The sequence below is a fragment of the Streptomyces sp. NPDC101181 genome (assembly GCF_044767975.1).
GTDB lineage: Bacteria > Actinomycetota > Actinomycetes > Streptomycetales > Streptomycetaceae > Streptomyces.
In genome coordinates, this window is record NZ_JBIWOX010000008.1 from 171773 (window position 1) to 227763 (window position 55991).

The window sequence follows — 55991 nt, forward strand, 5'->3', positions numbered from 1 at the left end:
CCCGTCCACTCTCGATCCGGCAGCGGCCTGGGACGGTTCCTGGGAGCTGATGCGGAACGTCTACCAGACCCTGGTCAGCTTTCCCACGGGCAGCACGAGCCCCGAACCGGACGCGGCCGAGTCGTGCGAGTTCACCGACACCACGAGCATGGCCTACCGGTGCACGCTCAAGAAGAACCTCACGTTCTCCAACGGGGAGAAGGTCGACGCCGCGGCCGTCAAGCACTCGATCGAACGCATTGTGGAGATCCACTTCACGGGCGGCCCGTCCGGGCTGCTCGGCTCCCTGGACCGGGTGGAGACCGAGGGCGACGACACCGTCGTCTTCCACCTGAACAAGTCCGACGCCACGTTCCCGTTCATCCTGGCCACGCCCGCCATGTCGCTCGTCGCCCCCGGCGACTACCCCAAGGACAGGATCCGCGACGACGGCAAGGTCACCGGCTCCGGCCCCTACCTCCTGGACTCCTACGAGCCCCAGGCCACCGCCGAGCTGAAGAAGAACCCCGCGTACAAGGGGTTCGCCAACCGCAAGAACGACTCGGTCACCATCCGCTACTTCGAGGACTCCGCCGAGATGGTGAGCGCCCTCAAGGCGAAGAAGATCGACGCGACCTATCGCGGTCTGACCGCCGAGGAGGTCGTCAGCCTGGAGGACAACAAGGACGACAACGCCGGTCTCCAGATCGTCGAGTCCACGGGTGCGGACATCCGCTTCCTCGTCTTCAACCCGAAGGACCCGGCCGCCGGGAACCCGGCCGTCCGCAAGGCCGTCGCCCACGTGGTGGACCGCGGCGCGCTGGTCGCCAAGGTCTACCGGGGGACCGCCGAACCCCTCTACTCGATGATCCCCAAGGGCATCGCCGGGCACACCACGAGCTTCTTCGACACCTATGGCGATCCGGACGTGGAGAAGGCGGAGAGCATCCTCGCCGCGGCCGGCGTCACCGAACCCGTCAAGCTGACCTTCTGGTACACCACCGACCGCTACGGCTCCTCGACGGAGCCCGAGTTCGAAGAGCTCAAGCGGCAGCTGGAGGACTCGGGGCTGTTCGAGGTCACGCTGAAGAGCAAGCCCTGGAAGACCTTCCAGGAGGGCTTCACCAAGGGCCAGTACCCGGTCTTCGGCCGCGGCTGGTTCCCGGACTTCCCGGACCCCGACAACTTCGTCGCGCCCTTCGTGGGCAAGGAGCCCGTCACCGGCACCCCGTACATCAACAAGGAGATCACCCAGCAGCTGCTCCCGTCCGCGCGCCGGCAGAGCGACCGGGGCGCGGTCAGCCAGCAGTTCGAGCGGGCCCAGGAGATCCTCGTCGACGACGTCCGGCTCCTCCCGCTGTGGCAGGGCAAGCTCTACGTCGCCGCGGGCGAGGACATCGGCGGCGGCGAGCGCGCGCTCGACCCGCAGACCGTCATGCAGATGTGGGAGCTGTACCGCAAGGCCAGCTGGTAGCGGCGGTACGGACCGGCTTCGGGGGACCGCTGTCAGTGGCGGGCGGTAGGTTCGGGGATCAAGAACCTGTTGCTCACCGGAGGTTGTGGACGTGACCGATATCGACCTGCTGCCCGCGTCCTGGCGCGGCGTCCTCGGCGAAGAACTGCAGAAGCCGTACGTCAAGGAGCTGGCGGACTTCGTCGAGGAGGAGCGGGCCAGGGGGCCGGTGTATCCGCCGCGCGAGCAGGTCTTCGCCGCGCTGGACGCCACGCCCTACGACCAGGTGAAGGTCCTCGTCCTCGGCCAGGACCCGTATCACGGCGAGGGGCAGGGGCACGGGCTCTGCTTCTCCGTGCGGCCCGGTGTCAAGACCCCGCCGTCCCTGCGCAACATCTACAAGGAGATGCACGAGGAGCTGGGCCTGCCCGTCCCGGACAACGGCTATCTGATGCCGTGGGCCGAGCAGGGCGTCCTGCTGCTCAACGCGGTGCTCACCGTGCGGGGCGGCGAGGCCAACTCCCACAAGGGCAAGGGCTGGGAGAAGATCACCGACGCGGTGATCCGGGCCGTCGCCGACCGGCCCGACCCCGCGGTCTTCGTGCTCTGGGGCAACTACGCGCAGAAGAAGCTGCCCCTGATCGACGAGGAGCGCCACGTGGTGGTGAAGGGCGCCCACCCCTCGCCGCTCTCCGCGAAGCGGTTCTTCGGCTCCCGCCCGTTCACCCGGATCAACGAGGCCGTGGCCGCCCAGGGGCACCAGCCGATCGACTGGCGCATCCCCGACCTCGGCTGACGGCCCCTTGAGGGCTCTCGGCGCGGTACGCCCGTGTCTGACCGGTAATGCGGGAGCCCGGCGCTAGCGTCGGAACGGACCGCGACCGGGCAGTACGGCACGAGGAGACCGCAGTGGTGGAGCAGCAGGAGGCGTCCGGGGACCGCCTGACGACGAGAATCGGCCAGGCGGTCATGCTGCTCCACGCTGGTGACCGGGAGGAGGCCCGCAACCGCTTCGGCGCCCTCTGGTCGGAGTTGGGCGTGGAGGGCGACGCCCTGCACCGCTGCACCCTCGCGCACTATCTGGCCGACACCCAGGACGACCCCGGCGACGAGCTGGCCTGGGATCTCCGCGCGCTGACGGCCGCGGAGGCGCTGAGCGACGAGCGGCCCGCGGAGCACCCCGACGCCCTGGCCGTCCGGGCGTTCTCCCCCTCGCTCCACCTCAATCTCGCGGCGGACTACCTCAAGCTCCAGCGCCCCGACCCCGCGCGCGTCCACCTCCGGCGGGCCCGCGCCGCCGCCGACGCGCTCGTGGACGACGGGTACGGGGGCGGGGTGCGGGCCGCCATCGAGCGGCTGGAGCTCCGTCTGCGGCAGCAGTGAGGACTCCCTGACGGCTCGGCCCCGGGGGAGTCCGGCCCAGCGGCCGACCCGCTCCGGGGCGGTCCGGCTCAACGGCCGTACGCCTGCTCGCAGATGCGGGCCTGCCGGCTTCCGGGGGACCAGTCGCCGAAGGCCCGGCCGAGCGCGCAGACATCCGCCCCACCCCCGCCCGGCAACCGGAGCGCGGGGGGCGGCGGCACCACCACGGGCGGCGCCACCGGCACCCGGGCAGGCGCCCGCCGCGGCGGGTCCCCCCGGTCCCGCGCCGGGGGCGGCCCCGCCCGGCCGGGGCCCGAGCGGGTCCCCGACGCGGCCGGAGGCGCCGGGGCGGGCGGGAGAGCGGCAGGCGGAGCCGCGTCCTCCATGACCTCCAGCGCCTCGCGGGCGGGCGGCTGCACGATCTGCGGGGCGACGTCCTGGACCGGGGCGGCGGTGCCGGGCGGCCGGGGAGCGCCGGGAGGACCGGCCGGGGGCGTCACCGAGACGCAGCCGGAGGCGGCCGTGACCGCCAGCCCGACCAGGAGCCGAGCGGTGATTCTGGTTCGCTGCACCCGGCCCACTCTGCGGCCCCGCGCGCGCCCGGGGGAGCCGTCGGAGCGGAATGGCCCCGCACGAGTGACCCGGTCAGCGGCGCGCACCCGGACCCGCCCCGAGGCGGGGCACGACGCTATCCGGTGACGCCGTCGACGCGCTCCCGCAGCAGGTCGGCGTGACCGTTGTGCTGGGCGTACTCCTCGATCATGTGCGTGTAGATCCAGCGGAGGCTGAACGGCTTGCCCGACCGGCCGAGCCCCCGGGACAGGTCGTCCAGTCCGAACGCGGCGGCGCTCTCGCGGGCCGCCGCCGTCTCCGCCCGCCACACGGCCTCCGTCCCGGCCCAGGTGTCGGACCCGCTCACCGCGAAGTCCCCGTCCGGGTCCTCCTCGGTCGCGTAGAGGTCCGGCAGCTCGGCGCCCGTCAGGACCTCCCGGAACCAGAAGCGCTCCACCTCGGCCAGGTGCCGGACCAGCCCGAGGAGGGTCAGCGGGGACGGCGGTACGGACGCCTCGCGCAGCTGCGCGTCCGTGAGGCCGGCGCACTTCTCGGCGAGCTTCTCCCGGTGGAAGTCGAGCCAGCCCTCCAGCATGGGGCGCTCACCGGCGTCCAGGGCGGGCTTGAAACGTTCGGGTCCCGCATGAGGACGCGCGTTCTCGGAAGAGGTCATGGTGGTCATCCTCACCCCCGGCCGCGTCCCCGACCAGGGGATTTCCGGGGAACCGGCGCGAGGTGCGACGGTCGCCCGGACGTATGCTGCCGTCTCGGAACAGGCGCGGACACCCGTGCGCCACCGCGAACAGGGAGACCTTCGTGAAGATCGGTTGCATCGGGCTCGGCGACATCGCGCAGAAGGCGTACCTGCCGGTCCTCACCACCGTCCCGGGGGTCGAGACGCATGTGCAGACCCGTACGCCCGCCACGCTCGACCGGGTCGGCGACGTACACCGCATCCCCGCGGCGGCACGCCACACGACTCTGGACTCCCTGCTCGACCAGGGGCTGGACGCGGCCTTCGTGCACGCGCCGACCGCCGTCCACCCGCAGATCGTGGAGCGGCTCCTCGACGCGGGGGTCGCCACCTATGTCGACAAGCCGATCGCCTACGAGTACGCCGAGTCCGAACGGCTCGTGAAGCTCGCCGAGGAACGCGGCGTCAGCCTGGCCGTCGGCTTCAACCGCCGCTTCGCCCCCGCCTACGCACAGTGTGCCGAGCACCCGCGCGAACTGATCCTGCTCCAGAAGAACCGGGTCGGGCTCCCCGAGGACCCGCGCTCCATGATCCTCGACGACTTCATCCACGTCGTCGACACGCTGCGCTTCCTGCTCCCCGGCCCCGTCGACCACACCACCGTCCGGGCCCGGACGGTGGACGGGCTGATGCACCACGTGGTGCTCCAGCTGTCCGGCGACGGGTTCACCGCGATCGGCATGATGAACCGGCTGAACGGTTCGACCGAGGAGATCCTGGAAGTCTCCGGCCAGGACACCAAGCGCCAGGTCCTCAACCTCGCGGACATCGTCGACCACAAGGGCCAGCCCTCGGTGCGGCGGCGCGGGGACTGGGTGCCGGTGGCCCGCCAGCGCGGCATCGAGGCCTGCGTGCACGCCTTCCTCGACGCGGTGCGCCAGGGCGAGGTGCTCAGCGCCCGGGACGCTCTGGCGACCCATGAGCTGTGCGAGCGGGTGGTCCGGGAGACTGCGGACCAGGCCGCCTGAGGGCCCGTAGTCCCTCGGCGGCGAGGAGCACGGCCAGCGCCGCCAGGGCCCCGTACACCGGCCAGTCGCCGAGGCGGCCGTACAGCGTCGTCCCGCTCGCCAGCGGGACGTCGTACACCTCCGCCGCCCGCGCGTCCGTCCCCAGCGGGCGGCTCAGCGCCTCGCCCCGGGGCCCGTACGCCGCGCTGGTGCCGGTCAGCGTGGCGTGCACCATCGGGCGGCCGTTCTCCGCGGCCCGCAGCGCGCCGAGCGAGGCGTGCTGGGCCGGGGCCCAGCTCTCCTGGAACGTCGAGGTGGCGGACTGGGCGACGATCACCTGGGCGCCGTCGCGGACCAGGTTCCGGCTCATGTCGGGGAACGCCGTCTCGAAACAGACCAGCGGACCGATCCGCAGCCCGGGAGCGCCGTCCGGGAGGGTCATCACCGTCTGCCGGTCGCCGCGCAGCCGGTCCTCACCCGCGGCCCGGCCCACCGAGGTCGCCCACCCCAGCAGCGAACGGGCCGGGACGTACTCGCCGAACGGCACCAGGCGCATCTTGTCGTAGCGCTCCCCGGTCGGACCCCGCGCCCCCACCAGCACCGCCGACTTGAAGATCCCCGACCGCCCCGAGCCGTCGCTCTGCCGGGCGTCCACGTTGACCAGCAGGTCCGCGCCGAGCCCCCGGGAGAGATCCGCCAGCCGCCGGGCCGTCTCCGCGCTGCTCCAGGCGCCCGCCCCGATGCTGCTCTCGCCCCACACCACCAGGTCCACCCCCCGCCCTTCCAGCGAGCGGGTCAGCTCCACACCCCGGTCCAGGCGGCGCCCGACGCTGCCCGGCCCCTCGACGACGCCCGGCTGCACGACGGCGATCCTGACCGCACCGGTGGTCTCCGGCCGGGGCGCCCAGGCCGCCGTCGCCGCGACGGACAGGGCGCACACCACCAGCGCCACCGACACCGTCCGCCGGGCGGGCGGCGCGGCCACCAGCAGAGCGACCCCGGTGTTCACCGCGAGGACCAGCAGACTCACCAGCCACACCCCGCCGACCGAGGCCACCCGCAGCGCCGGGGCGACCTCCCACTGACTGGCCCCCAGCAGCCCCCATGGGCCGCCGAGCCCCTCCCAGGAACGGACCAGCTCGATCATCAGCCACCCGGAGGGCACCACGACCACCGCGGCGAGCGCCCGCCGCGCGGAGGGCGTACCGCCGAGCAGCCGGGAGACCAGCACGCCCCACGGAATCCAGAGCAGCCCGAGCAGGGCGGCCAGCAGCACGATGAAGACATGGAGGCTCGGCACCAGCCAGTGGTGCATCGCGATGACGAACCCGGTTCCGCCGATCCAGCCGTCCAGCGCCGCCCGGCGGGGGGTGCCCGCGGTTCGGATCAGGAGCAGCCAGGGGACGAGGGAGACATAGGCGAACCACCAGAGTCCGGGCGCGGGGAAGGCGAGGACGGGCAGCGCCCCGGCGACCAGCAGCGCCGCCGCACGGCCCCAGCGGGAGGCGAGCAGCCGTTCACGGGCCGGGGGCCCGCCGCCCGGGATTCCCATACCGTGCCCTCCTCGGTGGTACGCGGGCGGACGGACTCGGACTCCGGTCCACCCCGGTGCACCCAGTCTGGGGCCGACGGCCCCGCGAGGACACGGGAGGCGGCCAGGTGGAGGCATCCGGGCGGCGGCGGAAGCTAGCCGGAAGAACCCCGGTGCGTGTTCCCGAGGGCCGGTCAGACGCTCGGCGCGCGCCGCCACTTCTCGTGGACGGTGACCGTACGGATCAGCCAGCCCGGGTCGGCGCGCAGCATCTCGAAGGTGTAGCGGCCGCCGGTCACGAAGTCCGGTGCGCTCGGCGCCCCCGTGTCGTCCTGCCGGGCCAGGCGCATCGGGTTGAGGTAGTCGGCCCGGACGTGCGCCCGGTCGCCCGGGTAGCCGCCCAGGTCCTCCAGCTCGACGCGGCGGTTGACGATCAGGTGCTGGCGGACGGGGAAGAGGCGCATCGTCTCCGCGAGCCACCGGGCCAACTCCTGGGCCGTGCCCTCGATGCCGCCCGCGCCCCGGTAGTCCGCGCGGCCGTCCTCGGCGAACAGGGCCCCGTAGTCGGACCAGGCCCCGTCGTCCACGGCCACCGCGTATCCGGTGATCACCTCATCGATGGCAAGCCGGTCCAGTACGGTCGCGAGCGCCACACGCTGTGTCATCGGTCAAGTCTGGGCCACGCCGCCCGCCGGGCCAAGAGTGCCGCAGCGGCGGGAAGACGGTTTCCCGGGGCGGACGACTGCCCGGGCGCTCCGGCTCAGCAGGGCACTACAGCGACCGGACCGAGCGCGTGGGTGACCGTCGTCTGGGCCACCGGGGACAGCCCGAGACCCAGCGACTCGCCGCCCCTGCGGCGGCCGACGACCGTCAGGGCCGCGGTCGCCGACGCGGTCACCAGGGTGCGCGCCGCGGACCCGTTCACCGGCTCCCGGACGGTCTCCACCTGCGGATACCTCTCGCGCCACCCTGACGTCAGCTCCGCCAGGGTCCGCTCCGCCGAGCCGGCGGCCGCCTCCCGGTCCAGAGCGGGACCGCCCGCGAGCATCGAGGAGAACATCGTCCAGCCGTGCACGATCCGCAGCCGGGCGCCCGGCCGGGCGCCCGCGGTGGCGAAGGCGAACCCCAGGACCGCATCGCTGCTCTCGTCGGCGGCCACCCCCGCCACGATGTCGGTGAAGACCTCCACGTCCCCCGGCCGGTCCTCCCCCTCGGGGCGGCCGTCCTGCACGACGACGACCGGGCAGCTCGCCATCGAGGCGGTGGCCAGACTGTCGGAGCCGACCATCAGCGAGCGGAATCCGCCGAGCCCCCGCGAGCCGACCACGACCATCGAGGCGTCCCGGCCGAGCGAGACCAGCGCGGCCGAGGGGAAGTCCCGCGGGGCCAGCGTCGAGGGCCGCAGCCGCGGCGCGATGAGCGCGCTGCGGCGTACGGAGGCGGCCAGCAGTTCGTCCGCCTCGCGTCGCGCGGTCTCCTCGTCGGCCTGCCGGGCGAGCGGGCGGACGTGGACGATCAGCAGCGGCAGCCCGCGCCGCTCCGCCTCGTGCGTGGCCCAGTCGAGGGCCTGCTGACTGTGCGGGGAACCGTCGACGGCCGCGATGACGGGACGGTCGGAATCGGTGGTGGTCATGGCCCCGAGCCTACGTCCGCGCAGGCCAGGCGGGCGTCGGCGGGCCAGGCACCCCGGCGGCGGGTACGGACCGGCCGCTCAGTCGTGGTTGTGGGTGGAGGAGGTGTCGTCCGGGGGAACGCTGCGCCCGCCGTCGTTGCCGCTCACCACGACCACGACCAGCGCCACCAGGACCCCCGCCACCGCGAGCCTGCCGCCCAGCCGCAGGGCCCAGCCGGTGCGGGTCCGGGCGGTGGACCCGGGGCGGGCGGAGAGTTTCTCGGACCGGCGGGCGGGCCGCAGCAGTCGTGCGAGGAGCAGGACGGCGATCGGGATCTGGAGCAGCCACACCGAGGTCCGGAACCAGCCGTCGTACCAGACGTTCGTCCCGTACAGCAGGGTGTGCCAGACGCTCAGGACGTACACGACGATGACGCACCGGTGCAGGATCCGCCAGGTCTTGGCGCCGATCCGGTGGCGTACGTAGAAGAGCAGGCCGAGCGGGATCGCGAGGTACAGCGCCGCCTGCCCGACGGGGATGGCGACCCGCCCGGTGCCGGAGTCGTAGCCGCCGGGGACGAACGCCTCGACGAAAGCGGTGGCCACGGCCGAGTTCCAGGCCACGGTGTCGTGCCGGACCAGTTCGGCGGCGAACAGCAGGGCGTGGGCGGCGATCAGCGCGATGGTGTTGAGGCTGGTGGTGCGGTGCAGCCGCTCCAGGCGGGGTCCCGAGAGCGGCAGCCGGGCGGGGCGCGCCCCGGACAGCAGCAGCCCGAGGACGACCGTTCCCCAGGCCCACAGCAGCGCGGACCAGCCGAACGCCTGGCTGAGAAAGTACATCCAGAAGGCGCCCGCGTCGGCCATGAACGGCATCACGGTCACCGTGGAGGAGGTCTGGTCGCGGATGCGTATGTAGAGGAGGACGAAGACCGCCGCGGTGATCAGGAGCGCCACCAGCCCGTCCGGCCAGGACGCCCGCAGGTCGGAGCGGAGGGTCGGGCGCGCGGGACGCCCCGGGGCGCGGGGGCCGGGAACCTCCGGGGCGGCGGGGTCCGGGGGAGCGGAACTCCGCTCGGGCGCGGGCGGTTCCGGTTCCGCCGCCGGTGTTCCGCGGCCACCGGGGGTGCGGGGAGCGCCGGGTGTTCCGGCGGGGGCCGCCGCCGGTTCGGGGGTGGAGGGCGGGTTCGTCATGCGGCCTCTTCGGTGCGGGGGAGGGCGGCGGCTGGCGGGGCGGATGCGGCGGGCCCCGGGCACGAGGCGTACGCAGACGCGTTGTTGGAGCAGTCGGGCGCGAGCGGCGGAAAGTTCCCGGCCTCTCCATGTGACGTGAATCACACCTGATCTCCTGGGGCAAACGAGGCCAACTCCGACTGTTCCGGCCTGCGGCACTCTTCTCCCCGGGGTGGGGGCTGCTGGCACGATGGCGGCCATGGGAGCCGGAACCGCACTCCGACTCGGGCGCGCCGCGTTGTTCGCGGTCGTGTGCGTCGCCGTGTCCGGACTCGGCCACGCGCTGATGTCCGGCGCGCCCCTGCCCCTCTCCGCGCAGGCCGCCGCGCTCCTGCCCGCCTGGGGCGCGGGCTGGTGGCTCGCGGCGCGGGAGCGCGCCGCTCCGGTGACCGTCGCGGCCCACGGACTCGGCCAGTTGGCGCTGCACGGCCTGTTCAGCCTCGCGGGCCCCTGGCTGCCAACCGGCTCCGCTACGCACCACGGGGGCGGTGCCCACCATCCGCCGGGAGCGACGAGCCACTCGGCCCATGACATGGCGCTCGGCGGGCCGTCGGACCTGATGGGGGTTCTGGCGGCCTTCGACGGTTCGGTGTTCACCGGCGGCATGGCCGCCGCCCACGCGGTGGCCGGGCTGTTCTGCGGCTGGTGGTTGTGGCGCGGCGAGGTCGCCGCCGCCCGGCTCGGCCGGTGCCTGGTGCTGTTCCTCCGGGCCCCGCTGCGCAGGGCCCGGCTTCTGTGGTCCGCGGCGCCGCCCGCGCCGGCGGTCCCCGTCCCGCGGCGCACCCGCCGCCGGCCCGGCCGCCGCCCCCGGGACCTCCTCGCCCGGCACGCCGTCTCCCGGCGCGGGCCGCCCCGGCGCCTCCGTCCCCTCTGACCTCTCCCACCCGTCTCCCGGCCGCCCCCGCGGGCCCGGGGTCGGTACAGGTGCGCGCACCGCGCCACCTGTGACAGGCATGCCGGTTTCCCGAGCGCCCCCGCGGCGTACGGCGACCGGTCAGCGGAGCCGGACCGGCGCTGACGCCACGGCTCCGCAAGGACGCGAAGGACTGCTGTGACACCTCCTGCCCCCACACGGCCCGGCACCGCACCACCCGCCCCCGTACCGCCCGCCCGCGTGCCCGTCGGCCGCCCACCCGTCCTGCGGGTGGCCGCGGCCCGGCCGCCCCGGGTCCCCGCCGCCCGGCAGAACGACGGCCAGATCACCGACTGGGCGCTGGCGGCGGGGGGCGGTGACCAGGACGCCGCCGACCGCTTCGTCCGGGCGACCTACGAGGACGTCCGCAGATTCGTCGCCTACCTCAGCGCCGACGTCCCGGGCGCCGACGACCTCGCCCAGGAGACGTATCTGCGGGCCATGAGCGGGCTGGCCCGGTTCGCGGGCCGCTCCTGCGCCAGGACCTGGCTGCTGTCCATCGCGCGACGCGTCGTCATCGACCGGCACCGCACCGCCGCCGTCCGCCCCCGCACCGCCGACACCGCGGACTGGCAGACCGCCGCGGAACGGGCCCAGCCCCGCCACCAGCCGGGGTTCGAGGAGTCCGTCGCGGTGCTGGACGCCCTGCGGCGGCTGGACCCGGCGCGCCGCCAGGCCTTCGTCCTCACCCAGTTGCTGGGCGTCTCCTACGAGGACGCCGCGACCGCCGCAGGATGCCCCATCGGTACGGTCCGCTCCCGCGTGGCGCGCGCCCGCCGCGAACTGGCCGTGCAGTGGCGCACCGAACCGGCCGACCCGGGCGGCCTCGTACGGGCGGGCTAGGGGGTGCCTTGCTGATCAGGCCGGGCTCGCGGGGTCCGGTGCCGCATCCGGCCGCGGTGTCCGGGACGGCCTTCGGCGCGTCCGCGACCGCGGGCGGCGCTGTGAGGAGGCGTGACGGAACAGGCCGCCGGTCATGTCGGGGCCCGGCCCCCGTGTCGACCGGTTCGCCGTGGAGCGGCGGCCGCGCCGCCCGCGGACCGCCTCACAGATGCTTGAGCGCCTCGCGGACGGAGAGCGGGGAGAGGCGGTCCCGGGCACCGTCGACGAAGTCCCGTACGGCTGCCGGGTCGGTCCTGGCGTACTCGCGCAGGGCCCAGCCGATGGCCTTGCGGACGAAGAAGTCGGGGTGACCGGCGCGGCGCAGGCAGTAGCCGAAGAGCCGTTCGGCGTCGGTGGACTCCCGGTAGCGCAGTTGGTGCAGCAGGGCGGTCCTGGCCACCCAGAGGTTCTCGTCGTCGATCCAGCGGTCCATCTCCCGGCCGAGCGCCGGGTCGGCGGCGACCAGCGGGCCCGCGACATGCGCGGCGAGCAGGTCCACCGTGTCCCACCAGGGGACGGTGGAGACGAGGTGGCGCAGGACGGGCAGGAAGCCGGAGGAACAGCGGCCGACGTGCCGGCGCAGGAAGTCGACGGCGAAGTAGTGGTATTCGCGCTCGGGCAGCCGCCAGCAGCGCAGCGCGATCGCCGCGCAGTCCCGCTCGTCCGGCCGCCCGGCGCCCGTCTGCACGGTCCGCGACAGGGCCCGGCGCCGCGGAGCGGGGATGCCCAGGAACGGAGCGACGTGCCTCATGTAAGCGGCGGCGGCCTCGGCCCTGACGGGGTCGGCGGCCGGGGCGTACGCGGCGGTCAGCCGTTCGAGCACGGTGTCGGCGAGCGGGCTGTCCGGCGGCACGGGAGCGGGGCGGGCTGCGGCGGTCACGCGACGCACATTACGGCGATCACACACCCCTTTCGGTTACTCTCCCCGGATGTTCGACCTCCTGCCCGCTCCCCGGCCCACCGAGGAACCGGCCCCGCGGCTCTCCAGAGTGCTGCTCTCGCCGTGGTCCCGGTTCTCGTTGCTCGTCGTGGTCCTGCTCGGGGCCGCCTCGACGATGCTGCTGTTCGAACCGCAGCGGCTGATCGCCGAAGGGTGGCCGCCCCAGCTGACCGGCGGTACGGCGGCGATGGTCTTCGGGCTGGCGTACGGGACGTTGACGGTGGCGTTCGTGCCGCGCCCGCTGCTGAACCTCGCTGCCGGGGCGCTGTTCGGTGCGCAGACGGGCCTGGCGGCGGCGCTGGCGGGCACGGTGCTGGGCGCGGGCGTCTCGTTCATGCTCGGCCGGGTGCTGGGCCAGGACGCGCTGCGCACGCTGCTGCGCGGGAAGGTCCTCACCGCGGCCGACGGGGTGCTGAGCCGGCACGGCTTCCGATCGGTGCTGGCGCTGCGGCTGTTCCCGGGCGTCCCGTTCGCCGCCGCCAACTACTGTGCGGCGACCTCCCGCATGGGCTACCCGCCGTTCCTGCTGGCCACCGGCCTCGGCTCGATCCCGAACACGGCGGCGTACGTGATAGCGGGCAGCCAGGCCGCCTCGCCGACCTCGCCCGTCTTCCTGGCCGCCATGGGGTTCATCGTGGTCTCCGCGCTCGGCGGGGCCGTGGTGGCCTGGCGCAAACGCCACCGGCTCGGCCAGGGCGCGCCGAACGACTGACCGCGCTCCGCTGTGCCGGGGCCGGTCGGCCGGGCGTTCACCTTCAGGCGATACGCTGCCCGCGACCGACGAAGGATCTCCCGGGGCCTGGGGCCCCTTTTTTCGTGATGTCCTCGACTGTACGCCGCACGTAGCCGACGGGCCCGTTGTCCGTGGCCGATGCACGATCACCTCCGGGATGGCCAAAGCCCCATGAGCTGGTTCGAATCATTCGTCCTGGGTCTCGTTCAGGGACTGACCGAGTTCCTGCCGATCTCCTCCAGCGCCCATCTGCGGCTGACGGCCGCGTTCGCCGGGTGGCACGACCCGGGTGCGGCGTTCACCGCGATCTCGCAGATCGGCACGGAGGCGGCGGTGCTCATCTACTTCCGCAAGGACATCGCGCGCATCCTGTCGGCGTGGTTCCGCTCCCTGACCGACAAGGCGATGCGCTCGGACCACGACGCCCAGGTGGGCTGGCTGGTCATCGTGGGGTCGATCCCCATCGGTGTCCTGGGCATCACGCTCAAGGACCAGATCGAGGGCCCGTTCCGCGATCTGCGGCTGATCGCGACGACCCTGATCGTCATGGGCATCGTCCTCGGCGTCGCCGACCGGCTGGCCGCGCGCGACGAGTCGGGCGGCAAGCACCGCGTGGTGAAGGAGCGCAAGACCCTCAAGGACCTCGGCGTCCGGGACGGCCTGATCTACGGCTTCTGCCAGGCGATGGCGCTGGTCCCCGGCGTCTCCCGGTCCGGCGCGACGATCAGCGGCGGTCTGCTGATGGGCTACACCCGCGAGGCGGCGGCCCGTTACTCCTTCCTGCTGGCGATCCCCGCCGTGCTCGCCTCGGGCGCCTACGAACTGAAGGACGTCGGCCAGGGGCATGTCTCCTGGGGGCCGACGATCTTCGCGACGCTGGTGGCCTTCGCGGTCGGATACGCCGTCATCGCCTGGTTCATGAAGTTCATCACGACCAAGAGCTTCATGCCGTTCGTGGTCTACCGCATCCTGCTCGGCATCGTGATCCTGGTGCTCGTCTCGACGGGGGCGCTGAGCCCGCACGCGGGCGAGTCCGGCGGCTGAACCAGGGCGGGGCAGGTGGCGCTGTCCGGCATGTCCCGGCGCCTGATTGCGGCACCACGCCATGAACATCCGCCACTTGTCTCCGCCTCATCTGCCACCGGCCGGGGACGACGGGAAAGGGCCCGCACGTTCGTGCGGGCCCTTCCGTGCGGAGGAGCACCGGCCACCGCCGCCCCCGGCTCAGGCCTCTTGCGGCATTCGCGGGGCGTAGCCGTCGAGCCGCGTCAGCAGGTGCGGAACGCGTATCCGGGCTTTCCTGCCGGGACGACGTCGAGATCCCGGCGTACCACGGAGACCTGCGAGCCCACGGACGAACAGGCCGTGGCGAAGTCGTCGTCCGTGTACTCCACCACGAAGACCTTGTTGTCGTACGCGGAGGCGTAATCCTCGCATTCGTCGTAGCGGCCGCACTCCTCGGCGACGGCGAAGTCGAACCCGATCTCCTCGCGCTGCCCGAGCAGGTCCGTGGTGTTCTTCTGGCCGATCGCCAGGCCCGCCGTGTGCGCGCGGCCGGCCAGGAGCTTCGCGAACGCCGCGTTGTGCGCGCGGGTCAGCAGGCCGTCGGAACGCTCGTAGGAGTCGAGGTTGTCGGGCTCCACCGCCTGGAACCCGGACGTGGCGCAGCCGCTGATCCAGCCGCCGACGATCTCCGCCAGGCGGGTGCGCTTGGCCGCGGTCGAGGTGTCGAGCAGCGCCTCGCCCCAGGCCTCGTCGTTCACCAGTTCGCCGTCGGCGTCGCGCAGCAGCAGATCGGGGTTGTTCTTCTCCCACCAGTCCAGGGCGTCGGGCTGGGTCTGGAAGGCGTTGACGTAACAGACGTTGTAGAGGCCCTTGGCGGGCTTGTCACCGCGGTCCCGGGAGAGCGCCTGGACTCCGGCGGGAGGGGTGTACGCGCCGCCGATCTGGTAGTCGAAGGCCACGTTCGCGGTGGGCGGCACGACGTTCGGCGCGGCCTCGGCCGCGGAGTCCGCGGCAAAGGCGTGGGACAGGAGCAGCCCCGCTCCGGTCGCCAGGGCGGCACCGCCGGCCAGGGCGGCGAGGGTCCGCTTGCGGCGGAGCAGAGGACGGACGGCGTGCTGGGGCATACGTACTCCCGTGCGTGGGCTTCGAACGTTCCCCCGCATCATGGACGGCCGGTCATGAGCGAATCGTGAGGGCCGGGCCCCCTGCCGCGCCGACGGCCCGGCCGCGACCGGTCGGGGGCGAGCCGCAGCACGAACTCGGCACCGCCGCCGGGGCGGGCCCGGACGGTGAGCTTCCCCCGGTGCGCCTCCGCGATGCGCCGCACCAGCGAGAGCCCGATCCCCGTGCCCCCGCCCGGTGAGCTGAAGCGCTCCGTCAGCTCCGGCAGCCGGTCCGGATCGACCCCGGGGCCCCGGTCGGCGACCCACACCTCCGGCCCGCGCACGGTCACCAGCAGACCGGCGCCGTCCGGGGCGGCCGAAGCCCGTCCGTGCCGCACCGCGTTGTCCAGAAGATTGCGCACCGCGATCCGCACCAGGGCGGCGTCGGCCTCGATGACCGACTCCTCCAGCCGCAACCGAGGGCGGGGCCCGCTCCCCGGCAGCTCCGCGCAGACCTCTTCGACGAGCTGGTCCAGCCGCAGCGGCTCCGCCCGTACGGTGTCCACGGCGGCCTCCAGCCGGCCCCGCGCCAGCAGGTTCTCCACGAGGTCGGCCATCCGGTCCGCCGCCCGCCGGATCCGGGGCAGATGTACGTCGAGAGCACCGCCCGGGGCGCCCGCGGCCACCTCCACCGACCCGCGCATCACGGCGACCGGGGTCCGCAACTCGTGCGCGGCGTACGCCAGCAGCCGTTCCTGCTGCTCCAGCGCCTGCCAGGCAGGGCGCATGCTGCGCCCCGAGAGCACGTGCCCCGTCACCGCTGCCAGGGCCGTCAGCGCACCGGCCCCGACGACGAGGGAGACGACCAGACTGCGGTGCTCGGCCGCGCCGTGCGCCGGATCGCCCACCGCGACGGCGGCGCCCGCCACCTCGTCGGTGGCGTCGTGGTAGAAGGGCACGGCCAGCAGCCGCACCGGTCCTCCCGAGCGGTCGTGCGCGTCGGCCCGCACCGGCCCCTCCGCGTCCATCGCCGAGCGGGTCACCGCGTCGATCGCACCGGCCGCCACGGCGAACTGGACGGTACGGCCCCGGAACACGGTGACCGGATCACCGCCGGGCCTCCCCTCCAGCACCAGGATCTGCGGAGTTCCCGTGGTCGCCTCGTCGTCCTGGAGGCCGTCCAGCCGGATCCGGTCGTCCTCGTAATAGACGAGCGAGGCGGCGACCGAGGCCCGGCGGCGCATCTCGTCGTACTCGGCGTCCTCCCGCGCCCGGTCGTCGGTACGGATCACCACCCAGGACAGGCACGCCAGTCCGACGACGGTGATCAGCGTGTACGCCGTGGTCAGCCGCAGTTGCAGCCGCCGCAGCCGTCTCCTGGCCGGGGAGCGCCGCCGCGCTGATCCCGCCATCAGCGGGGCTCCTGCCGCGCCGACAGCAGGAAGCCCTGGCCGCGCACGGTGTGCACCAGCCCCGGGGAGCCCAGCTTGCGCCGCAGGCCCGCGACGACGGCGTCCACCACGTTGGAGACGGGGTCGGCCATCTCGTCCCAGCAGTGCTCCAGCAGGCCGGTACGCGTGACCACGGCGTCCCGGTGCACGAGGAGCTGCTGGAGGACGGCGTACTCCTTCGGGCTCAGCGACAGCAGGACGCCACCGCGCCGCACCTCGTGGCGTGAGACATCCATGACCACGTCCGCGAAGGTCAGAAAGGCGGGAAGCCGGACCGGGGCCCGTCGGCTCAGGCCCCGCACGCGCAGGACGAGCTCGCGCATCGCGAACGGCTTGGCGAGGTAGTCGTCCGCCCCGCTCTCCAGCCCCCGCACCCGCTCGTCCAGCGAATCCAGGGCGCTCAGGCACAGCACGGGCACCGACCAGCCGGCCCGGCGCCTGCCCTCCAGCGGGGCGAGGGAGTCGCCGGAGGGCATCATCCGGTCCAGCACCACACAGTCGTACGCGGTGAGGTGCAGAGCGACGTCCGCCTCCGGCCAGTCGGCGGCGCAGTCCACGGCGAAGCCCCCGTCGCGCAGCCCGGCCGCGATCACCTCCCGCAGATCGTCGTCGTCCTCCACCAGCAGCACACGCACCGGGAGAACTCCTCTGCATCCGCGTCCGGGAAGACCCCTCGCCCGGAGAGCGGAGGGGAAGGATCCGCCATCCTACGTACCCGGGCGGCGGGCCGCGGCTCGGGCACCGTCCTCGCGGCCCGGCCGCCGGCAGCGCGGACAGATGCCCTCACCGTACGGCGGGGGTCCGACCACACGGCCGCGGCGACGGCCCCCGGGGGCGGCTCAGGGCGGGGTGAGGCCCGTCGCCGCGAGGACGGCGTCCACCGTCCGGTCCACCGTCAGCCCGGCGTTGTCGATCCAGATGCCCTCGTCGGCCAGTTCGTCGCGCATCGCCGTCTCCAGGAACGACCAGTCCGTGGTGAGCGTCCTGTCCCGGGCGCGGTTGCGCTCGGCCGCCTTCGCCGCGCCGGGGGCGAGCACCACGAAGTGCGGTGGGCTGGGGGTCATCCACCGGCGGTAGAAGTCGAGGTGGGCGCGGCGCACGACCACGTCGTCGACGACCGGGAGGAAGCCCGCCGCGACGAAGCTCCCCGCCAGCAGGCAGGCGCCCCGGGCCCGGAGGAAGATCTGCCGGTCCGCCTCCTCGTCCCGTTCGGGCGTGGGCAGACGTCCGCCGGAGACGATGAGGTCCTGGAGGGCGTCGACCTCGATGTGGGCCGACGCGGCGAACCGGGCGGCGAGCGCTGCGGCCACCGTGCTCTTGCCGCTGCCGGGGATGCCGCTCAGCAGGATCGCCCCGGCGGCCGGCTCCGCGGTGTCCACCGGTACTTCGGCCCAGCCCACGGCCCGTGCTCCTCACGTCGCGTATGTGTCCGTGGTCCGAGGCTAGCCGTTTCCCCCGGGCTCCCGTCGGCCCTCCGCCGCGCGGGCCCCGGGCGGCCTCGGGAACTTCCCGGCCGGGGCGGCCGACTACTGGAGAGACGCCGGGTGCGGGAGAGCCGCCCGGTGCCGGACACGGCAGGACAGACCCCGGGCCCTCGGGCCCCCGGTTCCGGGAGGAGACCGCGAGGTATGCACTGGTACGAGGACGACGCGCTCTGGTCCGATTTCGCCCCGACGATGTTCCCGCCGGCGCGGGCCGAGTCCGCCGCCGCCCTGGTCGCCTCCTCACCGCTGCTCGACTTCCCGCCGGGGACCCGGGTGCTGGACCTGTGCTGCGGACCGGGGCTGTTCGTCGTCCCCCTGGCGGCGCGCGGGTACGACGTGACGGGCGTCGACCTGTCGCCCTCGATGCTGGCCGCCGCGCGCACGGCGTGCGCCGAAGCGGGCGCCGAGGTCCGGCTGGAGCGGGCCGACATGCTCACCTACAGCGAGGCCGGGGCCTTCGACGTGGTGCTGAACGTCTTCACCTCCTTCGGCTACTTCGACGAGGCCGGGGACAACCTCCAGGTGCTGCGCAACGCCTACGAGAGCCTCGCACCGGGCGGACAGCTGCTGGTGGACGTGATGGGCAAGGAGGTGCTGGCGGGGTGGATCGGGCGGCCGAAGGCGGTGGACCTGCCGGACGGCTCCTACGTCGTCCAGCGCGACACCGTCCTCGACAGCTGGCGGCGGCTGCGCACCGACTGGACCCTGGTGCGCGGCACCTCGGCCCGTACGGCGTCGATCACCTCCTGGCTGTACTCGGCGGCCGAACTGCACGCCCTCTTCGAACAGGCGGGCTTCACCGACGTGGAGTGCTTCGGCGGGTTCGACGCGTCCGGCTACGACCAGCGCTCGGACCGGCTGATCGTCCGCGGGCGGCGCAAGTGAGGGCCGGGGCGGACGCCGCCCGGCGCGCCACCACCCCCGCCGCGACGGTCCACGAGCACATCACCGATGCCGTGAAGACGCCGGACCTGATCCGGCTGACGCCGGACGTGGTCCTCGCCCGGTTCGAGACGATGAAGGTGTACGCGGCGCTCGGCGCGGTCCGTTCGCTGCTGCGCCGGGGCCGGGTGGTCCCCGGGCAGACCCTGGTCGACAGCTCCAGCGGGATCTACGCCCTGGCGCTCGCGATGGCCTGCCACCGCTACGGGCTGCGCTGCCACATCGTCGCCTCGACCACCGTCGACGCCACCATGCGCGCGCAGTTGGAGATCCTCGGTGCGACGGTGGACGCGATGCCGCCGTCGACGAGCCTGCGCCTGGACCAGGAGCTGCGGGTGCGCCACGTGCGCCGGCTGCTGGCCGAGCGGCCCGGCTTCCACTGGATGCGGCAGTACCACGACGCGGTCCACCACGAGGGCTACCGGGAGTTCGCGGAGCTGCTGACCGCCGCGCTCCCCGAGGGCCCGCTGACCCTGGTGGGGGCGGTGGGCACCGGGGCGTCCACGGGCGGACTGGCCCGCGCGCTGCGGGAGTCGGGGCGGCCGGTGCGGCTGGTGGGCATCCAGCCGTTCGGCAGTGTGACCTTCGGCAGCGAGCGGTTCAGCGACCCGGACGCCATCATCGCGGGCATCGGCAGCTCCATCCCGTTCGGGAACGTCCGGCACGCCCTGTACGACACCGTGCACTGGATGGACTTCCGCCATGCGATGGCCGGTGCGGTCGGACTGCTGCGGGACCACGCGGTGTTCGCGGGCCTGTCCACCGGGGCGGCCCACCTCACGGCCGCCTGGGAGTCGGCCCGGGACCCGGGGCGGCTGCATCTGGTGCTGGGCGCGGACACCGGTCACCGTTACGCGGAGCGGGTGTTCGCCCGGCACGCCGAGGCCCTGGACCCGGCCGGGCTGCGCCCCCGGCAGATCACCTCGCTGGAGTCACTGCGGCCCCCGTGGTCGGTGATGGAGTGGGGCGGGCGGCCCGCCCCCGAGGCTGCCAGGACCACCGAGGGCGAGGCTTCCCCGCCCTCCTCCGTACCGACCGTGGAGCTGCTGCCATGACGATCGCCGCACTGGAGTCCCTCTCCTTCGGTCTGGGCCGGATGGCCGTGGCCGCCGCGGAGGCGGGCCACCGGCTGTGCCTGCTGACCGGGGACCGCTCGGTCTACCGGCACGAGCTGGCGACCCTGCCGCCCGGGGCGCTGGACGTCGTCGACGTGGACACCTGGGACCAGGACGCCGTCCGCCGGGCGCTGGCGGCCGTGCCGGACCTGGCCGGGCTGATCAACACGACGGACACCTGGGGTCTGCCCGCCGCCGAACTGGCCGCCGGGCTCGGCCTGCCGGGGCCCGAGCCCGACGCGGTCCGGCTGTTGCGTGACAAGCGCCGGGTGCGGGCGGCGCTGCACGCCCACGGGCTGAGCCGCAGCCCGGCCGTGGCCGTCCCGCCGGGTCCCGAGGGCGCCGGGGAGGTGCTGCGGGCAGTGGGGCTGCCCGCGGTCCTGAAGGACTCGGCGGGCACGTCGTCCCGCCATGTGTGGATCGCGCACGACGAGGAGGCGCTGCACCGGGCGCTCGCGGAGGCGGCCCGGCAGCCGCTGATGGGCGGGCTGTTCGCCGAGGCGTTCCTCGCCGGTCCGCTGTACAGCGCGGAGACGCTCAGCTGGGACGGGACCACCCGGCTGCTCGGGGTGCTGAGCCGCCAGACCTCCCGGGAGGTGGTGGTCCGGGAGGAGGCGGCGGCGTTCCCGGTGGCCCTGCCGGAGCCGGACCGGGCCGGGATCGAGGCGTGGGCGGGGCGGGTCCTGGCGGCGGCCGGACACGAACGGGGCTTCGCCCATGTGGAGTTCATCCTGACGGCGGACGGCCCCGAGCTGGTGGAGATCAACCGCAGGATCGGGGGTGCGCTGGTCGGCGAGGTGCTGTGCCGGACGCTGGGCACCAACGTGTACTCGGCGATGATGGACGAGGTGCTCGGCCGCCGCCCGGCGCTGCTGGACGCGCCCCTGGACGGCGGGGGGCCCGCGTACGGCTTCGTCCTCGTCTACGCGGACCGGCCCGGGGTGCTGAAGGGCTGGCACGGCCTCGGTGAACTCGCCGCCTTCCCCGGGTCGGTGGAGTGGTATCCGGTGCGTGAGCCCGGGGAGACCGTGGCCCACGTGAACGACCAGCGCGGCTGTACGGGCATGGTGCTGGCCGAGGCCGCGACGGCGGAGCTGGCCCAGCACCGGGCGTGGAGCGCGGCCGTCCGGGTCCGCCCGGTCCTGGCCGCCGCGCCGTGAGCCCGGGGCGGTGAGGCGGCGGCGGGCTCGGGCGCTTCCGGGAGACCGGGTGCGGCCGCCGTTCACCGGGGCGCAGCGCTTCCTGCTGGCTGGTTCCTTCCTGATCACGCTCGGCAGTTTCGCCGTGCTGCCCTACATGTCGGTGCTGCTGCACCAGCGGCTCGGCATGGGGCTGGGTGCCGTCGGTTTCGTGCTGGCCGTGGCCTCGCTGATCCAGTTCGCCGGGGGTGTGGTCGCGGGGCCGGTGGCGGCGCGCGTCGGACTGCGGCGCGCGATGCTGCTGGCGCTGGCGCTGCGCACCGCGGGGTTCGCCGCGTTCGTCCCCGGGCTGACCAGTCCGGTGCTCGCCGTGGGGGCGCTGCTGCTGGTGTCGGCGGGTGCGGCGCTGTATCTCCCGGCGAACAAGGCGTACCTGGTGGCGGGGGTACCCGAGGCGGGCCGTGCCCGGCTGCTGTCGGCGAGCGGTTCGGCGTTCAACGCGGGCATGGCGCTGGGCCCGCCCGCCGCGGCGCCGCTCGTCCTCGGCTCCCCCGGGGCGCTGTTCGCCTGCGTGGCCGGGCTGTTCGCACTCGTGGGGGCCGGACACGCGCTGCTGCCCCCCGAAGCGGCCGCCCGGCCTCCGGACGCCGCGCCCGCCGCCGGGACACAGGGCCCCGGCGGGCGGGCCGCCGGGCTCTCGCCGTTCCTGGTGACCGTGGTGAGCGTGTACGCGTTCATGTTCTTCCAGCACTATCTGGCCCTGTACGCGGTGCCCCGGACGTCGGCGGCCTTCTACGGGGCGGTGCTGACCGGGTACGCGGCCCTCCTCGTGGTGGGTCAGCCGCTGCTGGCGGAGCGGGTCGCCGCGATGAGCTACCCGGCGGCGCTGCGGTGGGGGTTCGGCGCGATGGCGGCCGGGATGGCGGCGATCGGGGCTGGGGGGCACGCGGGGATCGCGGTGGGCGGGGCGCTGATCTGCTGCGGGGAGATCGTGCTCTTCCTGAAGAACGACCTGGAGGCGCTGGCCCGTTCGGCCTCCGCCCCGGCCGCGGTGTTCGGGCGCCAGCGGCTGGCGGCGGGCATCGGGGCGTTCGCCGCCGGGGTGGTGGGCGGTCAGCTGTACGGGGCGGCGGAGGCGGCTGGTTCGGCGCGGGGGTTCTGGGCGGTGGTGTGCCTCCAGTGCCTGCTGCTGCCGTCGGCCCTGCTGCTCCGCCGCCCCGCCCGGGACCGGACCGGGCCCCGGGCGGAGGCCGCCCAGGAGGTGCCCGGCCCCTGAACCGGACGGCAGCCCCCGGGGTCGCGACGTGCCGGTCGGGCCGGGCTCACGGGCCCCAAGGACTACCGACGGGACCTGCGGTCTGTCGGCAAACTGCCGTCTGCCGCGCGACGCCTGGGGCGCACGCTCGCCGCGTCGCCGCCCTCCGGCGGCGGGTCGAGCCGGTCCCGTGCCCGCGCGACGGCGGTGCCCGTAGGGACGTGTCGCGGTCACCGTATGTGCGTCCGGAGTGTTCCAGGTGGACGGATCACCGAGGACGAACTCCCCGCCGTGGCGTGATGGGCGGCCCCGGACACCGGGCTCGCGGGGTGGGACCGCGCGTCGCAGGACGCGGAGCGAGCGCGATGCGGCCCAGCACCTGCACCGGAAGTTCCTTCAGGAGGGAGGCCAGGCGTGGAACGTGCTGGCCGGCGTCCACGGGGATCAGGATGTGAGTGGCGGCCGATGAGGCCGCCACTCGCGTCGCTGACCTACTCGGCCCAGTAGTAACCGCCGAAGTGCTTGACGGGTGACCAGGCAGGCAGGATATCGGGCAGCGGCGGCGTGAGAGAACTGTACTCCTGCGCCCCGAAAACCACCCTCCCGTCCATGACTGTCAGAACAGCGGAAATGTCCTTGATCTGCTCTTCGGGAACAGTGAAATAGTCCCTGTCCAACAGCGCGAAATCCGCCAGATTCCCTGGGGCGATCTTGCCCATTTCGGATTCCGTGTTCATGAACCACGCCGGCCCGCTGGTGAAAAGTTTCAGCGCTTCGATGCGGGACAGGCGGTTGTCCTGAGAGAGTACTTCGGAACCCGAGACCGACTTTCCGGATACCATCCAGCTGACGCCGACCCAGGGATTGAAGGTCGCGGCCCGAAATGCGTCGGTGGTCATGGCGAGGGCGATTCCACTGTCGACCAACTGGCGCAGTCGCGGAGTTTCCAGGGCCTTCTGGAGGCCGTGCGTCTTGATGAACCCGTCGCCGTGCAGCGCCATCTTCGAGTCCAAGGCGATTCCACCACCAAGGTTCTTCACCCTGGCGATGTTCGCGGGACTGATGGTCTCGGCGTGCTCGATGCTCCACCGCAGACCATCGAGCGGCGTTTCATCGTTCATCTCTTCCAAGGCGTCGAGGAACGGCGTGATGTTTTCGTTGTAGCTGATGTGCATTCGGAAGGGAATGCGACGTCGGACCAGCTTGACGACGTTTTCCTTGACGTGCCGCCGCATCTGGTCGGGATCGATGATGACTGGCGGGCGATCGAAATTCTCGTGGTCGTGCACTTCCAGCTGCAGCACTTCGCCGGCTCCACGGTACACATGACCGTGATCCAGGGTCGGATGCAGGTTCTGACCGGGACTGATGGGCGCTGTCCGGGTGATCGCCTCGATCTGCGCGTCCACCATGTTCATCGGGGTACCGTCGCCGAACTGCATGTCGACGAAGGGCATCCGCACGTTGAGGCGGTTGTCGCGGGCGAGCACGTCCACGGTGGCCTGAGGGCCGGGGTACCCCCTGTTGCCGGCGTCGACGGCCGAGGTGACGCCGAAGCGGTTCAGAGCGTGGACGGTATGGACCAGCGAACTGACTTCTTCATCGGGTGAAAGCTGCGGGACCATGGTCTCCAGAGCGATGAAGGTGAAGGTGTATCCGTGAACCACACCGGTGTAGTTGCCCCGGTCGTCCTTCTCGAACTCGGTCTCCGGCAAAGAAGGGAACCGTTCGGTGCCCACACCAAGTTCTTCCATGGCCTTCTCGTTCAGGAAGGCGCGGTTGTAGGCGTACTGCACGATCAGCGGGCGGTCGGGCACTGCCTCACGCAGCTCGTCCATCGTGGGAAACCGGTTCTCCTCGAACTGGTAGGGGGACCAGCCCCCGATCGCCTTGACCCAGTGTCCATCAGGCGTCCGCTCCGCCTGTTCGCGCAGCATCGCCAGCGCGATCTTCAGGGTGGGTACCCCGTCCCACCTCACGTTGTAGTTGTAGCCACTTTCATTGAGCACGTGAGTGTGTGCATCGATAATGCCCGGAATAAGGGTGCGGCCCCGGGCGTCGATGACCTGTGTATCGGAATTCTTCAGGCTCACGATGTCCGCATCGGAACCGACCGAGTAAATTCGTCCGTTCTTGACGGCCAGAGCGGAAGCTTCAGTTTGTCCGCGATTATTGGTGAAAATCTTCGCATTGATGACGATCAAATCCGCTCCGGGGGGAATCTGCGTCGAGCGCTCCGGAACGGCGGAAATTTTCTCTCCAGTCATTTCATCCTCATTCGATCAAGATTTGGGGCGCGTCATAAGAGAAGGATTTCAGGTGAAAGCGGGCGCACGATTTTCCGCGGGATGTCAAACAGTGGGTTCTGAAAATTCGCGAGCACCCCTTGGCGGCACGTTCCTGGCTACCAGGTCCCGGCTCCAGCCGCACCTGGACCCCCCGTTGCGCACTGCCGCCGCATCGGCTCGGTCACCGGTGGCACGGGAGCGGCCGCCCGGGGCTCTGCGCCGTCGTGAAGTGCCGGACATGCCGGTGCGCGCCGTTCTCCACCGTTCGGCGCCCCCGGAAGACGTGCGCCGCGTCGACATCGGAACTCCGCGCCCGGCGGCGGGGCGCGTCAGCCCTGCTGCGGTTGGTCGAGGCCCCGCAGGAACTTGACCAGTTCGGAGCTGACGCGGTCGGCCGCCTCGTGCTGGGGCCAGTGGCCCACGTTCTCCAGTGCGATCACATCGACGAGTCCGGGCACCAGGGGGAGGAGGTCGTCACGCGTCGGGGGCGTCGGATGGAAGAAGTTGCACAGGCCGTCCGAGGCGCCCCAGATGTAGAGCGACGGATGCTGGATGCGTACGCCCTCGAAGGCGGACATGAGATCGAACGTTGCCTGGGAACCGCGGTAGTGATTGAGCCCGCCGCGGAACCCGGTCTCCTCGAACGAGCGGATGGTGTGCTCGATGTAGGCGGGGTCGGCCCAGTCCGGGATGGGTACGGGAGACGGCCGGAGCATGTGCCGGCTGGAGTCGAGCGGGTCCCATGCGGCGTCCGGCGAAGGACTTCCCGAGAGCCAGTGGAAGATGCTCGGGATGGACTTCTCGGCCGGCTCGAAAGAGGCCTCGGCGCCTGGCTCCTTCATCTCGAAAGCGTAGTACCGCTTCTCCAGGCCCTGCTCGCGGAGCATGTCCCAGTGGCTGAGCTCGCCTCGGGGCTGGATGGGGATGCTCAGGGTGACCAGAGCCCGGAAGAGGTCCGGGCGCAGCACGACCGCGCGCTGGGCGTGGTCCGCGCCCCAGTCGTGTCCGACGACGACCGCGGAGTCGACGTCGAGAGCGGCGAGCAGCCCCACCAGATCGCCGGCTATGTGCAAGGTGCTGTAGAGCTCCGCCTCGGTCGGCGCGTGGCTCCGTCCGAAGCCCCGCATGTCGGGGGCTATCGCCCGGTAACCCGCTTTCGCGACGGCGCCCATCTGGTGCAGCCAGGTTTCGGAGGTGTCGGGGAAGCCGTGGCAGAAGAGAACCGCCGGCCCCTCGCCCTGTTCGACCACATGAAAGGGGGCGCCGTTCACCTCCACCATCAGGCGGCGCACCGGGAACGGATCAGCCGGGTTCGTCGCGGTAGCTGCGTCAGAGGCTTCGTACATCTTCACTCCACATGTCTTTGGACGGCCGCGCCCACCGCTCGGTTCGGTTCGGCGGCGGTGGCCCCCGACTCGCTCGCTCGGGTGCCCATGGGCTGCGCCCGTGACGGGCTGAACGGACCGCAGGCGCGCGGTCAGCGGGTACCGGTCACAGCACCCCGACTGGTCGACTCGGCCCGAGGGCTGTCAACCGTCCGGCAGTCCCCAACCGTTTAGTTGATCTATCATCAACGCTAGTTGGCAGTGATCGACTCGTCAACTTTGCTTATTTCAGGCCATGTTCGTCTCTTTATGGCGCAACGCGACGCAACGCTCAGGTCCTGTCTGCTCGCTGCGTCGGGCCGACTGCCGGCACCGCCAAGACCGGGAAGCCGCGCAGCCCGGCCATGCCCGGCCCCGTCTCGCTCCGCGCCCTCTCATCCCTAGGGGGGTGCCTTGGCGATCAGGCCGGATGCGGCACCGGACCCCGCGAGCCCGGCCGCGGCACTCCACGCGGCGGCGTTCGCCGTTGCCGCGGCACCCGTCGGCGGCGCCCGAAGCTGACCCGTCCCCGGCAGTCCGGCGGACCCCGCGAGGGACGGCGGGCCGCGGCGGCGACAATGGGGGCGTGAACGAGCCGATACCCGTCATCCGCGACACCGACCACGGCACCGCCCGGCTGCTGCCCGACGTGGACCGCGCGCGGGCCTGGCTGCTCACCGTCGACGGCGCGCCCCAGTCCTACGTCGACCTGGACGACCCGGCGCACCTGGAGTTCGAGTACGTGCGGCGGCTCGCCCATGTCGTGGACGGCGCGGCGGAGCCGGGCGCACCGCTGGATGTCCTGCACCTCGGCGGCGGGGCGATGACCCTGCCGCGCTATGTGGCGGTGACCCGGCCTGGCTCGCGGCAGGACGTCGTGGAGGTGGACCGGGGGCTGCTTCGGCTGGTCCGGGAACACCTGCCGCTGCCCGGGGGCGGCGGTGTCACGGTGCACGCGGCGGACGCCCGGGAGCGGCTGGAGGCGTCGGCCCCGGCTTCCGCGGACCTGCTGATCGGGGACGTCTTCGGCGGCTCCCGGGTGCCCGCGCACCTGACTTCCCTGGAGTACGCGCGGGCGGCCGGGCGCGCGCTGCGGCCCCACGGCATCTACGCGGCCAACCTGGCCGACGGCACCCCGTTCGCCTTCCTCCGGTCCCAACTGGCCAACGCGGCCGCCGTTTTCGCGGACCTCGCGCTGATCGCGGAACCGGCGGTGCTGCGCGGGCGGCGCTTCGGGAACGTGGTGCTGCTCGCCTCGCACGCCCCGATCGATCCGGCCCCGCTCACCCGGCGCTGCGCGGCCGACGCCTTCCCGGCCCGGGTCAGCCACGGTGAGGCGGTCACCCGGTTCCTCGGCGCGGCCCGGCCGGTGGGCGACGCCGATGCGGTGGCCTCGCCCCGGCCGCCCGACGGGGCCTTCAGCGTGGGCTGAGCGCCCCGGCCCGGCGGGGGAGGGCCCGGACCGGGGCGACGGGTCAGCCGGTGGGTGTGCCCCCGAGGCGCACGGTGCTCAGGATCTGCTGGATCGTGGTGTCCGGAAGCTCGTCCTTGACGCCCGCGTTGGCGTAGAGGACCCAGGTCGAGAACTCGTTCTTGGAGTTCTTGAAGGTGAAGGCGATCGACTTCCCGTCGGTGTCGCACTTCCCCTTCTTGCCCAGCCCCAGGGCGGTCGCCTCGACGACGCTGCCCGACAGACCGGACTTGGTCGTGTACGCCTTGGGCTTGCCGGTCTTGACCTTGCTCTTGGGGTCCTCCTGGGCGTAGGCGCCCCACACCCAGTTGGCGGCCTCGTTCCGGGCGGCCTCGTCCGCGCTCTTGGCGCCCTGGGCACCCTTCGTGCCGACGCCCGCGAGGCCGGTGCTCTCCTCGTTGCCGTCCCCGTCGGAGTCGTCGACGCACCACTTGCTCTTGAGGAACGCCGGGGAGGAGAAGCCCACGACCGGCGGGCCCGTGGGGTCCTTCGCGTCCTCGAAGCCGGAGAAGACGCCCGTGCCCGCGACCTCCCAGTCACCGGGAACGTCGAACTGGGTGCCCCACTTGGGATTGGTGACGACCTTCCAGCCCGGCACCAGCGGCTTGGGATCACCGTCCGCGCCCCGCGGGTTCTCCGCGGGCGCGGACCCGGTGGCCGACTCGCTCGGCTTCGCGCTCGGCGAGGCGGACTTCTTGTCGTCGGCGACGGTCTTGCCGCCGTCGTCGTCCTTGCCGCCGAGCACCAGGAAACCGGTCACGCCCGCGGCCACCACGACGGCCAGTGCGGCGACGATCGCCACGACCGTCGTCTTCTTCTTGTCGTCGCCGGGCTTCGGCCCGCCGGGCGGACCCGGCACCGCGTACTGCGGCGCGGTCGGCTGCTGGTAGGGGTTGGGCTGTGGGTAACCCGGCTGCCCGCCGGGCTGGCCCTGCGGGTATCCGTACCCCGGCTCTCCGGGCTGACCCGGCGCGCCCTGCTGCTGATATCCCGGTTGCTGATAGGGATTCGGCTGCTGGTACCCCGGCTGCTGGTACGGGTTCTGGTTCTGGTCCTGCGGGTTCTGCTCGCCCCCGGGCGGCTGCGTTCCTGGCCACATGGCCAGTAACCATAGAGGGGCGGTGCGCCCACTTCTACGGCCGCCCTGTCCCAGAGCCGTCACAAGGGGATGGCCAAACGGTTCTACTGGTGAGTAACCTTCGGGCATGAGCGCTGAACAGATGACCGTGGGCGAGATGCTCGTCGCGACGGTCCCGATGGCCCGGACCCTCAACCTCGACTTCCTGGAGACCACCCCGGAGCGTGCCGTCGTCCGGCTGCCCGACCAGGCCGACTTCCACAACCACGTGGGCGGCCCGCACGCCGGAGCGATGTTCACGCTCGCCGAGTCCGCCAGCGGCGCCATCGTCATCGCCGCCTTCGGCGACCAGATGTCGCGCGCCGTGCCGCTCGCCGTGAAGGCCGAGATCGGCTACAAGAAGCTCGCCAAGGGCGAGGTCACGGCCACCGCCACCCTCGGCCGTCCCATCGCCGACGTCGTCGCCGAACTCGACGCGGGCGGCCGGCCGGAATTCCCCGTCGCCATCGAGATCACCCGGGCCGACGGCGCGGTGACCGGCGAGATGACCGTCGTCTGGACCCTGCGCCCCAACAGCTGACCGGCCGCACGGAGCGCGGGACCGCCATCCCCATGGGGGCGCGCGGCGGCCTCGCGCCCCCTCGCCACCTGCCCCGCCGAGAACGGCCGGGCCCGGCCGGGTCAGCCCTCGTGGGCTGCGCGGTGGGCCTTCGCCAGTTCCACGTATCCGGCGGCGTTGAGACGGATGCCCTCCAGCTCCTCCGCCGACAGTTCCCGCTTGACCTTGGCGGGCACCCCCGCCACGAGCGACCCCGGCGGGACCCGCATCCCCTGCGGCACCAGGGCCTGCGCCGCGATCAGGGAGCCCGCGCCGATGTGGGCGCCGTTGAGCACCGTGGCGCCCATCCCGACCAGTACGTCGTCCTCGATCACACAGCCGTGCAGCACCGCGTTGTGTCCGACCGACACCCGTGCCCCCACGGTCAGCGGGAAGCCGGGGTCGGTGTGCACGCTGACGTTGTCCTGGATGTTGCTTCCGGGGCCGAGCGTGATGGGACCGCAGTCGGCGCGCAGCACCGCCTGGTACCAGACGCTGGAACCGGGCGCGAGCGTCACCTCGCCGATCACCACGGACGTCGGGGCCACGAACGCGTCCACGGAGATGTCCGGCTCCTTGCCGCCCATGCCCATGATCAACGCCTGCTCCGCCATCGCCTGCTCCTTCGCGCCGGTGTGGTCTCCCGGCCCTCCCCGCGGGGCCGGGCCGACTCAACACCGTAGGGGACCGCTCCCCAGGCCCGCCGGTCAGTGGGGCGAACATCACAGGTCACCGCGCGGATGGCCGCCCGCGCCGCCGACTACCGTGAGCGCGTGCCGAAGAACCGCGACACGTCCTCCTTCCTCGCCCGCTGGCCGCGCCGGGCCGCGTCCCGCGCGCTCCACCGGGGCTGGGCGTGGGTGCGGGAGACGGGCGCGGTCACCGTGGAACACCCCGGGCGGCTGCGGTTCGGCGCGATCGGCGCGGGCACCCGGCTCGCCTTCCCGCAGGGCACGGTCTTCGGGGAGCGGTGGATCGAACTGGGCGCCCACTGCGTCATCGGCGAGCAGGTGACCCTCACCGCCGGGATGATGCCGGACCTGGACCTGGGGCACGACCCCATCCTCACGCTGGGCGACGGCGTCGTGCTGGGGCGCGGCAGCCACGTCATCGCCGACACCACGGTGTCCATAGGCCCGGACACGTACTGCGGTCCGTACGTCTACATCACCTCGACCAACCACAGTTACGACGACCCGGACGAGCCGGTGGGCAAGCAGTGGCCCCGGATGGAGCCCGTGAGCATCGGCCCCGGCTGCTGGATCGGCACCGGCGCGGTGATCCTGCCCGGCGCCCGGCTCGGCCGGAACGTCGTGGTCGCGGCGGGCGCGGTCGTCCGGGGCGAGGTCCCGGACCGGGCGGTGGTCGCGGGGGCCCCGGCCCGCGTCGTACGCAGCTGGCACCCGGAGCGCGGCTGGCAGCCACCCCTGCGCACCCCCGCCCCCGTGCCGATCCCCGAGGGCGTCACCCCCGAACAGCTGCTGGCCCTCGCCGAACGGGACGAGACGCCGGAGCGCCCCGCCCCGTAAACCGGCGCGCGCACCGCTGACCGGCGGCGTTCACCGGGAGGCCGTGCCATATTCTTGACCCGGCCTGCCGCACCCGGCAGGTGCTCGCCACGACCGTGCCGGACCCGCCCGGTCTCCCCGCACTCCGCCATCCACCGCAGGGACGGAACGTGTCCGACCTCGACCAGCTCACCCGGTCGCTCGCCCGCAACCTCAAGCGCTGGCGCGGGGAGCGCGGCTTCACCCTCGACGTCCTCGCCGCCCGCGCCGGAGTCAGCCGCGGCATGATCATCCAGATCGAGCAGGCCCGGACGAACCCGAGCGTCGGTACGACGGTCAAGCTGGCCGACGCCCTCGGGGTCAGCATCACCACCCTTCTCGACCACGAGCAGGACACCCGGGTGCGGCTGGTGCCGGAGAGCCAGGCCGTCCGCATGTGGTCCACGGACGCGGGCAGTTCGTCGACCCTGCTCGTCGGCACCGAGGCCCGGGGCCCGCTCGAACTGTGGACCTGGCGGCTGACGCCCGGCGAGGGCAGCGTCTCCGACCCGCACCCCGAGGGCACCGTCGAACTGCTCCACGTGACCGAGGGCGAACTGACCCTCCTGGTCGAGGACCGGACGTACCCGGTCCCCGCGGGCACCTCCGCGACCTTCCAGGCGCACGTCCCCCACGGCTACCGCAACGAGACCGCCGGACCGGTCGTCTTCACCCTGGCCGTGGCCATCCCGCCCGTCGGCTGAACGCGCACGGTCTCAGCCGGGCGGACGCCGGTGCTCCGTGAGCCAGCCCGTCGCGAAGTCCACCGCCGACCGCAGCCCGACGAGCCGGCACGTGGCCGCCCCCAGCCGGGCCGTCCGTACCTCCTCCTCGGCGGCCGCCGCCTCGAACGCCGCGCCCAGGGCCGCGAAGTCGCCGTCGTCCAGAGCCACGTCCTCGTACTCCCACCACTGCCGCACGCCCCTCGGAGCCACCACGCAGCGGTAGGCGCGGCGCGGCGGTCGGGGCATCCGGTACTCGCCCAGGTGGAACGCCGTGCAGGTGGCGTAGCCGGTGCCCAGCAGCAGAATCCTGGCGTCCGCCTCGTACAGCCGGGCCAGCGGGGACTCCTCCCCGAGGTGGCAGTCGGCCCGGTGCCCGGCGAGGAGCGCCCCGGCACCGGGGCCGAGCGCGGCGAAGGAGGTCTGCGGATGAGTGCTGCGCCGTGCCCCCGGCGCCGTCCGTACGGCCTCGGCCAGCGCGCCCGTCGACGGCGCGGGCGTCAGCGCGGGGTCGAACGGCGGCATCGCCGCGCGCACCGCCGCCCGCGCGGCGGCGTCGAGGCCGCGCACCCGCTCGCGGTAGTGCGGCGAGGTGTCGGAGTTCTCCGGGGTGAAGGCCGGGACGACCACCGTCCCCGTGGGCCCCACCGCCCGGCGCACCGCGTCGAGCACCCCGTGGGCGCCGCCCCGGACCGGCCCCACCGCCCGCAGCGAGGCGTGCACCAGCAGCACCTCGCCGGGCCGTACGCCCAGGGCGGTGAGGGCCGTCGACGGCCGGGCCGCGTCGGGTGCGTCGTCCACGGCGGGAATCCTTCCCGCCCGCCGACGGGTCCCACACTCAGACGTGGTCCGCCAGCCGCGGGATCTCGATCGCCGGGCACCGGTCCATCACCATGTCCAGGCCCGCGGCCCGCGTCCGCTCGTACGCCGCCGGGTCCACCACCCCCAGCTGGAACCAGACGGCCTTCGCGCCCGCGGCCACCGCCTCGTCCGCGACCGCGCCCGCCAGTTCGCTGTTGACGAAGACGTCCACCACGTCGACGGGGAAGGGGATGTCCGCCAGCGAGGCGTACCCCTGCTCCCCGTGCACCGTCGCGGCCTTCGGATGCACCGGCACCACCCGCTTCCCGAACCGCTGGAGGACCTGCGCCACCCCCCACGCCGCCCGGGACGGGTTGTCGGACAGCCCGACCACCGCCCAGGTGTCGCCCGTGTCCTGAAGAATCCGCCGGATCGTCCGCTCCTGTGTGTCCATGCCGGGACAACGGACGGTCCCCGCCCGCCATTCCCGCCCGGTCCCGGCCGCATAGGGTGGGCGGATGCAGGAGCAGTACCGGACCGTCGCCCGCGCGGGTGCGCACGAGAGCGAGATCAACCGATCGCGTTTCCTCTGCTCCCTCGCCCCCGCAGCCACCGAACAGGAGGCGCAGGAGTTCGTCGCACGCGTCCGCAAGGAGCATCCGGCCGCCGGCCACCACTGCTTCGCCTACGTGATCGGCGCCGACGCCGCCGTGCAGAAGGCCTCCGACGACGGCGAACCGGGCGGAACCGCGGGCGTTCCGATGCTCCAGATGCTGCTGCGGCGGGAGATGCGCTACGTCGTGGCGGTCGTCACCCGCTACTACGGTGGCGTGAAGCTCGGCGCCGGCGGGCTGATCCGGGCGTACGGGGGAGTGGTCGGCGAGACGCTCGACGCGCTCGGCACCCGCACCCGCCGGCGCTTCCGCCTCGCGACCGTCCGCGTCGACCACCAGCGGGCGGGAAAGCTGGAGAACGACCTGCGGGCCACCGGACGGGACGTCCGCGAGGTGCGGTACGCGGAGGCCGTGACCATCGAGATCGGGCTGCCGGACGCCGATGTGGAGGCGTTCACCGGCTGGCTGGCCGATGCGACCGCCGGGAGCGCCACGCTGGAGCTGGGCGGCGAGGCGTACGGCGACGTGTGAGCGGCGAGGGCGGTCGCGTACGCGGAAAACCCCATCGATGCGGGCCCGGCGGCCCGGCGGCGTTAGCGTGGTCCGTGCCGTCGGCGCGATCATGACCGGCGGGGCGTCCTCCAGGACGCGGGCCACGAGGCGGAGGACGAGGACGATGCGGGCGGGATACGGCGGTGCGACGGCGTGAGGCTCCTGCACACCTCGGACTGGCACCTGGGCCGGTCCTTCCACCGCGTCTCCCTCCTCGGAGCGCAGGCCGCCTTCCTCGACCGCCTGGTGGCGACCGTCCGGGAACGCGCGGTGGACGCCGTCCTGGTGGCGGGTGACGTCTACGACCGGGCCGTACCGCCGCTGAGCGCCGTCGAGTTGTTCGACCGCGCGCTGCACCGGCTCGCCGAGGTGGGCGTGCCCACGGTCATGATCTCCGGCAACCACGACTCGGCCCGCAGGCTGGGCGTCGGCGCCGGGCTCTTCGAACGGTCCGGTATCCATCTGCGGACCGGTCCCGAGGACTGCGGGACGCCCGTGGTGCTCGCCGACGACGACGGCGACGTCGCCTTCTACGGGCTGCCCTACCTGGAACCGGCCCTGGTCAAGGACGCCCTCCGCGCCGCGAAGACCAGCCACGAGTCGGTCCTGACCGCCGCGATGGACCAGGTGCGCGCGGACCTCGCCGCCCGCCCCGAGGGCACCCGCTCCGTCGTCCTCGCCCACGCGTTCGTCGCGGGCGGCGCACCCAGCGACAGCGAACGCGACATCACCGTCGGCGGGGTCGCCGCCGTCCCCGCCGGAGTCTTCGACGGCGTCGACTACGTCGCCCTCGGCCACCTCCACGGCTCCCAGCGCCTCACCGAGCGCGTCCGCTACAGCGGCTCGCCGCTCGCCTACTCCTTCTCCGAGGCCGACCACCGCAAGACCATGTGGCTGATCGACCTGGACGCCGAGGGGAACGTCGCCGCCGAGGAACGCGTGGACTGCCCGGTCGAACGGCCCCTCGCCCGGCTCCGCGGCCGCCTCGACACCCTGCTGGAGGACCCGGCCCTCGGCCGGCACGCGTCCGCCTGGGTCGAGGCCACCCTCACCGACCCGGTCCGCCCCGCCGACCCCATGGCCCGCCTCGCCGCCCGCTTCCCGCACGTGCTGAACCTGGTCTTCGACCCCGAGCGGCCCCCCGAGGACCCTCTCTCCTCCTACGCCCAGCGCCTCCGGGGCCGCGACGACCACCAGATCGCCGAGGACTTCGTCGCCCACGTACGCGGCGGCAGCGGCCCCAGCGACAGCGAACGCGCCCTCCTGCGCGCCGCGTTCGACGACGTACGGGTGGACACGAGCGTGCGTGAGGTGTCCCCGTGAGACTGCACCGCCTCACCGTCACCGCCTTCGGCCCGTTCGGCGCCACCCAGGAAGTCGACTTCGACGCGCTCTCCACCGGCGGGCTCTTCCTGCTCCACGGCCCCACCGGCGCGGGCAAGACCTCCGTCCTGGACGCCGTCTGCTACGCCCTCTACGGGGCCGTCCCCGGGGCCCGGCAGAGCCCGGGGGCCACGCTCCGCAGCGACCACGCGCCGCCCGGCCTGGTCACGGAGGTGCTCCTGGAGCTGACCGTCGGCGGCCGACGGCTCGAAGTGACCCGCAGCCCGGCCCAGCCGCGCCCGAAGAAGCGCGGCGGCGGCTTCACCGTGGAGAAGGCGCAGAGCCGGCTGCGCGAACACGACCCGGAGCGCGGCTGGCAGGCGCTGAGCAAGTCGCACCAGGAGATCGGTGAGGAGCTGACCCAGCTCCTCGGCATGAGCCGGGAGCAGTTCTGCCAGGTCGTCCTGTTGCCCCAGGGCGACTTCGCCCGCTTCCTGCGGGCCGACGCGGAGGCCCGCGGCAGGCTCCTCGGGCGGCTCTTCGACACCCGCCGCTTCGCCGCCGTCGAGGAACGGCTCGCCGAGCTGCGCCGGGGCGCCGAGGCCCGGGTCACGGCGGGCGACGAGAAGATCCTGGCCCTCCTCCAGCGCATCGCCCAGGCCGCCGGACCCGCCGGGACCGAGACCGCGCCGCCCGCCGCCCGGCCCGGCGAACCCGGTCTGGCCGACGCCGCCCTCGGCTGGGCCGCCCTCGCCCGCAGCGCCGCCCGCGAACACCTGGACATCGCCCGGACCGTCCTCGCCGGGGCGGAGGACCGGCAGACCGCCGCCCGCCGCACCCTGGACGCCGAACGCGAACTGGCCCGCCTCCAGCAGCGGCACGCCGAGACCGAGCGGCGGTCCGCCGCCCTTGAGGAGCGCCGTCCCGATCACGACCGCTGCCTTCAGCGGCTGGACCGCGCCCGCAAGGCCGACCGGGTCGCCCCCGCGCTGGAACTGCGGGAGGAGAGCGAGCGGGCCCACCGGGCCGCGAGCGACACCCTCGACCGGGCCAGGACCCTGCTGGCGCCCGCCCTCCGTGACGCGGGCGCCGAGCAACTGGCCGACCTGGAGCGGCGGTTCCGGCTGGAGCTGGGCGCGCTCGAAGCCGCCCGCGCGGCCGAGGCGCGCAGCGCGCGGATCGACGAGGAGCGGTCCCGGCTGAACCGTCAGGCGCGGGCCGACGAGGAGCTGATCCGGGAGACGGACGCCTGGCTGGCCGACTGGGAGGCCACCCGCGCGGCGCTCAAGGAGCGCGTCGACGCCTCGCAGGAGGCCGCCACCCGCGCCGAGCGGCTCGCCGGACTCCTCGCCCCGGCCCGCCACCGGCTGGCGGCGGGCCGCCGCCGGGACAGCCTGGCCGCCGAGGTGGCGGACGCCCGGGAGCGGTTCGCCGAGGTCCGCGACCGGGAGCTGGCGGCCCGGACCCACTGGCTGGACCTGCGCGAGCGGCGGCTGCGGGGCATCGCGGCGGAGCTGGCCGCGGGCCTCGTCACCGGCGAGCCCTGCGCGGTCTGCGGCTCACCCGAACACCCCCGGCCCGCCAGCCCCGGTGACGGCCATGTCGACCGGGCCACGGAGGAGAGGGCACTCGACGCCCACCGGGAGGCCGAGGAGACCCGCGCCCACGCGGAGCAGGCCATCGGTCTCCTGCGCGAACGGCACACGGCGGCGGAGAACGACGCCCGCGGCGAGGAGGCACGGTCCCCCGAGGTGGCCGAACTGCTCTCCCTCGTCGAGCGGTTGACCGACGAGCACACGGCGGCGCACCGCCTCGCCGCCGCGACGCACCCGGCCCGCGAAGCGCTCGCCGCCGCCGAACGCGAGCACACCGGACGGCTGGAGCAGCGGCAGGCGGCCACCAGCCGGACCGCCGCCCGCACCTCGGAGCGCGAGACGCTCGACCGCGAACAGGCGCGCCTGACGGAGCAGATCGCCGCCGCCCGGGGCGAGTCGGAGTCCGTGGCCGCCCACGCCGAACGTCTCGCCCGCCGGGTCACCCGGCTCACCGGGGCGGCCGAGGCCGTACGCGCCGAACAGGACGCGGCCCGGCGGCGCAAGGAGGCCGACGACCGGCTCGCCGACGCCGCCTTCAAGGCCGGGTTCGACACCCCGGAGGCCGCCGCCGCGACCCTGCTGGACGCCGCCGCCCAGCGCGAGCTCCAGCACCGTGTCGACGCCTGGCAGGCGGAGGCCGCGGCGGTCGCCGACCGGCGCGGCGAACCCGGCGCCCGCCAGGCCGCCGAACGCCCGCCCGCCCGGCCGGAGCAGGCCGAGCGCGCCCACGCGAGCGCCGATCGGCTGCTGCGCGAGGCCGCCTCCGCGCTCGCCGCCGCCCAGGAGCGCTGCGCCGAACTGTCCCGGCTCTCCCGGCAGAGCGCCGACGAGGTCCGGGGACTGGGCCCGGTGCGCGAGGAGTACGAGCGCGTCGCCCGGCTCGCGGGTCTCGCCGCGGGCACCTCCGCCGACAACGAACGCAAGATGCGCCTGGAGTCCTACGTGCTGGCCGCCCGCCTGGAACAGGTCGCGGCCGCCGCCACCGCCCGGCTGCGGCGGATGTCCTCCGGCCGCTACACCCTCGTCCACTCCGACGCCCGGAGCGGTGGCCGCCGGGCGGGCCTCGGACTGCACGTGGTGGACGCCTGGACCGGCGGCGAGAGGGACACCGCGACGCTCTCCGGCGGCGAGACGTTCTTCGCCTCCCTCGCCCTCGCGCTCGGCCTCGCCGACGTGGTGACCGAGGAGGCGGGCGGCGTACGCCTGGACACCCTCTTCATCGACGAGGGCTTCGGCAGCCTGGACGACCAGACCCTGGACGAGGTGCTCGACGTCCTGGACTCCCTGCGCGAGCGGGACCGGAGCGTCGGCATCGTCAGCCACGTGGCCGACCTGCGCCGCCGTATCCCGGTCCGCCTCGAAGTCGTGAAGGAGCGGCACGGCTCGTCGGTACGCCACCGGCTGTGACCTCCCGCCGGGCCCCCGCACGGCCCCGCCCGGCGTCCGGGCACGGCGGCGGCCGGGACACCGCGAACGTGCCCCGGCCGCCTCTTGCCCGACGTCGCCGGGATCAGAGCCGCGACAGCTCGTCCACCAGGTCGTCCAGCCCCAGCGACCCCTGGGACAGCGCCGCCATGTGCCAGGCCTTCAGGTCGAACGCGTCGCCGTGCGCGGCGCGCGCGTTCTCCCGGCCGAGCAGCCAGGCGCGTTCCCCCAGCTTGTAGCCGATGGCCTGGCCCGGCATGGACAGGTAGCGGGTCAGCTCGCTCTCCACGAAGTCGGCCGGGCGGCCGCTGTGGCTGCCGAAGAACTCCTGCGCCAGCTCCGGCGTCCACCGCTCGCCCGGGTGGAACGGCGAGTCCGCCGGGATCTCCAGCTCCAGGTGCATACCGATGTCGACGATCACCCGGCAGGCCCGCATCATCTGGGCGTCGAGATAGCCCAGCCGCCGCTCCGGGTCGGGCAGGAAGCCCAGCTCGTCCATCAGCCGCTCCGCGTACAGCGCCCAGCCCTCGGCGTTGGCGCTGACCATGCCGACCGAGGCCTGGTAGCGGGAGAGGCTGTCGGCGACGTGCGTCCACTGCGCGAGCTGGAGGTGGTGGCCGGGAACGCCCTCGTGGTACCAGGTGGAGACCAGGTCGTACACCGGGAAGCGGGTCTCGCCCATGGTGGGCAGCCAGGTGCGCCCGGGGCGGGAGAAGTCCTCGGAGGGGCTGGTGTAGTACGGCGCGGCCGCGCCACCGGGCGGGGCGATGCGCGACTCCACCCTCCGGACCCGTTCGGCCAGGTCGAAGTGGGTGCCGTCCAGCGCCTCGATCGCCTCGTCCATCAGGGACTGGAGCCAGTCGCGGACCTCGTCCACCCCCTCGATGTGCTTGCCGTGCACGTCGAGATGGGCAAGGGCCTCCCAGGGACCGGCCCCGGGCAGGACCTTGGCGGCCTCGGTCCTCATCTCGGCGAGCAGCCGGTGGTACTCGGACCAGCCGTACGCGTACGCCTCGTCGAGCTCCAGGTCGGTGCCGTTGTACAGCCGCGACCAGCGGGCGTAACGCTCCCGGCCGACCGTGTCCGGCGCCCCGTCCACGGCCGGGGCGTACACGTCGCGCATCCAGTCACGCAGCGAGAGCACCGACGCCGTCGCGACCCGGGCCGCCTCGCCCAGCTCCGCCCGCAGGGCCTCGGGCGCGGGCGCGACGAAGTCCGCGAAGAACCCGGGGCCGCCGCTCTCGCCGCCCCACTCCGTCAGCTGCCCGATGAACGTGGCCGTCGCCCGCGGCCCGCCGTACAGCTTGCGCTCCAGACCGAGCGCGAGCGAGGCCCGGTAGCCCTCGTAGGCCGCGGGCACGGCGCGCAGCCGCTCGGCCACCGCGGCCCACTCCTCGTCCGTCCCGGTCGGGGTGAGCGTGAACACCTCGGTGACGCTGTGCGCGGGGGAGTGCAGGTTGGAGACGGTCCGCAGCCCCTCCTCCGCCTCGTGCACGGCCAGTTCCGCCGTCAGACGCTCGCGCAGGAGCCTGCCGCACCGCCGTTCGTCGTCACTGTCCGCGCCGGGCCGCCGCTCCGCGGCGTCCAGGTCCCGCAGCGTCCCGCGGATCAGGTCGGCGACCGCCGCCTGACCGGCCGGCGAGAAGTCGGGGAGGCGGCGCGAGCTCTCGGCCACACCCAGATAGGTGCCCGTGACGGGGTCGAGTTCGATGACGGCGTCGACGTAGGCGTCGGCGACCTGGCGGGGCAGCGGGCTGCTCGAAGTGTCTGACATGCGGACATCCTCGTACGGCGGCGGCCTCCCCGTCACCTTCGCCGGGCACGGGACGTCCGAAAGACGATCATCCCTCAGGGCCCTGCCGGGGCGGCAGCAGGGGCCCGCAGTCCCACTGCTGGAAGATCAGCCGCGTCTCCACCCGCGCCACCTCCCGGCGCGAGGTGAACTCGTCCAGCACCAGCCGCTGGAGATCGGCCGTACCGGCCACCGCCACCTGCACGAGATAGTCGTCGGGGCCGGTCAGGTGGAACAGCGCCCGCGACTCCGGCAGAGCCCTGACCCGGTCGACGAACGGCCCGATCAACTCCCTGCGGTGCGGCCGGACCTGCACCAGCAGCAGCGCCTGGAGCCCCCGGCCCAGCTTCGCCGGGTCCAGCCGGAGCTGGTCGCCGAGGATCACCCCGGAACGGCGTAGCCGCGCCACCCGGTCCAGGCAGGTCGACGCGGCCACGCCCACCTCGGCCGCCAGCTCCCGGTACGTCATCCGTGCGTCGTTCTGCAACAACCGCAGAATGTGCAGATCCACCGGATCCAGAGCGACAGAATCGGCCATGCGGCGAACGTAGCACGGGAGTTCACCCCGAAGAACCGGTGACTGTTCAGAGTGGTCGGCATGGACGACGAAGTCTCGATGACGCCCCCTGCCGCCACCCCTACCAGGGCTCTCGCCACCGAAGCCGTGCACGCCGGACGCGACGACCTCGCCTCCCTCGGTCTGCACGCCCCGCCGCTCGACCTGTCCACCACCTACCCCTCCTACGACTCCCGCGCCGAGGCGATGCGCATCGACGCCTTCGCCACCACCGGAGCCCGCCCCGACGGGCCCCCGGTCTACGCCCGGCTGGACAACCCCACCACCGGCCGCTTCGAGACGGCGCTCGCCCGGCTGGAGGGCACCGAGAGCGCGGTCGCCTTCGCCAGCGGGATGGCCGCCCTCACGGCGGTCCTGCTGGCACGGGCGAGCCTGGGGCTGCGCCACGTCGTCGCCGTCCGCCCGCTCTACGGCTGCAGCGACCACCTCCTGGGCGCCGGACTGCTCGGCACCGAGGTCACCTGGACCGACCCGGCGGGCATCGCCGACGCGATCCGCCCGGACACCGGTCTCGTCATGGTGGAGACCCCGGCCAATCCGACGCTGGCCGAGATCGACATCCGGGCCGTCGCCCACTCCTGCGGCGCCGTACCGCTGCTCGTCGACAACACCTTCGCCACCCCCGTCCTCCAGCGCCCCGTCGAGCACGGTGCGCGGATCGTCCTGCACAGCGCCACGAAGTACCTCGGCGGACACGGCGACGTCATGGGCGGGGTCGTGGCCTGCGACGAGGCGTTCGCCGCCACCCTGCGCCAGGTCCGGTTCGCCACCGGCGGCGTCCTGCACCCGCTGGCCGGCTACCTGCTGCTGCGCGGCCTGTCCACCCTCCCCGTACGCGTCCGGGCCGCCTCGGCCACGGCCGCCGAACTGGTCCGCAGGCTCACCGCCGACCCCCGCGTCGCCCGGGTGCACTACCCACGGACCGGCGGCGCGATGGTCTCCTTCGAGGTGTACGGGGACCCGCACCGGGTGATCGCCGGGGTGCGCCTCATCACGCCCGCCGTCAGCCTGGGCAGCGTGGACTCGCTCATCCAGCACCCGGCCTCCATCAGCCACCGCATCGTGGACGAGGGAGACCGGAGGGCGGCGGGCGTGGGCGACCGGCTGCTGCGGATGTCGGTCGGCCTGGAGGACGTCGAGGACCTGTGGGCCGATCTGTGCCAGGCCCTCAGCGACGGCTCCGTTCCGCCGACGCGTCCGTCGGCCGGGCGGGCTGTTCACCGCTGAGCCGCTCCTCGGCGGAGCACCCGTCACCGCCGCCCAGCCGGGCGGTGATCACCAGCGTGCCCTCCTCGATCTGGTAGTCGAGGGGCAGCTCCAGGCCGCGCATCGCCGCGACCATGCCGGTGTTGCGGGCCTGCGTCACCGCGTACACGCTGTCGCAGCCCGCCTCACCGGCGAGGACGACCAGCCGCCGCAGCAGCTCCGAGCCGATGCCCCGGCGCTGCCACTCGTCCTCGACCAGCAGGGCCACCTCGGTCTCGTCGCCGTCCCACAGCAGGTGGCCCAGCGCCACCAGCTTCCCCGACGCGGTCTGCACGGTCAGGGTCCGCCCGAAACGGGGGCTGAGCAGGTGGTCCAGATAGCGGTCCGCGTCCGCGACCGGGCCGTGGTAGCGCAGCCCCAGGGTGCGCTGCGAGCAACGGTCGTGCATGGCGCGGGCCGCGACCAGATCGCCGCGGTCCGCACGGCGCACGGTGATCTCGTTGCCCTCGGGCAGCGTCAGGACGTCCTCGACGCGCGGGACCCGGGGGCCGAGGCGGGCGTCCAGCTCGACCAGGGCCCGCGCACGGGCGAACTCGGTCGGGGTGAACGGCAGATAGGGGCGCTCGACGGAGATGACCCCGCCGGACGGGTCCCGCAACCGCATCACCGTGTCCTCCAGCACACCCTCGACCGGGGTGCTCTCCCCGGTCGGGCGGCCGGTCACGGAGACGGCGGGCAGCGAGTGGATGGTGCACCGGCCGAGCAGCTGACGCAGGGCCAGCGGCAGTTCGGCCGCGTCCAGGGCCGTCCGAGTCGCCAGCGACAGCACCCGTGTCGGGGTGTCGACCAGGTCGTGGGCGTCCGCCCGCTCGATCCAGGTGGCGGAGCCGCCCGCGGCCGAGACCGCGGTAGTCAGCTGCCGCGCCTGGAGCGAGGCGGGTGCCCGCAACAGGAACTCGTCGACCGTTCCGTCCGAGAGCGGGTGCGTCTGCAGGGTGAGGATGTCGACCCGGAGCCCGGCGAGAGCCAGGCACAGGGCGGCCAGGCTCCCGGGGGCGTCGCGCACCGTCGTCCGCATCCGCCACAGCGTCCTCTCCTCGGCGCCGGAGACCCCGCCCCCCGCTGCCGCGGTGGCGGGCGCCCCGACGGAGGCGGCAGGATCCGGATCGGAGTCCCCCTCGGCCGGTGGGGGTGCGTGACTGTGCTTCCGGGCCCACCAGGTGTGGAACGCCGCGGTCGCCACGAGTGCCACCGCCGACGCCACGAGCAGGTAGGGCCCGTCCGGCTGGTGCCCGATCAGGTTGGCGATCGCGTCGGCGACGGCGACGGCGGTGAACAGGGCGGCCAGCTCGATCAGGTCCCGCCGCCAGTGGTGCGGACGGCGGGCGCTCTTCGCGGATGTCACATCAGTCATATCCTCACTGTGAACGCGTGGTGTTGCCTGGTCACGAACGCCTTGTGACTGATGGGTTAAGCGTGGATCTGGTGCCCTGTCGCACGATTTCGGCCATATTCTGCGGTTCGCGAACCGTCGGCGGTTCGCGGTTCGCGGTTCGCGGTTCGCGCATCGTGCACCGGGCGGGATCCGGCCCCTCACTGCCCGACGCGGCCCGGACGCAGCGTCTTGGTGAAGAGCACCCCGCCGCCCTCCGCCCGCAGGCGTACCGTCAGCTCCGCGCTGTCACCGTCGATCTCGGCCTCACCGAAATACTGGGGAGACTCCATCGGCGACACGTTGGCGCGGTCCGGGGCCCGGACGAAGACCCGGTCGGGTCCGAACGTGCCGTCCAGCGCGTTGGCCGGGAAACCGCCCGCCGCGAGCGGGCCCGACACGAACTCCCAGAACGGCGCGAAGTCCGTGAACGCGGCCCGCTCCGGCGCGTAGTGCTGCGCCGAGGTGTAGTGCACGTCCGCCGTCAGCCACACCGTGCCGGTGATGCCGCGGTGCTTGACGAACCGCAGCAGTTCGGCGATCTGGAGCTCCCGCCCGAGCGGGGCGCCGGGGTCACCCTGCGCGACCGCCTCGAAGTCCGTCGCCCCGTCCGGGACCACCAGACCGAGCGGCATGTCCGAGGCGATCACCTTCCACACCGCCCGGGACGCGGCGAGCGAACGTTTCAGCCACCGCAACTGCTCCGCGCCGAGGATGCCGGTCGCGTCGTCGGGCTGCCGGTTGGGCGAGTTGGCGTTGCGGTACGAACGCATGTCGAGCACGAACACGTCCAGCAGCGGCCCGTGGTGGACCACCCGGTAGAGCCGGGACGGCCGCGCCGAACCGTAGGACGGCGACAGCGGGACGTACTCGTGGAAGGCCCGCAGGGACCGCGCCGCGAGGATGTCGACGTTCTTCTCCGTGTAGCGGGCGTCATCGAGGATCTGGCCGGGATACCAGTTGTTGCGCACCTCGTGGTCGTCCCACTGCACGACGGAGGGCACCTGCGCGTTGAAGCGGCGGACGTTCGCGTCGAGCAGGTTGTAGCGGAAGTTGCCCCGGTACTCGTCCAGCGTCTCGGCGACCTTCGCCTTCTCCTCGGTCATGACGTTGCGCCAGACCCGCCCGTCCGGCAGCGTGACGCTCGCCTCCAGCGGCCCGTCGGCGTACACGCTGTCACCGCTGCACAGGAAGAAGTCGGGGTCGAGGCGGCGCATCTCCTCGTACACCCGGTAGCCGCCGATGTCCGGGTTGATCCCCCAGCCCTGCCCCGCGATGTCCCCGGACCACAGGAACCGCACCCCGTCCCGGCGGCGGGCCGGAGCGGTACGGAAGGTGCCGTGCACCGGGCGGCCGGTCCGGCGCGGATCGCCCGGGTCGGTGAGCGTGACCCGGTAGTGGATCTGCTCGCCCGCCGGCAGGCCGTAGAGGGGCGTCGTCCCGGTGTGGTCCGTCCCGGGGCCGATCAGCGGTCCGTGCCAGCGGCGGCAGCGCCGGAACGAGGGGGTCGCCGAGGTCTCCACCAGCATCCGGGCGGGCCGGTCCGACCGCACCCACACCAGCGCCGAGGAGGAGGTGACGCTGCCCACCTGCACGCCCCAGGACGCCTCGGGCCGCCCCGCCAGCGCCAGGGCGGGCGCGGCCGTGGCGTTCGCGGTCGCGGGGGAGAGGGCGACGGCCGCCGGGGCCAGCAGCGAGCCGCGCAGCACAGCGCGGCGGGCGGGCGAGGGGACACGCGGACGGTAGGGCATCGGAGCGCCTCCGGGAACGTTGGCGGGCGGTGCGCCGCGCCCGGGAGGCCGAGGCCCGACCCGGATCGGCACCGGTCTGCGCCCATGCCTAGTGCCCGGCGGAAACCGGGGCCCCAACCCCGGGTGAACGGCTCCCGTCGGACGGGTTCGGTGCCCCCGGGACGCCGCCCTGACGGCGCCCGTTACGGCGATGGCGGGGCCTCGTGCTGCGCGCGCCTCACGGCATCGCGAACGTCGTGTGAACGCTGCACGCAAGAGTTCCGGTTCGTTCCGTCTCGGAATAAGGATTGGTCTTGACCAAGGGGGGTAGCAGCTCTAAGGTCTTCAGTTAAGACAAGAACCTTTAATAAATAACGTCGCGGAAAAAAGCCGCTGGGCGATTGCGGAGGACAGGGTGGGGACCACGCAGCTGGAATCGGTGCAGGAGCCGAAGTACTGGCACCTCAAGACCGTGCTCAGTGAGGCACTCGACTCGGACTTCGCGGTGGGGGAGATCCTGCCCAACGAGCGGGATCTCGCCGCACGGTTCGGTGTCGCCCGAGCCACCCTCCGGCAGGCGCTGGAGCAGCTCGAACTCGAAGGCAGGCTCCAGCGCCGACGCGGTGTCGGGACGACCGTGGCCCCGCCGCGCGTCGGCGTCGCCGTCTCCACCGGCCAGCAGGGCTGGGCCGGAGGCGTGGGCGGCGAGGCCTGGCAGCCGGTCGACTGCGTCCGGGACACGGCCCCCGCGGCGGTCGCCGCCCTGCTGGGCACGGACCCGGCCGAGCCGGTGCACGTGGTGCGCCGCATCCGGGACACCCACGGCCAGGCGGTCGCCGCCGAACTGCTGTACGTCCCCGCCTCCTCGGTGCCCGACCTGTCCGCGATCGACGCCCCGTCCGGAGCCGTCCGCGCCCGGAGCGTGCTGCGCGAGCTGCACCGCCTCGGACTGGAGGGCCAGGACCGGTCCGTCGAGCTGGGGTCCGCGCGCGCGGACGACGCCAAGGAGCTGGACCGGCTCCCTGGCGCACCCGTCCTGGTCGTCACCACCCGCTACTTCACCGATGGCGGCACGGCAGCCGTCTCCGTCGCCACCTACCGGGCGGACACCTGCCGGCTCACCTTCGGGGACTCCGGCGCGCTGGAGATCAGCCACGACGAGCAGGAGCGCCAGGCCTCCTGACCGCCCGGCCGCCACAGCCCGCGCCGCACCCCGGCCCGACCACGGCCCGCCGCCTCCGGAGAACTCCACCCTCCGGAGGCGGCGGGCCGCGTCGTCCACCCGTATCGAAGGCCGAAGAACGGCCCCGGCCGGGCCCCGGCGTCACCGGCCACGAAGTGCCGCTTCGCACCGGCCTCCAGGACCGGGCCCCCGCTGAGGACCGGCCTCCCCGGCTCAGGGGCGGGCCGCGACCGCCCCCTCCACGGCGAACAGCTGCTCCTCCACGTGGTCCAGGGCGATCCGCAGCGCCCCCGTCGCCACGACAGCCTCGCCCAGCAGCGACAGGGTCACGCGCGGCGGGCGCAGACAGTAGCGGGCCAGCTCCTCGCGCAGCGGATCCAGCACCCCGTCCAGCCCGGCCGCCCAGCCGCCGACCACGACCAGCTCCGGGTCGAGAGCCAGCACCAGGGCCGCCACGTCGTGCACCAGCCGCCGCAGGAACCGTTCGACCGCCGCCTGCGCCTCCGCGTCCCCCCGCCGGGCTTTGGCGAACACCGCGGCCACCGCCTGTTCGTCCAGCGGGTCCAGCGGGGTGTCCGTGGTCGACAGCAGATGCTCCGGGGTCACCTCCCGGCCCAGCAGATGCAGGGCGCCGATCTCTCCCGCCGCCCCGCCGAACCCCCGGTGCAGCCGCCCGCCGATCAAGGACCCCGCCCCGGGGCTCAGCCCCGCCAGGACGAAGACGATGTCGTCGGTCCCGATGGCGGCGCCCTTCCAGTGTTCGGCCACCGCGGCGGCGTTGGCGTCGTTCTCCACGAGGACGGGACAGCGGAACGAACGGCGCAGCCGCTCCCCGAGGGCGAGGCCGGTCCAGTCCGGCAGCGCCGTGCCCAGCCGTACGGTCCCGTCCGCCTCCACGATCCCGGGGCTGCCCACCCCGACCGCGCGCAGACTGTTGCGGGCCACCCCGGTCCGCCGCAGCACCTCCGCCACGACGGCCCGCACCTGGTCGAGCCGGTCGTCCGCGGAGGCGGTCTCCGACACCGGGCGGGAACTCGCGCCGATGACGCGGCCGTCGAGCCCCGAGATCAGCACCGACACCCGGTGCGGTCCGATCTCCACCCCGAGGAGGTGGCCCGCCTCGGTACGGAAGCGGAACCTCCGCGCGGGCCGCCCCTGGCGCCGGGCCTCACTCTCGTCGGGCAGGGCCTCGGCCACCAGACCGTGTTCGATCAGCCCCTCGACGACCCCTTCGACGGTCGGCCGGGACAGTCCCGTGGTCCGCGTCAGGTCCGTCAGGGTCGGGGCGCCGGACCCCCGCAGGGCGTGCAGCACCACCGCGGAATTGATCCGCCGCAGCAGTGACGGGTCCCCTCCGGTCAGCCGGCTCACGGTGTGTCCTCCCAGCTCGTGCGCATGTCTGCCGGATCGTACTCGCTGCCCGGTACCCCTGCGAGCAGGGCGGAAAGCCGGTACCGAGCCGCAACCTGGGTCACCCGGGAGCCCCACGGAGGACCGGACGGCCCAGGTCACCGCGACCGTCCGCCCCGGGGGCCTCAGGCCCGCGAGGGCACCGCCACGAGGGTTGCTCGGCCTCCCCGGGCCGCGCGTTCTACGAAAACCGCTCGGCCTCCCGGAGCCGGGCGTACTCCTCGGCCATGCTCTGGACCGTCCAGTGGGCGTTCAGGCCGCTGGGGTTGGGCAGGGCCCACACCCGGGCGCCCCCGACGGTCCGGTCCTGCGGGCCGATGCGGGCCCGCGGCGCGTCGAAGGCCGTGCGGTAGGCGGTGATGCCGACGACGGCGAGCCACGCCGGGGCGAGGCGTTCGACCTTCGCGGCCAGGGCGGCCCCGCCCTCCCGAAACTCCTCCTTGCCGAGTTCGTCGGCGCGGGCGGTGGCCCTGGCGACCACGTTGGTGATGCCCAGTCCGAGGCCCAGCAGCTCGGACTGCTCCGCGGGCCGCAGCCGCCGGGGCGTGAACCCCGAGCGGTGCAGGACCGGCCAGAACCGGTTCCCGGGGTGGGCGAAGTGATGGCCCGTCACGGCCGTCGTCAGGCTCGGGTTGATGCCGCAGAACAGCACGCGCAGACCGCCCGCGACCACGTCGGGCACGGTGCGGTCGCGGGCGGCGTGGAGCTCTTCGGGGGTCATACGGGCGTCACTCGGGGGTCCCGGAGCCGCTACGGGCGGAGCCGGTCAGAGGATCGAGCCGGGGGTGTAGCCCGCGGCCTCGGGGTACTGCTCGGTGATCTTCTCGATCCGGGCCACCACCGACGCGACCTGGTCCCCGGCGGCGCCCGTGAACGACAGCTTGTCGGCCATCAGATCGTCCAACTGGGCCCGGTCCAGGGGGATGCGCTCGTCGGCGGCGAGCTTGTCGAGCAGTTCGTTGCGCTCGGCGCCCCGCTCCCGCATCGCGAGCGCCGAGGCCACCGCGTTCTCCTTGATCGCCTCGTGGGCCACCTCGCGGCCCACCCCGGCCCGTACCGCGCCCATCAGGACCTTGGTGGTCGCCAGGAACGGGAGGTAGCGGTCCAGCTCGCGCGCCACGACCGCGGGGAAGGCGCCGAACTCGTCCAGCACCGTCAGGAAGGTCTCCAGCAGACCGTCGAACGCGAAGAAGGCGTCCGGCAACGCCACCCGTCGTACCACGGAACAGGACACATCGCCCTCGTTCCACTGGTCGCCCGCCAGCTCGCCCGTCATCGAGGCGTAGCCCCGCAGGATCACCATCAGGCCGTTGACCCGCTCGCAGGAGCGCGTGTTCATCTTGTGCGGCATCGCGGACGAGCCGACCTGGCCGGGCTTGAAGCCCTCCGTCACCAGCTCGTGGCCCGCCATCAGCCGGATGGTCTTCGCCACCGAGGAGGGCGCCGCGGCGAGCTGCACCAGAGCGGTCACCACGTCGTAGTCGAGCGAGCGCGGGTAGACCTGCCCGACCGAGGTGAAGGCCTGGGCGAAGCCGAGGTGCCCGGCGACGCGCCGCTCCAGGTCGGCGAGCTTGTCCGCGTCCCCGCCGAGCAGGTCCAGCATGTCCTGGGCCGTGCCGACCGGGCCCTTGATCCCGCGCAGCGGGTAGCGCGACAGCAGGTCCTCCAGGCGGCCGTACGCCACCAGCAGCTCGTCGGCGGCGGTCGCGAAGCGCTTGCCGAGCGTCGTCGCCTGCGCGGCCACGTTGTGCGAGCGCCCGGCGATGACCAGCTCGCCGTACTCCGCGGCGAGCTTCCCGAGCCGGGCCAGCACCGCCACGGTGCGGTCGCGCATCAGCTCCAGCGAGAGACGGACCTGCAACTGCTCGACGTTCTCCGTCAGGTCCCGGGAGGTCATGCCCTTGTGGACCTGCTCGTGGCCCGCGAGGGCGTTGAACTCCTCGATCCGGGCCTTCACGTCGTGCCGGGTGACCTTCTCGCGCTCGGCGATGGACGCCAGGTCGACCTGGTCGAGCACCCGCTCGTAGTCGGCCAGTGCGGCGTCCGGCACCTCGATCCCGAGGTCCTTCTGAGCGCGCAGCACCGCCAGCCACAGCTGACGCTCCAGCCTCACCTTCTGCTCGGGGGACCAGAGCACGGCCAGCTCCGCGGAGGCGTAGCGGCCGGCCAGGACATTGGGGATGCGGGGCTTCGCAGTCACAGCAGTCACGCCAACGGATTCTACTTGTGGTTTCCGCAGGCCAGCGCCGCGGCCCCGGTTGGTGGATCGCTACGAGCGGGAGCCCGCCCCGGGCGCGGGGCGGGGAGGTTCAGACGGCGTCGGCCCGGTGCCACTCGGCCACCGGGCCGGGGGCCGCCGCGTCGGCGGGGGTGATCCAGAAGGCCCGGCCCGTCGCGGTGTCGAACTGGGCGCCCGACCTGCCGTCACCGGAGGACCGGCCGGTCAGCCGCCGGCCGATCCAGGGGGCCAGGTGCTGCCGGGTGAAGCGGACGTCCGCGATCCGCCGGGCCGCCCAGCCCGGCGGCAGGGTCGCGTCCATCGGGGTCCGCCAGTCGCTCTCGGCCGGGAGCCCCAGCCTCTGCCAGACGGCCTCGGCCACCCGCAGATGCCCGTCCGCGCTGAGGTGCAGCCGGTCCACGTCCCACATCCGGGGGTCGCCGAGCGAGGGCGCGGAGTAGAGGTCGACCACCGCGGCGCCGTGCCGGCCGGCCAGATCGTCGATCAGGGCGAACAGCGCCTCGACCCGGGGCCGGAACCGGTCGAACACCGGCCCGCTGCGCCCCGGGCTGCGCATCAGCACCAGCTGCTTGCAGGAGGGAGCGAGACGCTCCACGGCCTCCTCCAGCCGCCCCCGGACCATCCCCATGTCGCACTTCGGCCGGAGGGTGTCGTTGAGCCCGCCCACCAGGGTGACCACGTCCGCCTGGAGCGCGGCCGCCGCCGTCACCTGCTCGTCCACGATCTGGCGGATGAGCTTCCCGCGTACGGCGAGGTTGGCGTAGCGGAACCCGGGGGACCGTACGGCCAGCCGGGAGGCGAGCAGATCGGCCCAGCCCCGGTAGGAGCCGTCGGGCAGCCGGTCCGACATGCCCTCGGTGAACGAGTCGCCGACCGCGACGAGACTGGTGTATGAGGCATTCAGTTCCATGGCCCGGCGATTTTAACGCGACCGCGCCCGGCCGACGAGCTCGCGGAGCACGTCCTCCATCGTGACCACACCGGCGAGCCCGCCGTCCTCGTCCAGGACGGCGGCCAGATGGGTCCGGCTGCGCCGCAGGGCGGTCAGCACGTCGTCCAGCGGGGTCGCGCCCCGCACCCGGGCGATCGGACGCATCGCCGACACCGGGAACGGCACGTCGCGGGGCGCGGCGTCCAGGGCGTCCTTCACATGGAGGTAGCCGAGGATGCGCCGTTCCCCGTCCATCACCGGGAACCGAGAGAACCCGGAGTCGGCGGAGAGCCGCTCCAGCTCCTCCGGGGTGGTCCCGACCTGGGCGAACTGCACCCGTTCGACCGGCATCACCACGTCCCGCACCGGGCGGCGGCCCAGCTCCAGGGCGTGACGCAGCCGCTCGGCCGAGCGGTCGTCGACCAGCCCGGCGTCCCCCGCGTCCTGCACCATCCTGGCCAATTCGTCGTCGGAGAACGTCGCGGACACCTCGTCCTTGGCCTCCACCCGCAACAGCTTGAGCAGGGCGTTGGCGAACGCGTTGATCGCGAAGATCACCGGGCGCAGCGCGCGGGCCATCGCCACCAGCGGCGGGCCCAGCGCCAGGGCGCTGCGCGTCGGTTCGGCCAGCGCGATGTTCTTCGGCACCATCTCGCCGAGCAGCATGTGCAGATACGTCGCCGCGCTCAGCGCGATGGCGAACGAGAGCGGGTGCACCAGGCCGTGCGGCACGCCCACGGCGTCGAAGACCGGCTCCAGCAGATGGGCGATGGCGGGCTCGGCCACGATGCCCAGCACCAGGGTGCAGAGCGTGATGCCCAGCTGGGCGGCGGCGAGCAGCTGGGAGACGTGTTCCAGGCCCCAGATGACGCTGCGGGCCCGCCGGTTCCCGGCCTCGGCCTCCGGCTCGATCTGGCTGCGGCGCACCGAGATCAGGGCGAACTCGGCGCCGACGAAGAAGGCGTTGGCCACCAGGGTCAGCAGGCCGATGAAGAGCTGGAGGGCGATCACCGTTCCTCCTCCGTCCGGTCCTTCGCCCCGGGCAGGGGCGCGTGCAGCAGGGCCCGTGCGGCCCGGCGGCCGGAGGCGTCGATCACGTCGATCCGCCACCCCGCCAGGTCGAACGTGTCGCCCGTCGCCGGAATCCGGCCCAGCTCGGTGGCGACCAGCCCGGCCAGGGTCTCGTAGGGCCCCTCCGGCACCTTCAGCCCGATCCTGCCGAGCTGGTCGGTGCGGGCGGCCCCGTCGGCCGACCACAGGGTCCGGCCGTCGGCGTCGTCCCCGGCGGCGGCCAGGTCGGGGGTCTCGTGCGGGTCGTGCTCGTCGCGCACCTCGCCGACGACCTCCTCCACGATGTCCTCCACCGTCACGACCCCGGCCGTGCCGCCGTACTCGTCGATCACCACGGCCATGGCCAGCTTCCCGGACAGCCGGTCCAGCAGCCGGTCCACGGTGAGCGTCTCCGGTACGAGCAGAGGCTCCCGCAGCAGCTCCGACACGCCGGTGCGGGGCCGCTCGTCGGCGGGGATGGCCAGGACGTCCTTGACGAGGGCCACACCGACCACGGTGTCCAGGCTGCCCCGGTAGACGGGGAAGCGGGAGAGACCGGTGGCCCGGGTGGCGTTGGCGACGTCCTCGGCGGTGGCCTGCACGTCCAGGGCGGTGACCTGGACCCGGGGCGTCATCACGTTCTCGGCGGTCAGCTCCGACAGGTTCAGGGTGCGGACGAACAGTTCGGCGGTGTCCGCCTCCAGCGCCCCCTCCTTCGCGGAGTGCCGGGCCAGGGCCACCAGCTCCTGTGGGCTGCGCGCGGAGGCCAGTTCCTCGGTGGGTTCCAGCCCGACGCGGCGCACGATCCGGTTGGCGGTGTTGTTGAGGTGGCTGATGAAGGGCCGGAACACCGCGGTGAACACCCGCTGCGGGGTGGCCACGGCCCTCGCCACGACCAGCGGCGAGGAGATCGCCCAGTTCTTCGGGACCAGCTCGCCGACCACCATCAGCACCACCGTGGACAGCGCGGTGCCGATCACCAGTGCCAGCGTGGACGCGGCCGCCGCGGGCGCCCCCACCGCCTCGACCGGACCGCGGATGAGCTTCGCGATCGAGGGTTCGGACAGCATCCCGATCACCAGGTTGGTGACGGTGATCCCGAGCTGCGCGCCCGAGAGCTGGAAGGTCAGGCCGCGCACGGCCTTCAGGGCGCTCGTCGCGCCCCGCTCACCCCGCTCGACGGCCCGTTCGAGTTCGCTCCGCTCCACCGTGGTCAGAGAGAACTCCGCCGCGACGAAGGCGCCGCAGGCGAAGCAGAGCAGCAGGGCGACGAGCAGCAGGAGTACTTCGGTCATCGGCTCACCTCCGTCCCATGATCAGTCAGGGGCGGCGGGACCGCGCGGCGTCGGCTTGTTCGGAGCAGTCGGCCGCGGAACCGGAGCGGCCGGGTCTCGGGAGGCTCGCCCATGGGCGGACGCTCACACCTTTCGGCAGGGGGTGACGGAAGGAACAGCTCATCGGCGGGCGTCCGGCCCGTGATCCGACATGCTGCCTCCCGCCTCCCGTACCCGGGTCGGGCCGTCAGATGCCTCACCCGGCGGCTGCACCGCTGCTCGGACCCCCCCAGGAGACGTCCCCCGGGGCCGCCGGCCCCCGGTGCCCCGGCTCGCCGCCGCCCCCTTGCCGGTGCTAGCACGAACGCGCTAGCGTGGGAGGGTGCCGAAAACTCAGCTGAACGTCCGAGTGGACGAGGCCACCGCCGAGGCCGCGCGACAGCGCGCGCTGCAAAGGGGGATGAGTGTGAACCGCTATATCGAGGAGCTCGTCAAGCAGGACACGGGCGAAGTGGGACACACCTTCGTCGAGGCCGCCGCCGACTTCATGAAGCAGTACGAAGCGGTGTTCGCCGAGGAGTTCGGCCCGGAGCGCGAAGGCACCCGTTGAACCTGCGGATCGACCTTTCCTGGCTGCTCATGGTGGCCGAGCACAAGACGCCCGGAGATCCCGAGGTCGTGGACTGGGGAGCCCTCGTCGCCGCCGTCGCCCGGCACGAGGCGGAGATCTTCGGCAGCCCCGTCTACAGCGACCCGCACGCGCGGGCGGCCGCCCTGCTGCAACTGCTGCTGCACGTCCCCGCGCTCGAACACTCCAACGCGATGTTCGCCTCGGCCGTCGCGTACGGCTACCTCATCGCCTCCGGCCTCAAGGTCATCACCTCGCCCGAGCAGGTCCGCGACCTGGCGCTGCTGGTGAAGCAGGGCAAGGCGGACGTGCGGGCCATCGCGGACGAGCTGCGCCAGTGGAGCGTATGAGCGGCCGTTCCGCGAAGCGGCACGGTGCGTTCACTCCACCGTGAACGGCTTGCGGGCCACCCCCAGGACGCAGGGGGAGCTGGGGGCCTGGAGCCCCTTCTCCGGAATCCGCAGCCTGCGGTACGTCCCCAGCTCGAAGCCCGCCGCCTCGATCGCGGCCAGCGGATCCCGGGCGGTGTGACAGCCGCCGAAGAGCAGCGGCCACACGGTGCGGTCCGCGGCGCGCTGGGCCGTCGCCAGGGCCCGGCCCGGGGCGAGACCGTGCTCGAAGAACCGCAGTTCGCCACCGGGGCGCAGGACCCGCCGGATCTCGCGGAGCGCCCGGGGCAGATCCCGTACAGTGCACAGCACCAGGGACGCGACGGCCGCGTCGAAGCCCTCGTTCTTCACCGGAAGCGCCTCCGCCGCGCCCGGCACCACGTCCACCGGCACCTCGGCGCGCAGCGCGGCGCGCACGGCGAGCTGCCGCAGCGAGCGTTCCGGCTCCAGCGCCACGACCTCCGAGACGGCCCCCGGGTAATGGGCGAAGTTCAGGCCGTTGCCCGCGCCGATCTCGACGACCCGGCCGGACAGCCCCGCCAGCAGCTCCTCGCGGTACGCGGCGACACCGCCCTTCAGGTCGGCGGTCACGCTCATCCGGGCGTAGAAGCGGGCGAACACCGGGTGGTGCACGGCGTCCTTGGGGGGCTTCCTGCCGCGCAGCTGCATGACGACCTCCGGTGAGGAGTGGACGTACGGCTCCTCGACGATTCTCCCCCGCGATGCCCTCCGACAGCCCCCGCAGACCTCCCGGGCCCCCCGGACCTGCCTGACCTGCCAGGTTTCTCCGGGGGCCTCAGTACCGGGGCGGGGCCCAGGTCCCGCCCAGCTCCGGAGCGAGCCACGACGCCGACCGGGTGGCGAAGTCGGCGGCCGTCAGCGACCCCGCACCGGCCGGTACCGCGCCCAGCAACGGCGCACCGGCCGCCACCGGCAGGTCCTCGACGTTGCACCGGGAGGCCAGGTCGGGCTCCCCGGGCATGCTGCCGATCACCACGCCCCGGCAGCCCAGCCCCCGGTTGCGCAGCGCCTCGGCCGTCAGAGCGGTGGCGTTCAGTGTGCCCAGACCCGCGGGGGCCACCACCAGCACCGGCGCGGACAGCAGCCGGGCCGCGTCCGCGAGGGTGCCGCCGTCGTCGTCGAACCGCACCAGCAGCCCGCCCGCGCCCTCCACCAGCACCAGATCGTGCTCGGCGGCCAGCTTCTCCGCGGCCTCGGCGACCTCGGACGGCCGCACCGGGGGCAGCCCCGCCCGGCGTGCGGCCGTGGCCGGGGCCAGGGGCTCGGGGAACCGGGCCAGCTCCACCGCGGTCACCTGCCCGCCCGCCAGCCGCGCCACCTCCGCCGCGTCGCCCGGCTCCCCGGGGGCGAGCCCGGTCTGCGCGGGCTTGAGCACCGCGACCCGGCGGCCCCGGGCGGCGGCCGCGACAGCGGCGGTCACCACGGTCTTGCCGATCTCCGTGCCCGTGCCGGACACCACGAGGATGGTCATGCCAGCCCTTTCGCGACCTTTTCCGTACCGGACCTCACCGGCCAGGTCCTGTCAGCCCTTTCGTGACCGTTCCCGTACCGCACCGGCCAGGTCCTGTCAGCCCTTCCGTGACCGTTCCCGTACCGCACCGGCTCGGTCATCTCAGCCCTCCCGTGCCGCGGCGCAGACGGCCCGGCAGATCCGGCGGACATCCTCGTCCCCGGTGACGTAAGGCGGCATCGTGTAGACGAGGTCCCGGAACGGCCGCAGCCACACGCCCTCGCGCACCGCCGCGCGGGTCGCCGCCGCCAGGTCCACCTCGTGATCCAGCTGGACGACCCCGATCGCGCCCAGGACGCGTACGTCCACGACCCCCGGCAGCTCCGCGGCGGGCGCGAGCCCGGCGCGCAGGCCCGCGCCGATCCGCGCCACCTCGGCCGCCCAGTCCTGCCCGAGCAGCAGGTCCACGGAGGCCGAGGCGACGGCGGCGGCCAGCGGGTTGCCCATGAACGTCGGGCCGTGCGCCAGCACCGGCACCTCGCCGCGCGAGATGCCCTCGGCCACCCGCGAGGTGCACAGTGTCGCCGCCATCGTCAGATAGCCGCCGGTCAGCGCCTTGCCCACGCACATGACGTCGGGCGAGACCCCGGCGTGCCCGGCGGCGAACAGCCGGCCCGTCCGCCCGAAACCGGTCGCGATCTCGTCGAACACCAGCAGGACGTCCTGCTCGTCGCAGACCTCACGCAGCACCCGCAGATAGCGGGGGGAGTGGAACCGCATCCCCCCGGCCCCCTGCACCACCGGCTCCACGACGACCCCTGCCACCTCGTCGGCGTGCGCGGCGACCAGCTCCCGCAGATGGGTCACGTAGCCGGGATCCGGCTCCGCGTCGAAACCGTCCGGCGGGGCGTCGGCGAAG

The 55991-nt window shown here is 73.5% G+C and carries 53 protein-coding genes and 1 pseudogene (2 of these 54 running past the window's edge); 23 read left to right on the top strand and 31 right to left on the bottom strand.

Features of this window, described 5'->3' with window-relative positions; all coding sequences use genetic code 11:
- From ACIRRU_RS14745 to ACIRRU_RS14755, 3 genes are all read left to right on the top strand, one after another.
- Positions 1-1453 carry the 3' portion of an ABC transporter substrate-binding protein gene (locus ACIRRU_RS14745; RefSeq protein ID WP_403680236.1) on the top strand. Its footprint begins 128 nt before the window's first position, so the window shows 1453 of its 1581 coding nt (coding positions 129-1581); the start codon falls outside the window, past its left edge; its stop codon occupies positions 1451-1453.
- A gap of 91 nt (positions 1454-1544) precedes the next feature.
- A complete protein-coding gene (locus tag ACIRRU_RS14750) occupies positions 1545-2228 on the top strand; it encodes a uracil-DNA glycosylase (protein ID WP_403679986.1) in 684 nt (227 codons plus the stop codon).
- Between the two features lie 113 nt (positions 2229-2341).
- On the top strand, positions 2342-2815 hold the full coding sequence (locus ACIRRU_RS14755) for a hypothetical protein (RefSeq protein ID WP_403679988.1): 474 nt from the start codon (positions 2342-2344) through the stop codon (positions 2813-2815).
- Positions 2816-2883: 68 nt separating this feature from the next.
- On the opposite strand, the gene ACIRRU_RS14760 is transcribed toward ACIRRU_RS14755, so the two are convergent.
- Positions 2884-3366: a hypothetical protein gene (locus ACIRRU_RS14760; RefSeq protein ID WP_403679991.1), complete on the bottom strand. Its 483-nt coding sequence runs from the start codon at positions 3364-3366 to the stop codon at positions 2884-2886.
- A 116-nt stretch (positions 3367-3482) separates the two neighbouring features.
- Positions 3483-4028, bottom strand: coding sequence for a DinB family protein (locus tag ACIRRU_RS14765; RefSeq protein ID WP_403679994.1), 546 nt, complete (start codon positions 4026-4028; stop codon positions 3483-3485).
- A gap of 134 nt (positions 4029-4162) precedes the next feature.
- On the opposite strand from ACIRRU_RS14765, the gene ACIRRU_RS14770 reads away from it, so the two are divergent.
- A complete protein-coding gene (locus ACIRRU_RS14770) occupies positions 4163-5068 on the top strand; it encodes a Gfo/Idh/MocA family protein (RefSeq protein WP_403679997.1) in 906 nt (301 codons plus the stop codon).
- Here the strand turns inward: ACIRRU_RS14770 and lnt are convergent.
- The 4 genes from lnt to ACIRRU_RS14790 all read right to left on the bottom strand — a co-directional run bounded on the left by lnt (position 4992) and on the right by ACIRRU_RS14790 (position 9381).
- The gene (lnt, locus tag ACIRRU_RS14775) at positions 4992-6599 is read right to left on the bottom strand and encodes an apolipoprotein N-acyltransferase (RefSeq protein ID WP_403680000.1); all 1608 of its coding nucleotides are present in this window, start codon (positions 6597-6599) and stop codon (positions 4992-4994) included. The two genes, ACIRRU_RS14770 and lnt, sit on opposite strands and share 77 nt — an antisense overlap.
- Before the next feature lie 173 nt (positions 6600-6772).
- Positions 6773-7243: a nuclear transport factor 2 family protein gene (locus tag ACIRRU_RS14780; protein ID WP_403680002.1), complete on the bottom strand. Its 471-nt coding sequence runs from the start codon at positions 7241-7243 to the stop codon at positions 6773-6775.
- A gap of 95 nt (positions 7244-7338) precedes the next feature.
- Positions 7339-8211: a universal stress protein gene (locus ACIRRU_RS14785; protein ID WP_403680005.1), complete on the bottom strand. Its 873-nt coding sequence runs from the start codon at positions 8209-8211 to the stop codon at positions 7339-7341.
- Positions 8212-8289: 78 nt separating this feature from the next.
- On the bottom strand, positions 8290-9381 hold the full coding sequence (locus tag ACIRRU_RS14790) for a ferric reductase-like transmembrane domain-containing protein (RefSeq protein WP_403680008.1): 1092 nt from the start codon (positions 9379-9381) through the stop codon (positions 8290-8292).
- Between the two features lie 238 nt (positions 9382-9619).
- Between ACIRRU_RS14790 and ACIRRU_RS14795 the strand changes: the two genes are divergently transcribed.
- Positions 9620-10294, top strand: coding sequence for a hypothetical protein (locus ACIRRU_RS14795; protein WP_403680010.1), 675 nt, complete (start codon positions 9620-9622; stop codon positions 10292-10294).
- A 270-nt stretch (positions 10295-10564) separates the two neighbouring features.
- Positions 10565-11176: a sigma-70 family RNA polymerase sigma factor gene (locus ACIRRU_RS14800; protein WP_403680239.1), complete on the top strand. Its 612-nt coding sequence runs from the start codon at positions 10565-10567 to the stop codon at positions 11174-11176.
- A gap of 202 nt (positions 11177-11378) precedes the next feature.
- Here the strand turns inward: ACIRRU_RS14800 and ACIRRU_RS14805 are convergent, their stop codons facing one another.
- Complete coding sequence (locus ACIRRU_RS14805) at positions 11379-12095, bottom strand: DNA alkylation repair protein (protein WP_403680012.1); 717 nt, start codon at positions 12093-12095, stop codon at positions 11379-11381.
- A 49-nt stretch (positions 12096-12144) separates the two neighbouring features.
- Here ACIRRU_RS14805 and ACIRRU_RS14810 point away from each other — a divergent pair, with 49 nt between their 5' ends.
- Both ACIRRU_RS14810 and ACIRRU_RS14815 read left to right on the top strand, forming a co-directional pair.
- Positions 12145-12867: a TVP38/TMEM64 family protein gene (locus ACIRRU_RS14810; protein ID WP_403680014.1), complete on the top strand. Its 723-nt coding sequence runs from the start codon at positions 12145-12147 to the stop codon at positions 12865-12867.
- A gap of 192 nt (positions 12868-13059) precedes the next feature.
- Positions 13060-13932 (top strand): undecaprenyl-diphosphate phosphatase, encoded by an 873-nt coding sequence (locus ACIRRU_RS14815; RefSeq protein ID WP_403680016.1) that lies wholly within the window; start codon positions 13060-13062, stop codon positions 13930-13932.
- Between the two features lie 224 nt (positions 13933-14156).
- On the opposite strand, the gene ACIRRU_RS14820 is transcribed toward ACIRRU_RS14815, so the two are convergent.
- From ACIRRU_RS14820 to ACIRRU_RS14835, 4 genes are all read right to left on the bottom strand, one after another.
- The gene (locus ACIRRU_RS14820; RefSeq protein ID WP_403680017.1) at positions 14157-15017 is read right to left on the bottom strand and encodes an endo alpha-1,4 polygalactosaminidase; all 861 of its coding nucleotides are present in this window, start codon (positions 15015-15017) and stop codon (positions 14157-14159) included.
- Positions 15018-15055: 38 nt separating this feature from the next.
- Positions 15056-16408: a sensor histidine kinase gene (locus ACIRRU_RS14825; RefSeq protein ID WP_403680019.1), complete on the bottom strand. Its 1353-nt coding sequence runs from the start codon at positions 16406-16408 to the stop codon at positions 15056-15058.
- Entirely contained in the window at positions 16408-17082 is a 675-nt protein-coding gene (locus ACIRRU_RS14830) for a response regulator transcription factor (protein WP_403680022.1), read from the bottom strand. Before ACIRRU_RS14830 ends, ACIRRU_RS14825 begins: the two co-directional genes overlap by 1 nt.
- Before the next feature lie 204 nt (positions 17083-17286).
- Positions 17287-17847 carry an AAA family ATPase gene (locus tag ACIRRU_RS14835; protein ID WP_403680025.1) on the bottom strand — a complete coding sequence of 187 codons (561 nt, stop codon included), beginning with the start codon at positions 17845-17847 and terminating at the stop codon, positions 17287-17289.
- Positions 17848-18075: 228 nt separating this feature from the next.
- On the opposite strand from ACIRRU_RS14835, the gene ACIRRU_RS14840 reads away from it, so the two are divergent.
- From ACIRRU_RS14840 to ACIRRU_RS14855, 4 genes are read left to right on the top strand one after another with little or no spacing between them, the layout of a single operon-like run.
- The gene (locus ACIRRU_RS14840; RefSeq protein WP_363202242.1) at positions 18076-18816 is read left to right on the top strand and encodes a methyltransferase domain-containing protein; all 741 of its coding nucleotides are present in this window, start codon (positions 18076-18078) and stop codon (positions 18814-18816) included.
- Complete coding sequence (locus ACIRRU_RS14845) at positions 18813-19928, top strand: pyridoxal-phosphate dependent enzyme (RefSeq protein WP_403680028.1); 1116 nt, start codon at positions 18813-18815, stop codon at positions 19926-19928. Before ACIRRU_RS14840 ends, ACIRRU_RS14845 begins: the two co-directional genes overlap by 4 nt.
- Positions 19925-21148 (top strand): ATP-grasp domain-containing protein, encoded by a 1224-nt coding sequence (locus ACIRRU_RS14850; RefSeq protein ID WP_403680030.1) that lies wholly within the window; start codon positions 19925-19927, stop codon positions 21146-21148. Before ACIRRU_RS14845 ends, ACIRRU_RS14850 begins: the two co-directional genes overlap by 4 nt.
- A gap of 10 nt (positions 21149-21158) precedes the next feature.
- Positions 21159-22403 carry an MFS transporter gene (locus tag ACIRRU_RS14855; protein WP_403680032.1) on the top strand — a complete coding sequence of 415 codons (1245 nt, stop codon included), beginning with the start codon at positions 21159-21161 and terminating at the stop codon, positions 22401-22403.
- An 86-nt stretch (positions 22404-22489) separates the two neighbouring features.
- On the opposite strand, the pseudogene ACIRRU_RS14860 reads toward ACIRRU_RS14855, so the two are convergent.
- From ACIRRU_RS14860 to ACIRRU_RS14870, 3 genes and pseudogenes are all read right to left on the bottom strand, one after another.
- Positions 22490-22833 (bottom strand): annotated as a pseudogene (locus ACIRRU_RS14860) (transposase); the annotation flags it as partial.
- 40 nt (positions 22834-22873) lie between these two features.
- Positions 22874-24649, bottom strand: coding sequence for an amidohydrolase (locus ACIRRU_RS14865; protein ID WP_403680035.1), 1776 nt, complete (start codon positions 24647-24649; stop codon positions 22874-22876).
- A gap of 350 nt (positions 24650-24999) precedes the next feature.
- Positions 25000-26016 (bottom strand): alpha/beta fold hydrolase, encoded by a 1017-nt coding sequence (locus ACIRRU_RS14870; RefSeq protein ID WP_403680038.1) that lies wholly within the window; start codon positions 26014-26016, stop codon positions 25000-25002.
- A gap of 604 nt (positions 26017-26620) precedes the next feature.
- Between ACIRRU_RS14870 and ACIRRU_RS14875 the strand changes: the two genes are divergently transcribed.
- Entirely contained in the window at positions 26621-27466 is an 846-nt protein-coding gene (locus ACIRRU_RS14875) for a spermidine synthase (RefSeq protein WP_403680041.1), read from the top strand.
- Between the two features lie 43 nt (positions 27467-27509).
- Here ACIRRU_RS14875 and ACIRRU_RS14880 read toward each other — a convergent pair whose 3' ends face one another.
- Positions 27510-28604 (bottom strand): hypothetical protein, encoded by a 1095-nt coding sequence (locus ACIRRU_RS14880; RefSeq protein ID WP_403680044.1) that lies wholly within the window; start codon positions 28602-28604, stop codon positions 27510-27512.
- Between the two features lie 121 nt (positions 28605-28725).
- Between ACIRRU_RS14880 and ACIRRU_RS14885 the strand changes: the two genes are divergently transcribed.
- A complete protein-coding gene (locus ACIRRU_RS14885; RefSeq protein WP_403680242.1) occupies positions 28726-29163 on the top strand; it encodes a DUF4442 domain-containing protein in 438 nt (145 codons plus the stop codon).
- 101 nt (positions 29164-29264) lie between these two features.
- Here the strand turns inward: ACIRRU_RS14885 and ACIRRU_RS14890 are convergent, their stop codons facing one another.
- Positions 29265-29795: a gamma carbonic anhydrase family protein gene (locus ACIRRU_RS14890; protein WP_403680046.1), complete on the bottom strand. Its 531-nt coding sequence runs from the start codon at positions 29793-29795 to the stop codon at positions 29265-29267.
- A gap of 159 nt (positions 29796-29954) precedes the next feature.
- Here ACIRRU_RS14890 and ACIRRU_RS14895 point away from each other — a divergent pair, with 159 nt between their 5' ends.
- Positions 29955-30710: an acyltransferase gene (locus tag ACIRRU_RS14895; protein ID WP_403680049.1), complete on the top strand. Its 756-nt coding sequence runs from the start codon at positions 29955-29957 to the stop codon at positions 30708-30710.
- Between the two features lie 149 nt (positions 30711-30859).
- Positions 30860-31432, top strand: coding sequence for a helix-turn-helix domain-containing protein (locus tag ACIRRU_RS14900; protein WP_403680052.1), 573 nt, complete (start codon positions 30860-30862; stop codon positions 31430-31432).
- Between the two features lie 12 nt (positions 31433-31444).
- On the opposite strand, the gene ACIRRU_RS14905 is transcribed toward ACIRRU_RS14900, so the two are convergent.
- Positions 31445-32251, bottom strand: coding sequence for an aminoglycoside N(3)-acetyltransferase (locus tag ACIRRU_RS14905; protein ID WP_403680055.1), 807 nt, complete (start codon positions 32249-32251; stop codon positions 31445-31447).
- Between the two features lie 37 nt (positions 32252-32288).
- Positions 32289-32705 carry a CoA-binding protein gene (locus tag ACIRRU_RS14910; protein WP_403680057.1) on the bottom strand — a complete coding sequence of 139 codons (417 nt, stop codon included), beginning with the start codon at positions 32703-32705 and terminating at the stop codon, positions 32289-32291.
- A 64-nt stretch (positions 32706-32769) separates the two neighbouring features.
- Here ACIRRU_RS14910 and ACIRRU_RS14915 point away from each other — a divergent pair, with 64 nt between their 5' ends.
- The 3 genes from ACIRRU_RS14915 (at position 32770) to ACIRRU_RS14925 (ending at position 37742) form a co-directional block, all read left to right on the top strand.
- Positions 32770-33396 carry a YigZ family protein gene (locus ACIRRU_RS14915; protein WP_403680060.1) on the top strand — a complete coding sequence of 209 codons (627 nt, stop codon included), beginning with the start codon at positions 32770-32772 and terminating at the stop codon, positions 33394-33396.
- 174 nt (positions 33397-33570) lie between these two features.
- Positions 33571-34740 (top strand): exonuclease SbcCD subunit D, encoded by a 1170-nt coding sequence (locus tag ACIRRU_RS14920; protein WP_403680063.1) that lies wholly within the window; start codon positions 33571-33573, stop codon positions 34738-34740.
- Positions 34737-37742 (top strand): AAA family ATPase, encoded by a 3006-nt coding sequence (locus tag ACIRRU_RS14925; protein ID WP_403680066.1) that lies wholly within the window; start codon positions 34737-34739, stop codon positions 37740-37742. The genes ACIRRU_RS14920 and ACIRRU_RS14925 overlap by 4 nt, the downstream gene beginning before the upstream one ends.
- A 103-nt stretch (positions 37743-37845) precedes the next feature.
- On the opposite strand, the gene ACIRRU_RS14930 is transcribed toward ACIRRU_RS14925, so the two are convergent.
- Both ACIRRU_RS14930 and ACIRRU_RS14935 read right to left on the bottom strand, forming a co-directional pair.
- A complete protein-coding gene (locus ACIRRU_RS14930; protein WP_403680069.1) occupies positions 37846-39534 on the bottom strand; it encodes a DUF885 domain-containing protein in 1689 nt (562 codons plus the stop codon).
- 67 nt (positions 39535-39601) lie between these two features.
- Complete coding sequence (locus ACIRRU_RS14935) at positions 39602-40090, bottom strand: Lrp/AsnC family transcriptional regulator (RefSeq protein ID WP_363202261.1); 489 nt, start codon at positions 40088-40090, stop codon at positions 39602-39604.
- 60 nt (positions 40091-40150) lie between these two features.
- On the opposite strand from ACIRRU_RS14935, the gene ACIRRU_RS14940 reads away from it, so the two are divergent.
- Positions 40151-41356 (top strand): trans-sulfuration enzyme family protein, encoded by a 1206-nt coding sequence (locus ACIRRU_RS14940; protein WP_403680071.1) that lies wholly within the window; start codon positions 40151-40153, stop codon positions 41354-41356.
- On the opposite strand, the gene ACIRRU_RS14945 is transcribed toward ACIRRU_RS14940, so the two are convergent.
- A complete protein-coding gene (locus ACIRRU_RS14945) occupies positions 41298-42740 on the bottom strand; it encodes a GNAT family N-acetyltransferase (RefSeq protein WP_403680245.1) in 1443 nt (480 codons plus the stop codon). The genes ACIRRU_RS14940 and ACIRRU_RS14945 overlap by 59 nt on opposite strands.
- Before the next feature lie 188 nt (positions 42741-42928).
- Complete coding sequence (locus ACIRRU_RS14950) at positions 42929-44518, bottom strand: alkaline phosphatase D family protein (protein ID WP_403680073.1); 1590 nt, start codon at positions 44516-44518, stop codon at positions 42929-42931.
- Positions 44519-44912: 394 nt separating this feature from the next.
- Between ACIRRU_RS14950 and ACIRRU_RS14955 the strand changes: the two genes are divergently transcribed.
- Positions 44913-45680: a GntR family transcriptional regulator gene (locus ACIRRU_RS14955; RefSeq protein ID WP_363202264.1), complete on the top strand. Its 768-nt coding sequence runs from the start codon at positions 44913-44915 to the stop codon at positions 45678-45680.
- 213 nt (positions 45681-45893) lie between these two features.
- Here ACIRRU_RS14955 and ACIRRU_RS14960 read toward each other — a convergent pair whose 3' ends face one another.
- From ACIRRU_RS14960 to ACIRRU_RS14985, 6 genes are all read right to left on the bottom strand, one after another.
- The gene (locus tag ACIRRU_RS14960) at positions 45894-47051 is read right to left on the bottom strand and encodes an ROK family transcriptional regulator (protein WP_363202265.1); all 1158 of its coding nucleotides are present in this window, start codon (positions 47049-47051) and stop codon (positions 45894-45896) included.
- A gap of 220 nt (positions 47052-47271) precedes the next feature.
- Positions 47272-47811: a G/U mismatch-specific DNA glycosylase gene (mug, locus tag ACIRRU_RS14965; protein WP_403680077.1), complete on the bottom strand. Its 540-nt coding sequence runs from the start codon at positions 47809-47811 to the stop codon at positions 47272-47274.
- 45 nt (positions 47812-47856) lie between these two features.
- A complete protein-coding gene (purB, locus tag ACIRRU_RS14970; RefSeq protein WP_403680078.1) occupies positions 47857-49299 on the bottom strand; it encodes an adenylosuccinate lyase in 1443 nt (480 codons plus the stop codon).
- Positions 49300-49399: 100 nt separating this feature from the next.
- Positions 49400-50239 (bottom strand): SGNH/GDSL hydrolase family protein, encoded by an 840-nt coding sequence (locus ACIRRU_RS14975; RefSeq protein ID WP_403680081.1) that lies wholly within the window; start codon positions 50237-50239, stop codon positions 49400-49402.
- Positions 50240-50251: 12 nt separating this feature from the next.
- Complete coding sequence (locus ACIRRU_RS14980) at positions 50252-51271, bottom strand: hemolysin family protein (protein ID WP_363202268.1); 1020 nt, start codon at positions 51269-51271, stop codon at positions 50252-50254.
- Positions 51268-52605, bottom strand: a complete 1338-nt coding sequence (locus ACIRRU_RS14985) for a hemolysin family protein (RefSeq protein WP_403680084.1) — start codon at positions 52603-52605, stop codon at positions 51268-51270. The genes ACIRRU_RS14980 and ACIRRU_RS14985 overlap by 4 nt, the downstream gene beginning before the upstream one ends.
- Positions 52606-52966: 361 nt before the next feature.
- Here ACIRRU_RS14985 and ACIRRU_RS14990 point away from each other — a divergent pair, with 361 nt between their 5' ends.
- Positions 52967-53194: an antitoxin gene (locus ACIRRU_RS14990; RefSeq protein WP_363202270.1), complete on the top strand. Its 228-nt coding sequence runs from the start codon at positions 52967-52969 to the stop codon at positions 53192-53194.
- Positions 53191-53562: a fic family toxin-antitoxin system, toxin component gene (locus ACIRRU_RS14995; protein ID WP_363202271.1), complete on the top strand. Its 372-nt coding sequence runs from the start codon at positions 53191-53193 to the stop codon at positions 53560-53562. Before ACIRRU_RS14990 ends, ACIRRU_RS14995 begins: the two co-directional genes overlap by 4 nt.
- Before the next feature lie 30 nt (positions 53563-53592).
- Here ACIRRU_RS14995 and ACIRRU_RS15000 read toward each other — a convergent pair whose 3' ends face one another.
- From ACIRRU_RS15000 to ACIRRU_RS15010, 3 genes are all read right to left on the bottom strand, one after another.
- Positions 53593-54270, bottom strand: coding sequence for a class I SAM-dependent methyltransferase (locus ACIRRU_RS15000; protein WP_403680088.1), 678 nt, complete (start codon positions 54268-54270; stop codon positions 53593-53595).
- A 127-nt stretch (positions 54271-54397) separates the two neighbouring features.
- Positions 54398-55093 carry a dethiobiotin synthase gene (gene bioD / locus ACIRRU_RS15005; protein ID WP_403680091.1) on the bottom strand — a complete coding sequence of 232 codons (696 nt, stop codon included), beginning with the start codon at positions 55091-55093 and terminating at the stop codon, positions 54398-54400.
- Between the two features lie 141 nt (positions 55094-55234).
- Positions 55235-55991, bottom strand: the 3' portion of a protein-coding gene (locus ACIRRU_RS15010; protein ID WP_403680094.1) for an adenosylmethionine--8-amino-7-oxononanoate transaminase. 587 nt of this gene lie beyond the right edge of the window; only the last 757 of its 1344 coding nucleotides appear in the window; its start codon lies off the right edge, out of view — the gene reads right to left on this strand; the stop codon is at positions 55235-55237.

Excerpts from the sequence above, each read along its gene's own strand:
- ACIRRU_RS14815 (WP_403680016.1), top strand. The coding sequence starts at position 13,060 with ATGAGCTGGTTCGAATCATTCGTCCTGGGTCTCGTTCAGGGACTGACC.
- ACIRRU_RS14825 (WP_403680019.1), bottom strand. The coding sequence starts at position 16,408 with ATGGCGGGATCAGCGCGGCGGCGCTCCCCGGCCAGGAGACGGCTGCGG.
- ACIRRU_RS14780 (WP_403680002.1), bottom strand. The coding sequence starts at position 7,243 with ATGACACAGCGTGTGGCGCTCGCGACCGTACTGGACCGGCTTGCCATC.
- ACIRRU_RS14840 (WP_363202242.1), top strand. The coding sequence starts at position 18,076 with ATGCACTGGTACGAGGACGACGCGCTCTGGTCCGATTTCGCCCCGACG.
- ACIRRU_RS14950 (WP_403680073.1), bottom strand. The coding sequence starts at position 44,518 with ATGCCCTACCGTCCGCGTGTCCCCTCGCCCGCCCGCCGCGCTGTGCTG.
- ACIRRU_RS14870 (WP_403680038.1), bottom strand. The coding sequence starts at position 26,016 with ATGTACGAAGCCTCTGACGCAGCTACCGCGACGAACCCGGCTGATCCG.
- mug (WP_403680077.1), bottom strand. The coding sequence starts at position 47,811 with ATGACCCCCGAAGAGCTCCACGCCGCCCGCGACCGCACCGTGCCCGAC.
- ACIRRU_RS14820 (WP_403680017.1), bottom strand. The coding sequence starts at position 15,017 with ATGCCCCAGCACGCCGTCCGTCCTCTGCTCCGCCGCAAGCGGACCCTC.
- ACIRRU_RS14985 (WP_403680084.1), bottom strand. The coding sequence starts at position 52,605 with ATGACCGAAGTACTCCTGCTGCTCGTCGCCCTGCTGCTCTGCTTCGCC.
- ACIRRU_RS14885 (WP_403680242.1), top strand. The coding sequence starts at position 28,726 with ATGACCGTGGGCGAGATGCTCGTCGCGACGGTCCCGATGGCCCGGACC.
- ACIRRU_RS14935 (WP_363202261.1), bottom strand. The coding sequence starts at position 40,090 with ATGGCCGATTCTGTCGCTCTGGATCCGGTGGATCTGCACATTCTGCGG.
- ACIRRU_RS14785 (WP_403680005.1), bottom strand. The coding sequence starts at position 8,211 with ATGACCACCACCGATTCCGACCGTCCCGTCATCGCGGCCGTCGACGGT.
- ACIRRU_RS14865 (WP_403680035.1), bottom strand. The coding sequence starts at position 24,649 with ATGACTGGAGAGAAAATTTCCGCCGTTCCGGAGCGCTCGACGCAGATT.
- lnt (WP_403680000.1), bottom strand. The coding sequence starts at position 6,599 with ATGGGAATCCCGGGCGGCGGGCCCCCGGCCCGTGAACGGCTGCTCGCC.
- ACIRRU_RS14795 (WP_403680010.1), top strand. The coding sequence starts at position 9,620 with ATGGGAGCCGGAACCGCACTCCGACTCGGGCGCGCCGCGTTGTTCGCG.
- ACIRRU_RS14910 (WP_403680057.1), bottom strand. The coding sequence starts at position 32,705 with ATGGACACACAGGAGCGGACGATCCGGCGGATTCTTCAGGACACGGGC.
- ACIRRU_RS14890 (WP_403680046.1), bottom strand. The coding sequence starts at position 29,795 with ATGGCGGAGCAGGCGTTGATCATGGGCATGGGCGGCAAGGAGCCGGAC.
- ACIRRU_RS15000 (WP_403680088.1), bottom strand. The coding sequence starts at position 54,270 with ATGCAGCTGCGCGGCAGGAAGCCCCCCAAGGACGCCGTGCACCACCCG.
- ACIRRU_RS14930 (WP_403680069.1), bottom strand. The coding sequence starts at position 39,534 with ATGTCAGACACTTCGAGCAGCCCGCTGCCCCGCCAGGTCGCCGACGCC.
- ACIRRU_RS14850 (WP_403680030.1), top strand. The coding sequence starts at position 19,925 with ATGACGATCGCCGCACTGGAGTCCCTCTCCTTCGGTCTGGGCCGGATG.
- ACIRRU_RS14975 (WP_403680081.1), bottom strand. The coding sequence starts at position 50,239 with ATGGAACTGAATGCCTCATACACCAGTCTCGTCGCGGTCGGCGACTCG.
- ACIRRU_RS14765 (WP_403679994.1), bottom strand. The coding sequence starts at position 4,028 with ATGACCACCATGACCTCTTCCGAGAACGCGCGTCCTCATGCGGGACCC.
- ACIRRU_RS14915 (WP_403680060.1), top strand. The coding sequence starts at position 32,770 with ATGCAGGAGCAGTACCGGACCGTCGCCCGCGCGGGTGCGCACGAGAGC.
- ACIRRU_RS14790 (WP_403680008.1), bottom strand. The coding sequence starts at position 9,381 with ATGACGAACCCGCCCTCCACCCCCGAACCGGCGGCGGCCCCCGCCGGA.
- bioD (WP_403680091.1), bottom strand. The coding sequence starts at position 55,093 with ATGACCATCCTCGTGGTGTCCGGCACGGGCACGGAGATCGGCAAGACC.
- ACIRRU_RS14880 (WP_403680044.1), bottom strand. The coding sequence starts at position 28,604 with ATGTGGCCAGGAACGCAGCCGCCCGGGGGCGAGCAGAACCCGCAGGAC.
- ACIRRU_RS14810 (WP_403680014.1), top strand. The coding sequence starts at position 12,145 with ATGTTCGACCTCCTGCCCGCTCCCCGGCCCACCGAGGAACCGGCCCCG.
- ACIRRU_RS14940 (WP_403680071.1), top strand. The coding sequence starts at position 40,151 with ATGGACGACGAAGTCTCGATGACGCCCCCTGCCGCCACCCCTACCAGG.